The following is a 55,829-nucleotide window of genomic DNA, read 5'->3' as shown; positions in this document are numbered from 1 at the left end:
ACATCCTGCACGGCATGAACCCCGAGCGCATCCTGATCGCAGCCGAAGCGGTGGGCCTCGGCCAGGTCGCGCTGTCGCGGGCCGCCGCCTATGCGAAGAACCGCGTCGTGTTCAACCGTCCGATCGGGATGAACCAGGGCATCCAGCACCCGCTGGCGAAGAACTGGATGGAGCTGGAAGCCGCGTGGTTGATGGTGCTCTCGGCCGGCTGGCAGTACGACCAGGGTATGCAATGCGGGCCGGCCGCCAACGCCGCGAAATATCTCGCGGCCGAGGCCGGCTTCCACGCCTGCGAGCAGGCGGTGATGACGCATGGCGGCTTCGGCTACGCCAAGGAATATCACGTCGAGCGCTATTTGCGGGAATCGCTCATTCCGCGCATCGCGCCGATCAGTCCGCAGCTCATTCTCAGCTTTATCGCCGAGAAGGTGCTGGGGCTGCCCAAGTCGTATTGAGGATGGGAATGGGATCTCTCCGCCACGTCATTCCGGGGCGCGTGGAAGACGCGAACCCGGAATCTCGAGATTCCGGGTCTGGTCCATCGGACCATCCCGGAATGACGACATTCAACGTGGTTAGAGAACCATGAGCTTCATCACCGGCGTCGGACTAACCTCCTACGGCAAACACGAACGCTCGTCGTCGCTCGATCTCATGAGTAAAGCCGCCGAGCTCGCCATTGCCGATGCCGGGCTGAAGCGATCCGAGCTCGACGGCATTCTTTGCGGCTATTCGACGGTCTCGCCGCACATCATGCTCGCGACCGTGTTCGCCGAGCATTTTGGCATCCAGCCGTCCTACGCACATGCCGTGCAGGTCGGCGGCGCTACCGGCCTTGCCATGACCATGCTGGCGCATCAGCTGGTCGACACCGGCGTCGCCAAGCACGTGCTGGTGGTCAGCGGCGAAAACCGTCTCACCGGGCAGAGCCGGGATGCCTCGATCCAGGCGCTGGCGCAGGTCGGCCATCCTGATTACGAAGTACCGCTGGGGCCGACGATCCCCGCCTATTACGGCCTCGTCGCCTCGCGCTACATGCACGAATATGGCGTCACCCAGGAAGATCTCGCCGAATTCGCGGTTCTGATGCGCGCCCACGCCGTGATGCATCCTGGCGCGCAGTTCCATGAGCCGATCACCGTCGCCGATGTGATGGCCTCGAAACCGGTGGCGATGCCGCTCAAGCTGCTGGATTGCTGTCCGGTGTCGGATGGCGGCGCCGCGTTCGTGGTCAGCCGCGAACCGACCGGCTCGGCCGCCATTCGCGTGCGCGGTTGCGCGCAGGCGCATACCCATCAGCACGTCACGGCGGCGCCAGCTTTAAGCGAACTCGGCGCGGAGATCGCGATCGCCAAGGCGAAGGCTGCGTCCGGCCTCGCGATATCGGACGTGCGCTACGCCGCGGTCTATGACAGCTTCACCATTACGCTGGCGATGCTGCTGGAAGACCTCGGCCTTGCCGGGCGCGGCGAGGCGGCCGCGCGGGTGCAGGCAGGGTATTTCGGTCGCGACGGCGCCATGCCGCTCAATACCCATGGTGGTCTCTTAAGCTACGGCCATTGCGGCGTCGGCGGTGCGATGGCGCATCTGGTCGAGACGCATCTGCAGATGACCGAGCGTGCCGGCGTTCGGCAGGTCCGCGATGCCTCGATCGCGCTGTTGCATGGCGACGGCGGCGTGCTGTCGTCACACGTCAGCATGTTTCTGGAGCGGGTTCGATGACCGACAAACTCCCTGACTGGACCAACGGCGCAGAGGCCATCGTCTATCAATCCTGCGGTGTCTGCGGGACGGCGCAATATTTCCACCGCAGCTTCTGTGCCGCCTGTGGTGCGCCGGATCCGGTAGAGAAGCGCGCCAGCGGCAGAGCGACGGTCTATGCGACGTCACTGGTGTGCCGCGCCGCGACACCTGAGACGCGCGCGCATGTCCCCTACAATATCGTGCTGGTCGATGCGGCCGAGGGCTTTCGCATGATGGCCCATGGCGACAACGATCTCGCGATCGGCGATTTCGTTACCGCGAGCTATCGACCGTTTGTGGGAAGGCTGGTCCCATATTTCGAGAAGACCAAGTGAGTTTCAGAAAAAATGCTCACGCAGCGAAGCAACCCAGAATTACGCGGAACGGGTGAAAAATCTGAGTGCTTCGACGCGTCAACATTCAGTGCCAGTAGAACACAACGCTGGCGATGACGAGCATCGCTGTTACCGCCAGCATCTGCGCAAGTGCTTCCGAGGCCGCCTTCCTGGTGGCTTCCTTCATGCCTAACTCCCTAGACTTGGGCATGAGTCATCCTTGCCCGTGAAGGCCTGATGAGCTCAGTTTGGTTTTACTCGGAACACCCCGCGACGAGTATTCGCTCCTTTGAGTCCCCACTCAGCGAATATCGACAGTCCTGAGAATCGACCAGCATTGAGGCGGCAATTTGGCTCGCTCGCAGCCGGTTTGTGCACGAGAAAGGGAGTTTTTTAGAGCGTGTTTGATGGCTTGAGCGTAGGCCAACCCGCGACCGCAGCGTTTCGACGGTTGATCGGCTCCCTGCTGCAGTGCATGATCTCCCTGTCAGCAAATCAGAAAATCCAAGCCCCAAGGTGATGAATGGCCCGCATCGAATACAGCGATCCTGCCAAGCACAACGATCGCACCCGCGAACTGCTCGGCAAAAACCGCAATGCGAACATCTTCCGGATGATGGCGCACTCGCCGAGCTACCTCGAACAATACTGCCGGCTGGGCGGAGCGATCAGGCACAAGGGCGAACTGGACCCGATCGTGCGCGAGCTCGCCATCACCCGCACCGGCATCCTGTGCGAGGCGCCTTACGAGATCATCGCCCATAAGCGAATCGGCAAGAACGTCGGCGTGACCGACGAGCAGAACGAGGCGCTGGAGAATTGGCAGGCGGCAACCTGCTTCAACGACGTGCAGCGCGCCGCACTCGCCTTTACCGACGAAATCGTCAAGCGTCACAAGCCGGCGGACGCGACCTTCAATGCGATTGCCGCCAAACTGACGCCGGGCGCGCTGGTCGAACTGCAGCTTTCGGTCGGCTTCTACATCATGACATCGAAGTTTCTGGAAACCTTTGCCATCGACATGCAGCCGGTGACGGAAGTGGTGGGGTGAGCAGCGGTCGTTTCGTGAACCGCTGATCTCAATTCGCAGGCCCGTATCGCTGTATTGCCTCCAGCGTCAGTCCCTTGCCGACGGCGCCGAAGATGTCGCCTTCAACGATGCGGGCTGACGGCACGGCCTGGGTGATCGCCTTGTGGACGTGCGCGAGTTTTACCGAGCCGCCGGTCAGGAATACGGAGTCGATATCTTCAGCGGTCAGTCTTGCCTGAACGAGGCAGTTCCTGATGCGCGCCGCGATGCGATCGGCCAACTGCCTGGTATGGCTGACGAGGTCAGTGCAGCCGATCTCCGCGCTGAGACCGGGGGCAACCCACTCCAGCGGAATTTCTGCCCGGCGCTTCTCGGACAGGGCGATCTTGGCGTCTTCGACTTCCATTGCCAGCGTATGGCCGCGCTGTTCGTGCACCACGCGGATCAGTCGGTCGAGAAGTTCCGGCTCGGCCGCCTGCTGCCGCACCTGGCGGATATCCACCATCACGCGCGGTTCATACATGCGGTTGATGTTCGACCAGGTGGCGAGGTCGTGGAAATAGCTCGACGGCACGTCAAGCCCGGCGCGCTTCATGGCGCTGCGAAATCCGAATAGCGGCATGACCACGCCAAGGCTGAGCTGACGGTCGAAATCGGTGCCGCCGATGCGCACGCCGTCATTGGCGAGAATATCGGCTGTACGATCGGCTTTGCCGTGGCGTTCGGGACCCAGGCGCACGATCGAGAAGTCCGACGTGCCGCCGCCGATATCGGCGATCAATGCGAGTTCCTCGGAAGTGATTTGCCGCTCATAGTCCAGAGCCGCGGCAATCGGTTCGAACTGAAACGTGACTTCGTCGAAACCGATTCCTTGCGCAATCGATTGCAGGGTTGCCTCCGCCTTGCGATCGGCGTCCGGCGCATTGTCGACGAAATGAACGGGGCGGCCGTGGACGACATGGCGCAGTTGGCGGCCCGTGGCCTGTTCTGCGCGACGTTTGACCGCGCCGAGGTAATAGGCAATCACATCGCGAAAGCTGATCCGCGCACGTCCGAGCCGGGTGGTTTCCTCGATCAGCGAGGTGCCGAGCACCGATTTGAGGCTGCGCATCAGGCGGCCTGCCGTGCCTTCGACATAGGCTTGCATGGCCCTGCGGCCGATCAGAACGCCGCCATCCGCCTCATAGAAGATCGCGCTGGGAATCGTGCTGTGCGCCGCCTCCAGCGCCACCAGAACCGGCGCCCGGCCATCGATAGTGCCGAGCGTCGTGTTCGACGTTCCGAAATCAAGACCGCAGATCGACATGGGAGGCTCCGGGAGGGAGCGCCCGTTTACACATTACAAGGTCATCAATCCACCCTATCTCGGCGTGGTTTCCCTGCGAATCCCGCACGGCCATTGTTGACCGACAGTACCGATCCACAGATCAATTTCTTTCGTGCGGCGGGTTGAAAAATCGCTCCGAGATGGTCCATAAGCGGCGTCCCCGCGGCCGGTCGTCCCGCCGCAAACGGCTTTGGAAAGAGGTCGCGTGGCAAATATCAATCGACAGATTGCGCAAGAGCTTGGCGTCCGCGAGGAGCAGATCGCGGCAACCGTCGAACTGCTGGACGGCGGCGCCACGGTGCCGTTCGTGGCGCGTTACCGCAAGGAAATCACCGGGGGGCTTGACGATGCGCAGTTGCGCACCCTGGAAGAGCGCCTGACTTATCTGCGCGAGCTCGAGGCGCGCCGCGTAGCGATCCTTGATTCCATCCGCGAGCAGGGCAAGCTCGACGCCGCGTTGGAAGCACAGATCATGGCGGCCGATACCAAGGGCCGCCTGGAAGACATCTACCTGCCGTTCAAGCCTAAGCGCCGCACCAAGGCCGAAATTGCCAAGGAAGCCGGCCTCGAGCCGTTGTCGGAGCTGTTGCTGAATCAGCCGCAAAACGATCCGCAGGTTGTGGCGGCGGGCTTCGTCGACGCCGAAAAGCAGGTGCCTGATGTCGCAGCCGCCCTCGAAGGCGCCCGCGCCATTATGGTGGAGCGATTCGCCGAGGACGCTGACCTGATCGGACGGCTGCGCGAGGAGATGTGGACCAGCGCGCTGATGATATCGGCGGTGCGCAAGGGCAAGAAGCTCGAAGGCGAGAAGTTCAAGGACTATTTCGATTTCAACCAATCGCTGCACAAGCTGCCGTCACATCGCATCCTCGCGTTGTTCCGCGGCGAGAAGGAAGAAATTCTGGAGCTGCAGATCCAGCCCGAGGCGAATGTGCCGGAGGCCGGAGTCCCCAGCGCCTATGAACTGAAGATCATGCAGCGCTTTGGCATCACCGATCAGAAGCGCCCGGGCGACCGCTGGCTGGTGGAGACCGCGCGCTGGGCCTGGCGCACCAAGATCCAGGTGCATCTCAACATCGACCTGCGGATGCGGTTGTGGACGGCTGCCGAGACCGAGGGCGTGCGCGTCTTTGCCTCAAACCTGCGCGACCTGCTGCTGGCGGCGCCCGCCGGCGCACGCGTCACCATGGGGCTCGATCCCGGCTACCGCTCCGGTGTGAAAACCGCGATCGTCGATGCGACGGGCAAGGTGGTGGCGACCACGACGATCTATCCGCATGAGCCGCAGCGGCAATGGAACGAAGCGCTCGCGACGCTGGGCAAACTCGCCGTCACTCATCGCGTCGATCTGATCGCGATCGGCAACGGCACCGCCTCGCGCGAGACTGACAAACTGGCGACCGAGCTGGTCAAGCTGCTGCCGGATCTGAAAATGTCGAAGATCGTCGTGTCGGAGGCCGGCGCCTCGGTCTATTCCGCCTCGGCCTTTGCGTCGGAAGAGCTGCCGGAGCTCGACGTCACCTTGCGCGGCGCGGTGTCGATCGCGCGGCGTCTCCAGGACCCGCTCGCCGAACTTGTCAAGATCGATCCGAAGGCGATCGGCGTCGGCCAGTACCAGCACGACCTCGGCGAGGCCAAGCTGGCGCGTTCCCTCGATGCCGTGGTCGAAGATTGCGTCAACGCCGTCGGCGTCGATGCCAATACCGCTTCTGCCCCGCTGCTGGCGCGGGTGTCGGGTATCGGCGCAGGGCTCGCGCAGAGTATCGTGCAGCATCGCGATGCCAACGGGCCGTTCAAGTCCCGGAAAGAGCTGAAGGAAGTGCCGCGGCTCGGACCAAAGGCGTTCGAGCAATGCGCCGGTTTCCTGCGCATCAACAATGGCGAAGACCCGTTGGATTCCTCCGGCGTGCATCCCGAAGCCTATCCGGTGGTGCGCCGGATTCTCGCAGCGACCAAGAGCGACATCAAGGCGCTGATCGGCAATGCCGATGTCGTGCGCCAGTTGAAGCCGCAAGCCTTTGTCGACGAAACCTTTGGCCTGCCGACGGTGACCGACATCCTGCGCGAACTGGAAAAGCCCGGCCGCGACCCGCGCCCGGCGTTCAAGGCCGCCGTGTTCAAGGAGGGCGTCGAGGAGATCAAGGATCTCAAGCGCGGCATGATCCTGGAAGGCACCGTCACGAACGTCGCGGCGTTCGGCGCCTTCGTCGACATCGGCGTGCACCAGGACGGGCTGGTGCACATCTCGGCGATGTCGAAGAACTTCATCAAAGACCCGCGCGAGGTGGTGAAGCCCGGCGACATCGTCAAGGTCAAGGTGCTGGAGGTCGAGGTCGCCCGCAAGCGCATCGCGCTGACGCTGCGGCTCGACGACGAAATCGGCGACAAGGGCCCCAAACTGTCGGATAGCAAGATGCGCGAGTATTCCAAGGCGTCGATGACATCGTCGTCGCCGCGCAAGCCGCAGGAGCAGGGCGGCGCGCTGGCCGAGGCGCTCCGCCGCGCCGCGGAAAAGAACGGGCGGGGCAAAGTGGGGTAGCAGCACAGAGGCTAACCACTCGGCATTGGGCATCCGGCCGGCGTTCCCCGGATGCTGCGCAGCTCGGAGCGGTGCGCTGCTGATCCGGGGTCCATAATGCGGCACGGTGGGTCCCGGCTCTGCGGAGCAGCGCTTCACGCTGCACCGCGTCCGGGACACAGGAGACTCAGTCCTAACCCGCCGTCAGCAAATCCAGCTTGGCGTTTGCGAGGATCAGCCGATCGGCCAGCAACTGCGCGAGATTGCGCATGATGCGCTCGCCGGCGCGCGGATGCTGTTTCCGGAAATGCTCGAAATCGCGCAGCGCGATTTCGTACGCGGTCGCGGCCATGTCGGCCAGCACGTCGGCCGAGCGGTGCGGCTCCAACAGCGCCATTTCGCCAAAGGGCATTCCTGCCGTCAACGTCGCCAGCCTCACCCCGTCGGGCAGGGTGACGTGGACTGCGCCGCTCCGCAAGAAGAACAGCGACGCGGCAGGACCGCCAGCGGAGATGATCTTCTCGCCGGTTTGATAGGTCCTGATTGATGCAAGCGCGGCCAGATCGGTCAATTCCTCCTCTGTCAATCCCGTCAGGAGCGATTGCTCGGAGAGTTCGGTCGCCTCGAAGAAATCGATGGCGCCGCCGTAGCGATAGACGAGCTGGTCTTCCGCCCATTCGATGGCGGCGTCGAGCAGGTAATAGTTGCGGATATTGGTGAGACCTTCGGTCCATTCGGCGATCATTTTCCAGTCCGGCGAGGTGCGCCTGATGCCGGACAGAATCACCGTGACGTGGTGCGCGGCGAGCTCGCGGAATTCCTCGGCCAGCAGGCGGGCGCCGGCGCGGGTCATGGCGGTGACGCGGCGGAGGTCGAAAATGATCAGTTGCGGGCGCGGCTTGGCCGCCAGCTGGCGCGAGACGTAATCGACATTGGAAAACGACAGCGTTCCGATCAGCTCGATCACGCGGACGTCCTGGCGGTGGGCGGCCAGGATGTTCTGCTCCTGCGCGCGCCGCACGCGCCGCGATGGGCTGTTGCCGATGTCGTAGTCGGCGATAATGCTGGTGCGGGCGTCGTCGCTGCGGTTGAGCATATGCAGGTCGTAATGCGACGACAGCGCCTCGCAGACCTTGATGCCGCGCACGCTGTTGCCGTGCTTGTCGAGTTTTGGCGAATAGCTGGCGAGCCCTAGCCGTGCCGGCAGCGCCGCGAGAATGCCGCCGCCGACGCCGCTTTTGGCCGGGATGCCGATCCGGTAGATCCACTCTCCAGCATAATCGTACATGCCGGAACTCGTCATCACAGAAAGCGTGCGCGAGATGGCATACGGCGTCATCACCTGTTCGCCGGTCACGGGATTGACGCCGCGATTGGCGAGCGTCGCCGCCATCACCGCGATATCACGTGCCGTCACCAGGATGGCGCATTGGCGGAAATAGACCTCCAGCACAGCGGCCACGTTCTCCTTGATCACGGCATTGGTGCGCAAGAGATAGCCGATCGCCCGGTTGCGGTCGCCGGTCGCGCTTTCGGAAGCATAGACGGCATCGTCGACGTCGAGTTCGCGCCCGGCAAATCGCCCCAGCGCCTGCCTGATATGCTCGAACGCGGCGTCGCCCTTGGTCTCGTAAATCAGACCGGAGCAGGCAATCGCGCCGGCATTGACCATCGGGTTGAACGGATGGTTCTCGGCGTTAAGGCGGATCGAGTTGAAGGGATCGCCCGAGGGCTCGACGCCGATGATGCTTTCGACCCGTGCTGCCCCCAGCGTGTCGAGCGCCAGCGCGAACACGAAGGGCTTTGACATCGACTGGATGGTGAAGGGGACCTGAGTGTCGCCGACTTCGTAGACATGGCCGTCGAGGGTGGCGAGGCTGATGCCAAAATGGGCAGGGTCGGCTTTGCCGAGCTCAGGGATGTAATCGGCGACCGCGCCGCCGGTCTCGGGCCTGAATTCGGTGTGACAGGCGTTCAGGAACCGCAGCAAAGGCGGCTTGGAGCTAGCCCAGGCAGCAGGAGCAGTCGTGAACGGAGGAGGCGATTGCTTCATCGCCTCCTCTTGTGCAACGCAATCAGAGTGTGCGCAACTGGCTCGCCGGCGGCGCCTGACGCCGTACTAAGAACACTGCGACGAGGATCGTCGGCACCAGGATCGCAAGCCCCAGCATTGTGACCTGCATCTGCGACAACGGCATGATACCGCCGCCGGGTGTCGCGATCACGAAACCGCCGATCACCAGCAGCACCCGCAGCGGCCATTCCAGCGCGCCGGCGGCTCTGAGATCGCCGACAAAGGCCTGATAACCCTGGATGCCGCCGCAGATGAACAGTGTGCCGAAGCCGGCCAGCGCCATCAGCCCGAGCCCTTCAAGATACGGGCTTGGGCCTTGCAGCACCAAAGCGGGGTTGAGCACGAAGAAGAACGGGATGAAGTAGATGATGCTGCCGACCCACATCGATTCCCAGCCCGTCTTCATCGCCGGCGATCCGGCGATGCCGGCTGCGGCAAAGGAAGCGATGGCGACTGGCGGCGTGATCGACGACAGCATGCCCCAGTAGAAGATGAACATGTGCACCGCCATGCGGTTGAGCCCGAGCTTCTCCAGCGCCGGCGCCACCAGGATGGCAAGGAAGATGTAGCAGGCGGTCGTCGTCAGTCCGAGCCCGAGAATGAGGCTGGTGAATGCACACATGCCAAGCAGCAGGAACGCATTGTCGCCGGCGATCCGCAACAGGTCGTTGGCAAGGCTCGACACCACGCCGGTCATCGAGAACGCACCGATCAGCAGCCCGCAGCCGGCGAGGATGCCGACGAGCTCGACGAAGGTACGGCCATTGACCTCCAGGAACTTGCTGATGGTCGCCGGTGTCCAGCGCGTATCCTTGGAGAAAAGCTGGTTCAGGACCAGCAGCAGCGCCGTGGCGTAGAACGGCGCATGGCTCTCGCGCTTGAAGTACAAAAGCATCACGATCAGCAGCGCGATCACGAAGACGTAGTACCAGCCGTCCTTGATGGTATCCCAGACCTTCGGCAGTTCGGCGCGCGGAATACCCTTCAGGCCGTGGCGGGCCGCGTAGGAGTCCACCTGCATGAACAGGCCGACATAGTACAGGGCCGCCGGAATGACCGCAGCAAGCGCGACATCCGCGTAACTGACATTGAGGAACTGCGCGATCACGAACGCGGTCGCGCCCATCACTGGCGGTGCCAATACGGCGCCGGTCGAGGCGCAGGCCTCGATCGCGCCGGCATAGGAGGCCCGGAAACCGCTCTTCTTCATGACCGGAATGGTCATGGTGCCGGCGGTCAGCACGTTGGAGATGATCGAGCCCGACATCATGCCGAGCAGACCGGAGGCAAAGATGCAGACTTTCGCAGCTCCGCCGCGGAAAGTACCGCACAGGGCAAATGCCAGGTTGATGAAGAACTTTCCGGCGCCGGTCATCATCAGCGCCGTGCCGAACACCAGGAAGCCGATCACGGTATCGGCAAAGGCCTGGATCGGAATGCCGAGCAGGCTTTCGCCCGAGAGCACGTGATAGGAAGTCGCCTGTTCCAGCGTCGATTGGGTGCCGCGAAACGGCCCCAGCCACGTCGCATCGGCGAACAGGGGATAGACTGTAAAGGGCAGCACACTGAGCAGCAGGCTCCAGCCGCCGGTGCGCCGCAAGGCTTCCATCAGCACGACCCACATGATGACGCCGGCGACGATCACGTGGGTTGGCGCGCCGCCGAACTCCCAGCCGGCTTCTGCCGCCTTGCGGACGCTGCGCATGAGAAGGATTGCGCAGGCGAAAGTGACGACAAAAAGCAGGATGTCATACCAGGGAATTCGATCGAGCGGCGCGCCCTCGGTTCCCGGAAAGATCAGGAACGTGAACGGCAGCATCAGCGCGATCAGGAGATAGAAATACTCGGTGTTGAGCTGGGTGTAGCCGAGGAAAAAGCGCAGGGAGAATTGCTGGTTGATGCACAGCAGGATGGTTACCGCGGTCGCAACCACCAGCGCCCAGCGCCATGTCCCGCGCAATGTCCGCACGCGCGTGACTTCGGCTTCCTGCATGTTGGCATGCGGGTCGTCGAACTCAATTCGCTGTGCCGGCGCGACAATGCTGTCGCTCGCAGAAGATGGCATCATTTCCCCCGAGACGGTGTTCGCCTTCAACGTGAGCGAATAAAGGCAGTACTACTCAAAGCCGTTCGGCATGTTCGCCTTTGCCAGCGCCGCAGCGCGCGCCTTCATCCAGCCGTCCAGAAACGCCTTATCATTCGAGGGCGGACTGGACTTGCCATAGGCTGCCCAAGCCGCCGCCAGCACTTCCTGGCGCTTGAGCAATCCCTTGTTATGCGCTTCCTGTTCTTCGGTCCATTGCCCGGCTTCCTTCAGCGCCTTCGCCGCGCCCGGATGCACCGGGACCACCCAGTTCTTGGTCTGGCGGTCGGCGGCAAGACCGGCTGCGCCTGGCGCGGAATCCTTGTAGGCGTCGTAGCCCGTGATCATCGCTTTGGTGATGGCGTAGACCTCGTCGGCGGGAAGCGATCCATAGGCCACGAAGATCGGGTAGGGGTAGTTGCCGAGCTCGATCGGCTTGTCCTTCGAAATGCCGGCACCGCAGGTTGCGACGTGCGGGAAGAAGAATGAGCCGACCTTTTTCACGCGCTCCCAGCCGGCCTTGTCGTTGTGGGGCAAAGGCGGCCAGATGATGCCGCGCGGCGATGTCTCCAGTTCCTTCGCCGGGCCGGTGATGGTGGTGGCGAAGGCCGCGTCGACGTCGTTGTTGATCATGCCCTTCCACATCGCGCCATAGCTCGAGAACTCGACGACCTTGACATCGCTTTGCTTGAGATCGCCGAAGGCCAGGATCGCGAGCGCGTTCTGGTTCAGCGCCGGCGAACCGACAACAAAGCCCACGCGCTTGCCCTTGAGCTGCTTGATCTCGGTTACGCCGGTATCCTTGGCGACGCCGAGCGAGCCGGCGTTGCAGTCGACCGAGGACAATACGAGCTGCAGGGGTTGCGGACCCCATTCCTTGGTGCCGAACTCGAATACGCCTTCCTGGGCGAAATAGGTCCCGGAGCCCATCGCGGACATGGCCGCGCGCTTGGCGCGCAGCGGCGCCAGTCGCGCCACGTCGTTGCCGGCCGGCAGCACCCGGACGTCGGTGCCGTATTTGTCCTTCATCATCTTGCCGACGCCGACGGCGATGTTGAAACCCGCCGTTCCGGTGTCATAGGCGGTGACGACCATGGTCGGCGGCAGCTTGACCTCTTCGGAATAGGCCGGCGAAGCCAGCAGCGAGATGCCTGCAACGGTAAGTGGCGCAAGCGCCTTCAACCGGTGAATCATAATTTTCCTCTCAGATGGTTTCGCGATGCGAAATTCTCTCGTTAGCATTGATCATGTCATCGGCTGCTGGCGATGGCAACGTTAGGTGCGCACGTCAACATCTGTGTTGGACAGATTGTCGCGGAGCTCGTTCGAAGAAAGCTTATGTCGTGATCCGGTTAAGCTTCGATGATCGCAACGACCTGTCCTTCGGCGATGACGTCGTCGAGCTTGACCAAAATGGCCTTGATTGTTCCTGCCGTCGTCGACGTGACCGGAATTTCCATCTTCATGGCTTCGACGAAAGCGATCTCGTCGCCGTCCCCGACATCTCCACCGGTTGCGACAGGAAGCGCGCACACGCGGCCGGCGACTTCGGTGACAATCTTGATCTCTGGCATTTCCATTCTCCCGGGGACCGTCTGACGGACTGGCTGTCCTCCGTGAACGGCTTTTTGTTGTGGCCGCAGATTGCCTGAGGTAGTTTGTTCTGCAAGTGGAATTTTATTCCGCAGGGCGGAATGGAGCCATAACAATGGGAAGACGCTCGGAACGGCTTAGCAAACAGGGAATGCTTGCCAGCGATTTGGCAGGCGAGGGTGACGTGATCCAGGTGGTGTCGCGGGCGTTCGACGTCTTGCGCTGCTTCGAGGGTCATGAAGCCAGACTAGGCAATCTGGAAATCTCCAGCCGCTGTGGTCTGCCGCGGTCGACGGTATCGCGGCTCACGCACACGCTGACCCGGATGGGCCAGCTCGTCTATTTGCCGCGCGACCAGAAATATCGCATCGGTCCAAGCGCGGTGGCGATGAGTACTTCGATGATGAAGGGATTGCAGCTTCGCAATCTGATCAGGCTGCGTCTGCAGGACGTCGCCGATCAATTGCCGGGCACCGTCGGTTTCGTGATTCCCGATCGCTATCATCTGGTCTATCTCGAATTCGCGCGCGCGGCGAACGCGCTCGGCCTGCATGAAGGCACCGGCAGCCGCATTTCGATGACGAGCACCGCGGCCGGCTTTGCCTACACCGCAGCGCTCGACACCGATGTCGGCGACGCCTTGATCGCCGAAATGGAGCGCGAGATTCCGGAAAGTGCGGGCCAGTTGAAGTTGCGCATCGAGGAAAACCGCCGTCATTTGCGCGAACACGGCTATGTCGTGGGCTGCGGCACCTGGAGCCCGCATATCAACGGTTGCGCGGTGCCGGTGTGGTCGCCGCAGTATCAAACCTTCGTCGTCGTAACGATCGGCCTTCTCGCCGCGATGTTCGACGAGAAGCGGTTGCACCAGGAAGTGGCGCCGCAGATGCTCGAACTCGGGGTTGCGATCGGCGGCCTGCTGGAAGGCGCCGAGGGCGACATCTTCGCCAACCGGATCGAAAGAAAGCCACTTCCGGTGACGGCCCACAATAACAAGATCATCAAGACGGAGGATACGAATGAACTGGAAGCCGGAGCTCGACGAGCTCGCTCGGCGCGAAGCGTTCGCGCGCGAGATGGGAGGCGTTGACAAGGTCAAGCGCCAGCATGACCAGGGCCGGCTCACGGTTCGTGAGCGCATCGACAGACTGATCGACAAGAATTCCTTCCACGAGATCGGCGCGATTTCCGGCATCGCCGAATACGACGAAAACAGCGAGCTCAAGCATTTGACGCCGGCCAACTGCGTGTTCGGCCGCGGCAGGATCGACGGCCGCATCGTGGTTGTCGTCGGCGACGACTTCACCGTGCGCGGCGGCTCGGCCGATGCCTCGATCTCCGCCAAGCCGCTGATGGCCGAGGAGATGGCGCATGATTTTCGCCTGCCGATCATCCGTATGATCGAAGGCTCGGGTGGCGGCGGTTCGGTGAAGACCATCGAAACGCGGGGGGCAGCCAATCTGCCCGGCGGCGTCGGCGGCACGCGCTGGTACTGGTTTACGACGGCGAACATGGCGCGGGTGCCCGTGGTTGCGCTCGGGCTCGGTTCGGTCGCGGGCCTTGGCGCGGCCCGACTGGCCGCCAGCCATTATTCGGTGATGACCAGGAACTCCGCGATGTTCGTCGCGGGTCCTCCGGTGGTGAACCGTCTCGGCCAGGACCTGACGAAGCAGGAGCTTGGCGGCGCGGAGATCCAGACGCGCGCCGGCGGCGTCGATGATGCCGTCGACACGGAGGAGGAGGCGTTCGAACGCGCCAGGCGTTTCCTGTCCTATCTGCCGTCATCGGTGTACGAGTTGCCGCCGACCGTGCCCTGCACTGATGATCCCGAGCGCGCGGAAGATTCGTTGTTGAAGGCGGTGCCGCGCAATCGCCGCCAGGTGTACAAGATGCGCCCGATCATCGACGCTGTGGTCGACAAGGGCTCGTTCTTCGAGGTCAACAGCAATTTCGGCCGGCCGATCATCACTGGGCTTGCCCGGTTCGAAGGCCGCGCGGTGCTGCTCTTGGCGAGCGATCCCTTCCACTATGGCGGGTCCTGGACGGCGGAGGCGTGCCAGAAGGTGGTGCGCTGGGTCGATTTCGCCGAGACCTTCCATCTGCCGGTCGTCTATCTGATGGACTGCCCAGGCTTCATGATCGGGCTCGAGGCCGAGAAGTCTGCGACCATCCGGCACGGTGTGCGGGCGATGGCGGCGGTCAACCAGTCGACGGTGCCTTGGTGCACCATCATCGTGCGCAACGCGTTCGGTGTGGCGGGTGTCGTGCACCAGCCGGCCAACCGCTATTCGATGCGCTATGCCTGGCCGTCGGCCTATTGGGGGTCGTTGCCGCTCGAAGGCGGCATCGAGGCCGCCTATCGCGCCGACATCGATGCATCGGATGATCCGGCCGCGAAGCTGAAAGAGATCGAGCAGCGCCTCAACAAGCTGCGCTCGCCGTTCCGCTCCGCCGAGAAATTCTGGGTCGAGGAGGTGATCGACCCGCGCAAGACGCGTTCGCTGCTGTGCGAATTCGCGAGATTGGCGGAGCCGATCCGCACCGTCGGTCCGCCAACCAACATGTCGACGCGGCCGTAGCGGATGTCATTCCGGGATGGTGCGTTAGCACCAGACCCGGAATCTCGAGATTCTCAGGTGCGCAACTGCGCACCATAGTTCGATGCTGCGCATCGCCCCGGAATGACTTGCTGGGTTCACGCCGTTACAGGCTTCGGCGGACGCGCAATCGCCAGGACAATCAGCGCAGCCACCACACAGAGCGCACCGGCGACGAAGAAGGCCGGCAGATAGGTCTGCAGCACCGTCCGCGACAGGCCGGCGCCGAACGCGGCGACACCCGCGCCCAGTTGATGGCCGGCAAATATCCAGCCGAACACGAGGTTGGCGCGTTCGGGGCCGAACCGCTGCGCGGTGAGCCGCACCGTCGGCGGCACGGTTGCGATCCAATCGAGGCCGTAGAACATCGCAAACACCGACAGGCCGTAGAACGAGAAATCGGTGAACGGCAGGAACAACAGCGACAGGCCGCGCAGGCCGTAATACCAGAACAGGAGCCAGCGGTTGTCGTAGCGGTCGGACAGCCAGCCGGAGGCAATGGTGCCGACGAAATCGAAGATGCCCATCGCCGCGAGCAGGCTCGCCGCCTCCACCTGCGGAATGCCGAAATCGAGACACATCGGAATCAGATGGACCTGGACGAGGCCGTTGGTGCTGGCGCCGCAGATGAAGAAGGTCGCGAACAGGATCCAGAACACGCCCGACTTCGAGGCGTCGCGCAGCGTGCCGAGCGCCGCCGCCATGATCGGCATGTTGTTCGGCGGCGGCGCCGGCAGCGGCTCGGTGCGTTCGTCGCCGAAGGGTCGCAGGCCGACATCGCTCGGGCGGTCGCGCATGACCATGAGTACGGCAAATGCGGCGACGCCCAGCATCACGCATACCAGCGTTAGCGCGAGCCGCCAGCCGTAAGCGTCGGTCAGGCTCGCCAACAGCGGCAGGAAAGCCAGCTGTCCGGTCGCAACGCTCGCGGTCAGGATGCCGACCACAAGGCCGCGCCGGGCCATGAACCAGCGCGCAGCGATGGTTGCGCCCAGCACCAGCGCCGTCATGCCGGTGCCGAGCCCGATCACCACGCCCCACAGCAGCATCAGGTGCCAGACCTTGGTCATCGCCAGCGACGCGACGAGGCCGGAGACGACGATCAGCAGCGCCGACAGCGTCACATTACGCAGGCCGTAGCGATTCATCAGCGCCGCGGCGAACGGCGCCATCAGCCCAAACAGGATGAAACGGATCGACAGCGCTGAGGAAATCTCCGCCGTCGTCCAGCCGAATTCCTTCTGCAAGGGCACGATAAAGACGCCGGGGGCGCCGACCGTGCCGGCGGAGATCAGGGCAGTGAGAAAGGTCACGGCGACCATCACCCAGCCGTAGTGGATATTGCGGCGGGCGAGGGCGGCGGACAGCCAGTTCGAGATCATTGGGCCTCGGCGGGATTGCGGTGGGAAGATTTGCTTTCAGCATTCTGACGTGATGACCGTCTGACTTAAATGCCGTACTTCCCTCATTTCAGGACACGACCCGGTGCCAGGATTGATCCGTGAGAGCCTCAATTCCGTCATTGGATTACGTTTCTAATATTATTATACGTGGCGAAAATCGCAACGAATCATAACATGAAAAATCTAGCCATTCGCATGAGAGAAATTGATCGATTGCCGTGCAGGGCTTGCGCGCCGTCGTTATTCCAGCCCATCCAGCGCGGTCGCGATTGCCTTCCTGAAGGCTACGACGTCGCCAAGTTCGTGGCCGAGCACGAGGGCAAGCCGGGTCAGGAACAGCGCTTCACGCTCGGCCCCGGCCTGGTCGATGGCCATCGCCAGCGTCTCATAGGCGGTCTCGAAGTCCTCGAACGACATCGCGCTCATTGCGTCTCGCTGCCCAGGCAAAGGCTTGCGGTTTTCAGGATCTCGACGGGAGCGATGGCTTTCCATCGCCCGGCGATGTGCAGGTCGGGCCGCAGCAGATAGAGCGTGCCGGGCCCGGCGGCAAACAGGCGGGCGATTTCGCCGTCCTGGTCCGCAATGGCTTTCGTTTCGGAGGCCGAGCCGCGTGACGTAACCAGCACCGAAGCAAATCGCTTGTCGATCCGGCCGAGTTGCGCGAGCAGCGCTGCCTGCTCGGCAGTCGGCTGGCCTTCGCAGAACAGGATCGCCGTCATGCCGTCGCCGGCGCGATCCAGCAGGTAGCTTCCGTCCGCCAGCCTTGCGTTCGGCGCGGCGCTGCCGCAGGCTGGTCCGCCCCCGAATTCGGCATCGTGTCCGGCGTAGGGCGTCAGCGGGCTTTCCGAATAGGTATAGGGCTGCATCTGGCGCGGATTGGCGAGCCCTCGCGGAAATTCATGGCGGAGGCTGAGCGACAGTGCGGCCTCGCGCGCCAGCCGCCAGCCGCGCGTCGGCGGGGTCATGAAGCGCGTGCTCTTGGTGGCATTGGCGAACACATCGAGCGTGGCGCCGCGCCGCTCCGGCGAATAGCTGTCGAGCAGCCGCTCATTCGCCTCGCCGCGGAGCACGAGTGCCAGCTTCCAGCCGACGTTCTCGGCGTCCGCAAGGCCATTGTTCAGTCCGCGCACGCCAAAGATCGGCACGATATGCGCGGCGTCGCCGATGAAGAAGACGCGGCCGTACCGGTAGTCATCGAGGCACAGCGTGTTGGCGGAGTAGACGCTCCACCATTCCAGTTCCCATTGCTTGGTGTGACCAATATCGGCAAGGATCGCGCCGACGCGGGCGCGGATATTTGCTTCCTTGAGTGCGTCCTGTTCGCTCTCGCCCTCACGGAGCTGATAGTCCACGCGCCAGATATCGTCCGGTTGCTTGTGGATCAACACCGTGCCCCCGGGATTCCCGCTTGGTTCGAAAAACGCCCGGCGCTCGGTTGGAAAATCGTGGTCCATGCGGATATCCGCGATCACATAGCGGCCTTCGTAATTATCGCCCTTCAGCCGCAAGCCGAGCATCGACCTGACAGGCGAGCGCGCCCCGTCGGCGGCGAGCACGTAGTCGGCGTCGAGCCGATAATCGCCCTCCGGCGACGAAACCCGAACCGAGACGCCATCGTTGTGCCGCTCGATGGCGGACAGTTCGCTCTGCCAGCGCATGTCGACGAGGTCGCAGGCCGCGACCGCATCGTGCAGGAACTTTTCGATGTATTGCTGCTGCAGATTATACATCGGCAGATATTTCTCGCCCGGCGGTTGCGGCATCTCCAGCCGAAAAATTTGCTCGCCGCGGTAGTAGCTGCGGCCGAAGCGCCAGCCGAGCGCCTTTTCGACGAAGGGCGCGACGGCGCCGACCCGCTCCAGGATATGCATGCTCGGCCGCGCGATGCAGATGGCGCGGCTGCCGTCATTAAACGTGTCTTTGCGATCGATCAGCACGCTCCTGATGCCGTAGCGCGCCAGCACCAGCGCCGCCGTCATGCCTATCGGGCCGGCACCCACGATCAGCACCGGATGCCGGGTCATCTCGCCATCAAGCTCCGGCACGCGCCGTGCTGCAAAGCGGGGATAGTCGAAATAGAGCGACTCCAGCGGTCCCTTGCCGGCTGGCCTCATGCTTCCCTCCGTCTATTCTTGCGGTCGAGAAATCCTTGCATCAACCGCTGTGGCTCGCCGGTCAGGAAAGACTGTCCGAACACGCCGACGCTCAGATTGACGGATTCGGTCAGCGGGAGCTCCTCCCATTGCCGGAGCAGCGCCTTCTGCGCGCGTAGCGCCTCGGGTCCGCATTCGAGCAGTGCCTTCACGGTATGCTCGACCGCGGCATCGATCCCGCCTTCCTTGGCGACCACGTCGACCAGGCCCCAGGCGAGCGCAGTGGGCGCGTCGATATGTTGGGCCGTCATGACAAGCCAGCGGGCGCGGCCCCAGCCGATCAGCCGCGGCAGCAGCGCAGCGTGGATCACCGAGGGGATGCCGACACGCACCTCTGGCATGCCGAACTTGGCGTCGCGGGCCGCAATCCGGAAATCGCAGGCGGCGGCGACTTCCAGTCCGCCACCAAGGCACCAGCCGGGAAGCCGCGCGATCACTGGCGCAGGAAAGTTGCGCACGGCCTCGCAGAGGTCGCGCAGACGCGTGATGAAAGCCTCGGCGGATTTCTGGTCGAGGCGTGCCATCTCCTTGATGTCGGCGCCGCCGATCATGCTCTTCTCGCTTTGTCCGGATAGGATCACGACGCGAATGTCTTTGTCGCCGGCGAGCTTCTCGAACCCTTCTCGCACGCCATCGGTGACGGCGGAGGAGAGAATGTTGAGGGTGCCCGAATTGCAGATCGAGAGCCGGACGACGCCTCCGTCGGCGCGGTCGATGCCGCAATGGAGATTGAGCATTTCCATTTTTGTTTTTCCTGGATTGGTCCTGGCGGTCGGCACCACTTCCGGGACATTGCGCCGCCTTGTCAAGGCCGGGTCGCAGCTTGCAACGGGCGGCAATTTTGCGGTGCACGCGATCGCCACATTTGCGACGATCGGCATTGAAAAAGCGAAATAGATGCAGCTTTTCCCGCGCACAACTGCTATTATATGACTACAGACATTTAATAGGATGTATTGATGCGTTATTCGAAAGAGCACAAGCAGGAGACCCACGCGCGGATCGTGAAAAAGGCCTCGGTGCGGCTTCGCGAAAAGGGCGCGCATGGCATCGGCGTCGCCGACCTGATGAAGGAAGCCGGGCTGACCCATGGCGGCTTTTACGCGCATTTTGATTCCCGCGAGGCGCTCGTCATCGAGGCTTTTGCCTATGCGATGGACCATTCGGTCGAGCACTGGCGCAAGATCGCCGCTGAAACGCCGCCGGACAAGCGGCTGTCGACGATCATCGATTCCTACGTCTCGACGGTGCATCGCGACGATCCCGGCCGCGGTTGTGCCGTTCCCACGCTAGGTGCCGAAATCGCCCGGGAAAGCGCAAAGACCCGCAAGGCCTTTGCCGCCAAACTGGAGCAGTTGATCGATGTGATGGCCGATCAGATTCCGGACGTGCCGCGCAAGACCGCGCGTAAGCAGGCGATGGCCACGCTGGCGACCATGATAGGTACCTTGGTGATGTCCCGCGTGGCGGCCAGCGGCGAACTTTCCGACGAAATTCTCGTCGCCGGCCGTGAGGCAGCGCTGGCCCGTGCCGAGGCGAATCCGGTCGTGAAGAAGACGCGGGCGAAGGTGAATTGATCGCGGAATCGTAGGGTGGGCAAAACAAAGCGTGCCCACCACCTTTCCGAGATCGTCGCCTGGAACGGTGGGCACGCTGCGCTTTGCCCCCTACGACTTATCGCCCGCCAAACAGCGCGCGCTCGCTCTCCACTGTCTCGTGGATGTAATCGGCCACCGCCCTGATCCGCGCCAGGTCCTTGCTGTCGGCGTGCATCAGCATCCAGAACGTGCGCGAGATCTTCACCTCATCCGGCAATACCGGCCGCAATTCCGGATGCGCGGTCGCCATGAAGTGCGGCAGCACGGCAATCCCAAAGCCGGCAATGGTGGCGTTGAGCTGCGCGATCAGGTTGGCGCTGCGGAATTTGGCCGAGATCTTCGGCGAGACCTGCGGCAGGTAATCCAGTTCCGGCGTGAACAGCAGTTCCTCGATATAGCCGACAAAGCGATGGCCCGGCAGGTCGCCACGCGCGACGATCTTCGCTGCCCGATCGAGATAGGCTGGTGCGGCATAGAGCCCGAGGCTGTAGTCGAGCAGCTTGCGCCCGACGATCCGGCCTTCCTTGGGCATGGTCAGGCTGATCGCAATGTCCGCTTCCCGCTTCGACAGGCTGAACAGGCGTGCGGTGGCGACGAGCTGCAGGTCGAGATCGGGATAGCGCTCGGTGAATTTCACCAGCCGGGAGGCGAGGAAATGGCTGCCGAACCCGTCGGGCGCGCCGATCCGGACCGTGCCGGTAAGCTGGGCGCGCGAGCCGCCGACCGCCTCCTGGTTGGCGACGATGGTGGATTCCATGGCCTCCGCGCTGTCGGCGACGCGCTGGCCGGCTTCGGTCAGGAGATAGCCAGTCTTGCGGCGGTCGAACAGCTTCGCGGAGAGATGCCGCTCCAATCGGTCGACACGGCGGATCACCGTGGCATGATCGACCGACAGCTGTTTGGCGGCAGCGGAAACCGAGCCGCCGCGCACGATGGCGAGGACGAAACGGAAGTCATCCCAGTCAATTGTCTTGGTGCCTTGATCCAGCATTTCCGCACATCTATGGTGCAATATATCGGACTTGTATCCCAAGAAATGCAGGTCAAAAAGGGCTTCAACGCCATCCTGCAGGACCCCACGGAGATCATTCATGCGCTCAATCGGACATTTCATCGGTGGCAAGGAAGTCAAGGGCACGTCCGGGCGGACGGCCGACGTGTTCGAGCCGATGACCGGCGACGTCCAGGCCAAGGTGGCGCTGGCCTCAAGAGCGGAAGTTCGCGCGGCCGTCGAAAACGCAGCGCTTGCCCAACCTGAATGGGCCAACACCAATCCGCAGCGCCGCGCGCGGGTGATGATGAAGTTCCTCGAACTGGTGCAGCGCGACTATGACAAGCTCGCTGAATTGCTGGCACGCGAGCACGGCAAGACCGTCCCCGACGCCAAGGGTGACATCCAGCGCGGCCTCGAAGTCGTGGAATTCGCCTGCGGCATTCCGCATCTGATGAAGGGCGAATACACGGAAGGAGCGGGTCCCGGTATCGACATCTACTCGCTGCGCCAACCCCTTGGCGTCGTCGCCGGCATTACGCCGTTCAATTTCCCGGCGATGATCCCGATGTGGAAGTTCGCGCCGGCGATCGCCTGCGGCAACGCCTTTATCCTGAAGCCTTCGGAGCGCGATCCCGGCGTGCCGATGCGGCTGGCCGAATTGATGATGGAAGCGGGGCTGCCGCCCGGCATCCTCAACGTCGTCAATGGCGACAAGGAAGCCGTCGACGCCATCCTCGACGACCCCGATATCAAGGCGATCGGCTTCGTCGGCTCGACGCCGATCGCGCAATACATCTATGAGCGCGCAGCCCAGACCGGCAAGCGCTGCCAGTGCTTCGGCGGCGCGAAGAACCATGCCATCGTGATGCCCGACGCCGACATGGACCAGACCGTCGACGCACTGATCGGCGCCGGCTACGGCTCGGGTGGTGAGCGCTGCATGGCGGTGTCGGTCGCGGTCCCCGTCGGCAGGACCACCGCCGATCGCTTGATGGAAAAGCTGATCCCGCGCGTGGAATCGCTCAAGATCGGCACCTCGGTCGATCCGTCCGCAGATTACGGTCCGCTGGTGACGCGCGAGGCGGTCGAGAAGGTGAAGAACTACATCGATATCGGCATCAAGGAAGGCGCCACGCTCGCCGTGGACGGCCGTGGCTTCAAGATGCAGGGCTACGAGAAGGGCTTTTACCTCGGCGGTTCGCTGTTCGACAACGTCACCAAGGAGATGCGGATTTACAAGGAAGAGATCTTTGGGCCCGTTCTGTCGGTGGTTCGCGCCCACGACTACAAGGAAGCCCTCGCACTGCCGTCCGAGCATGACTACGGCAATGGCGTCGCGATCTTCACCCGCGACGGCGACGCCGCGCGCGATTTCGCTGCCAAGGTCAATGTCGGCATGGTCGGCATCAACGTGCCAATCCCGGTGCCGATCGCCTACTACACCTTCGGTGGCTGGAAGAAGTCGGGCTTCGGCGATCTCAACCAGCATGGACCGGACTCGATCCGCTTCTATACCAAAACCAAGACCGTGACCTCGCGCTGGCCGTCCGGCGTCAAGGAAGGCGCGGAGTTCTCAATCCCGACGATGAGGTAGCCTTCATTTGCCGGGCAGCGGGATGCAGTTCGCTCTCAACGAGGACCAGGTGGCGGTTCGCGACATGGCGCGCGAATTCGCCGCCGAGATGATCGCGCCGCATGCGCTCCGCTGGGACGAGGAAAAGCACTTTCCGGTCGATGTAATGCGGGAAGCCGCCAAGCTCGGCATGGGCGGCGTCTATATCAAGGATGACGTCGGCGGCTCGGCGCTGACGCGGTTCGACGCCGCCTTGATCTTTGAGGCGCTCGCGACCGGCTGTCCGACCGTGTCGGCCTTCATCTCGATCCACAACATGGCATCGTGGATGATCGATGCCTATGGCAACGACACCCAGCGCCAGAAGTGGCTGCCAAGGCTCTGCACGATGGAGCTATTGGCGAGCTATTGCCTGACCGAGCCGGGCTCCGGCTCGGACGCCGCAGCGCTGCGCACCCGCGCGGTGCGCGACGGTGATCATTATGTGCTCAACGGCCAGAAGCAGTTCATCTCCGGGGCCGGTGGCGGCGACCTCTATGTCGTGATGGTGCGGACCGGCAGCGACGGGCCGGGCGGCATCTCGACGCTCGTCATTCCGGCCGAAACGCCCGGCGTTTCTCTCGGCGCCAACGAGCGCAAGATGGGCTGGAACGCGCAGCCGACGCGCGCGGTGATCTTTGAGAACGCCCGCGTGCCGGTGGAGAACCGGCTGGGCGAGGAGGGCATCGGCTTCAAGATCGCGATGGCCGGGCTCGACGGCGGCCGCATCAATATCGCGGCGTGCTCGCTCGGCGGCGCGCAGAGCGCGCTCGACAAATCGCTCGCCTATATGAAAGAGCGAAAGGCTTTCGGCAAGCGCCTCGACGAATTCCAGGCGCTGCAGTTCCGCCTCGCCGACATGGCGACCGAACTGGAGGCGGCGCGAACATTTGTCTGGCGCGCGGCGGCGGCGCTCGACCGCAAGGATGCGGATGCTACCATGCTGTGCGCGATGGCCAAGCGCTTCGGCACCGACGTCGGCTTCGAAGTCGCCAACCAGGCGCTGCAACTGCATGGCGGCTACGGCTACTTGAGCGAATACGGCATCGAAAAAATCGTGCGCGATCTGCGCGTGCACCAGATCCTGGAAGGGACCAACGAAATCATGCGGCTGATCGTGTCGCGCAAGCTGATCGAGGATGCGCGATGACGGATACGGCTGTTACAGAAGGCGACCTGATCGCGCGCAAGGAAGGTTCGGCCGGAATCATTCGCCTGAACCGGCCTAAGGCGATCAACGCCGTGACGCTGGAGATGTTTCATGACGTCGATAAGGCGTTGGATGTCTTCGAGGCGGATCCCGATATTGCAGTAATCGTACTTGAAGGCGCGGGCGAGCGCGGCCTTTGCGCAGGCGGCGACATCCGCGCGCTCTGGGAAAGCTCCAAGCTCAAGGGCGACCTCGGCAAGATCCTCTGGCGCGACGAATACATCCTCAACGCCCGCATCAAGAAATTCCCAAAGCCGTATGTCGCCTTCATGGATGGCATCGTGATGGGCGGCGGTGTCGGATTGTCCGCGCATTCCAGCCACCGCGTCGTGACCGAGAAGACGAAACTCGCGATGCCCGAAGTGGGGCTCGGGTTCTTCCCTGACGTCGGCGGCACCTGGTTGTTGTCGCACTCGCCGGGCGAGATCGGCACGTACTTTGGCTTGACTGGGCAGACGATGAATGGTCCGGACGCGATCCACGCAAAATTTGCCGATGCGGTGGTGCCGTCATCGAAACTGCCGGCCTTACGTGAGACACTGACGAAGGTGGCGCCGGGCACGACATCAGCCGACATCAAGAAACTGATCGACGGTTTTTCGACCGGCGAGACGGCCGGACCGGTTGCAGCGCAGCAGGCGAAGATCGATGCCTTGTTTTCCCACGATCGCATGGAAGACATCGTCGCGGCGCTGCAGCGCGATGGCTCCAACTTCGCGCAGGCGACGCTAAAGACGCTGAACGAAAAGTCGCCGCGCGGCATGGTGGTGACCCTGAAGCTGCTGCGGCTGGCGCGTACCGCGCGTTCGCTGGAGGAATGCCTGGTGCGGGAATATCGCGCCGCGCTGCAAGTATTCGCCAGCGATGATTTCCGCGAGGGCGTGCGCGCTGCCGTGATCGACAAGGACCGCAATCCGAAATGGTCGCCGCCGCGCATTGAAGACGTGACGCCGGAGATGGTCACGCCTTACTTCGCCGAGATCGGCGCGGACGAACTGAAATTTCCCTGAGCAATACAGAAAAGCCTTAGCGGAGGATTCGAGATGGCAAACATCGCATTCATTGGCCTCGGCAATATGGGCGGGCCGATGGCGGCCAATCTGGTCAAGGCCGGCCACAAGGTCACAGCGTTCGATCTGGCCGCAGCCTCGCGCGATCAGGCCAAGGCCGACGGCGCGGCGATCGCCGAGAGTTCGGTCGCTTCTGTCAAGGGCGCTGACGTCGTCGTCACCATGCTGCCGGCCGGCAAGCATGTGCTGTCGGTCTGGAACGAGGTCGTCCCGACGATGACCGGGGGCACGCTGATCATCGATTGCTCGACCATCGACGTCGAAAGCGCCAAGCAGGCGCACGCCCTGGCCGCCAAGCACGGCATGCTCTCGGTCGATGCGCCCGTCTCGGGCGGCACCGGGGGCGCCAAGGGCGCGACGTTGACCTTCATGTGCGGCGGCGAGGAAAAGGCCTTTGCCGCGGCAAAGCCCGTGCTGGAGAACATGGGTAAGAAGATCGTCCATTGCGGCGGCGCCGGTGCGGGGCAGGCGGCCAAGATCTGCAACAACATGATCCTCGGCATTTCCATGATCGGAGTCGGGGAGGCCTTTGCGCTCGCCGAGAAGCTGGGCTTGTCGCATCAGGCGCTGTTCGACGTCGCCTCGACCTCGTCGGGGCAGTGCTGGGCGCTGACATCCTATTGCCCGGTGCCGGGCCCCGTGCCAGCCTCGCCGGCGAACAATGGTTACAAGCCTGGCTTCGCGTCGGCCCTGATGGTGAAGGACCTGACGCTCGCACAGGATGCCGCCAGCGCCGCCGGCGCCGTGACGCCGCTCGGCAAGCACGCGCAGGAAATCTACAAGGCCTTCGACGCCGCCGGCCATGGCGGGGTGGATTTTTCCGGAATTATCCAGCACGTTCGGAGTCTCGCTGCGAAATAACGGAGACCTGATGACAACGTTTCAGGAAGCGCGCGCCTTTCTACTCAAGCATCGCACCGATTACGATGCGGCCGTGAAGGGGTTTCGCTGGCCGGATCCGGTTCCGTTCAACTGGGCGCTGGACTGGTTCGATGCGGAACTGGCGCAAAATCCCGAGAGCCGGGACCGCACGGCGCTCTGGATCGTCGATCCCGGCGACAAGGAAACGAAGCTCTCCTTCGCCACGCTATCGCGCCGTTCCAACCAGGTCGCGAACGTCCTGCATGCGCAGGGGCTGAAACGCGGCGATCATTTGTTGCTGCTGCTCGGCAATGTCGTGCCGCTGTGGGAGACCATGCTGGCGGCGATGAAGCTCGGCGTAGTCGTGATCCCCGCGACCACGCTGCTTACGCCGGACGAGCTGCGCGATCGGCTGGACCGGGGTAGGGCGCGGGCGGTGGTCGCCTCGCAGGATCAGATCGCAAAATTTGCGGGCCTTGGCGGAGACGGACTGGTGCGCATCGTGATCGGTGCAACGTCAAAGCACGATGGCTGGCTTCCCTTCGAGCAGGCGGGGAGCGCCTCAGAAGAGTTTACGCCTGATGGTCCGACCAATGCCGACGACCCAATGCTGCTCTATTTCACCTCGGGCACCACGGCAAAACCGAAACTGGTGCGGCACAGCCAGCGCAGCTATCCCGTAGGTCATCTGTCGACGATGTTCTGGCTCGGCCTGCAGCCGGGCGATGTTCACCTCAACATTTCCTCGCCAGGCTGGGCCAAGCATGCCTGGAGCTGCTTCTTCGCGCCGTGGAACGCCGGCGCCACCGTGTTCGTGGTTAACCAGCCGCGCTTCGACGCAAAGGCCCTGCTCACGACGATCGGCCGTTGCGGCGTCACCACGCTGTGCGCGCCGCCGACAGTGTGGCGGCTGTTCATTCAGGAGAAGCTCGCGGATTTCAAAGTCAGCCTGCGCGAGGTCTGCGGCGCCGGCGAGCCGCTCAACCCCGAAGTGATCGACCAGGTGAAAGCGGCGTGGGGCCTGACCATCCGCGACGGCTATGGCCAGACCGAGACCGCGGCGCTGGCCGGCAATTCACCGGGCCAGAAGGTCAAGGTCGGCTCGATGGGCCGGCCCTTGCCGGGCTACCTGGTGCGGATCACCGACAATGACGGCCACCTCACCAAAGAGGGCGAGGTGACGCTTGTGCTCGGCGCCGACCGTCCCGCAGGCTTGATGCAGGGCTATCAGGGCGACGATGGTAAATTGAGCGGCGCGGACGGCGAACTCTACCGCAGCGGCGACGTAGTGTTTGCCGACGACGAGGGCTATCTGACATTCGTCGGCCGCTCCGACGACGTCTTCAAATCTTCCGACTACCGCATCAGCCCGTTCGAACTGGAAAGCGTGCTGCTGGAGCATGAACAGGTCGCCGAAGCCGCCGTTGTCCCGAGCCCCGATCCTATCAGGCTCGCGATCCCCAAGGCCTATGTGCTGCTGGTCTCGGGCGTGGAGCGCTCGCCGGAGACTGCGCTGTCGATCTTCAAACACCTGCACACCCGGCTCGCGCCGTTCAAGCGCATCCGGAAGATCGAACTGGTGACGGAACTGCCGAAGACGATTTCCGGCAAAATCCGCCGCGTGCAGTTGCGCCGGCTCGAACATGATAATAACCGCGGGGATGCGCTGCGTGGCGCCGAGTTCCGCGAGGAAGAATTCCCGGAGCTGCAGAAGGTGCGGACCGCCGGGTTGGAGAGCTAATCGATGAATGAAGTCTGGAAGAAGCCGCCGGTCTCGTTATCGGCCTATCAGGCCATGGTAGGCAAGGAGGTCGGCGTGTCCTCCTGGCACCTGATCGACCAGAGCCGGATTAACCTCTATGCCGATGTGATCGAAGACCATCAGTTCATCCACGTCGACCCGGAACGGGCGAAGAAGGAAACCGCGTTCGGCAACACCATCGCGCATGGCTTTCTGACGATGTCGCTGATGAGCATCATGTCGTATGAGGTGATGCCGGTCATCGAGGGCACGTCGATGGGCGTCAATTACGGCTTCGACAAACTGCGCTTCCTCTCGCCGGTGCGCGCCGGCTCGCGGGTCCGCGGCCGCTTCACGCTGATGGAAGCCAAGCTGCGCAAGCCGAAGGAGCTGCAGTCGCGCACCAATGTGACCATCGATATCGAGGGCGAGGAAAAGCCGGCGCTGATCGCCGATTGGATCGGGCTAATCTATTTCAACTAGATTTTGCCCATCATGGCCGGGCTTGACCCGGCCATCCATCGCTGGTCAAAAAGCTCTTCAGTTTTGATGGGCCCGGGTCAAGCCCGGGCATGACGAGAATCCGGGAATTCCAGCATGGCAATCAGGTTTGATGGACGTGTCGCAATCGTCACGGGCGCGGGCAATGGTCTTGGACGGGCACATGCGCTGGGGCTGGCGAGCCGCGGCGCCAAGGTCGTGGTCAACGATTTCGGCGGCGCGCGGGACGGCACCGGCGGGTCCCTGACGCCGGCCGAAGCCGTGGTCGAGGAAATCCGTAAAGCCGGCGGGACGGCGATGGCCGACGGCGCCGACGTCTCGAAGTTCGGACAGGTTACGGCGATGGTCGAACGGGCTACCAGGGAGTGGGGCAGCGTCGATCTGCTGTGCGCCAACGCCGGCATCTTGCGCGACAAGTCGTTTGGAAAAATGGATGTCGCTGACTTTGCCAAGGTGCTCGACGTCCATCTCGTCGGCACCTTCTACTGCTGCAAGGCGGTGTGGGAAGGCATGCGCGAGCGCAATTATGGGCGCATCGTGCTGACCACCTCGTCGTCCGGCCTGTTCGGCAATTTCGGCCAGGCCAATTACGGCGCCGCGAAAGCCGGCATGGTCGGCCTGATGAACGTGCTGGCCGAGGAAGGCCGCAAGAACAACATCCGCGTCAACACGATTTCGCCGACCGCTGCGACGCGCATGACGGAAGAGCTGCTGCCGCCGCAGGCGCTGGCGCTGATGAAGCCCGAGGCGATCACGCCCGCGGTGGAATATCTGCTCAGCGAGGATGCGCCGACCCGCACCATCATGGGCGCGGGCGCGGGTTCGTTCGCGGTGATCAAGATCATCGAGACCGAGGGCATCAATCTGGCCCAGTCCGACTGGACGCCGGACGCGATCGCCGCGCATTTTGCCGAGATCGACGACGTGTCGAAGGCGAAGGCGCTGCAAGGCGCGTTCGAGCAGACGCAAAAGTATGTCGCCCAGGCCGCGGCAAGGGCGGGGATAAAGCTGTAGAAGCTTGTTAATCGTTCCAGGGCGATGCGAAGCATCGAACTCTGATGTGCAATTGCACATCAGAGAACCTCGAGATTCCGGGTCTGGTCCGTCGGACCATCCCAGAATGACGGCGTTCTCCTGGGCAGCCGAATTCACGCCATGTCACCAGCTTCACACCACGTAGCGATCATCGGCGCCGGCCCCGCCGGGCTGATGGCCGCCGAAGTGCTGGCGCAAGGCGGCGCTGCTGCTACCATCTATGACGCCATGCCGTCTGTCGGCCGAAAATTCCTGATGGCCGGGCGAGGCGGGCTCAACCTCACGCACAGCGAGCCGTTGCCAGCGTTCCTCGCGCGCTATCGCGAAGCAATGCCGCACCTGAAACCAGCCATCGAAGCGTTTCCGCCGCAGGCATTACGCGAATGGAGCGAAGCGCTGGGGCAGGAGACCTTTGTCGGCTCCAGCGGGCGGGTGTTTCCGAAAGCCTTCAAGGCGTCGCCCTTGCTGCGCGCCTGGCTGCGACGGCTGGACTCAATGGGCGTAAACCTTGCGCTGCGCCACCGCTGGAACGGCTGGGATGAGCAGGGCCGTCTGCGCTTTGAAACGCCTGGTGGACCGCTCGTGGTCGATGCGGGCGCCACTGTGTTGGCGCTCGGCGGCGCAAGCTGGCCGCGGCTGGGCTCCGATGGCGCGTGGACGGAAATACTCGATGCCAAGGGCGTGCATACATCGCCGCTGCGGCCGGCAAATTCCGGCTTCACCGTAGCCTGGTCGGAGATTTTCCGCGACCGCTTTGAAGGCCAGCCGCTCAAGGGCGTGGCACTGAGATTCGGCAAACACCGCATCCGCGGTGAAGCCATCGTCACCCGCACCGGCATCGAAGGCGGCGCGATCTACGCGCTATCGGCCGAATTGCGCGAAGCCATTATGATTTCAGGGCAGGCAACCCTGCACATCGCGCTCCAGCCCGATCTTGAGCAAAGAGAGCTGATCGCGCGTCTGTCGGGGCCAAAGGGCAAGCAATCGCTGTCCAACTTCCTGCGCAAGGCCGTGAGTTTGTCGCCGGTTGCGATCGGTTTGCTGCAGGAAGCCGCCAAGGCATCCGGCGCTCCGCTGGCGTCGATGTCGCCGGCCGATCTCGCCCACCTCATCAACGCCGTGCCGATCGCGCTTACCGGCATAGCCCCGATCGCGCGCGCGATTTCGACGGCAGGCGGAATAGTGTTCGACGAACTCGATGCCGATTTCATGATTCGCCGCTTGCCCGGCGTATTTGCGGCGGGCGAGATGCTCGATTGGGAAGCCCCGACCGGCGGCTATCTGTTGCAGGCCTCGTTCGCGACGGGGGTGGCGGCAGGACGGGGAGCGCTGAAATGGCTTTATCGCAGGGTGGCCAAAGCGTAGCGTGCCCACCACTACCTGCGTCGCTCCTGATCGTGGGCACGGCGCAAGTTGCGCCTTTGCCCATCCTACGAGTTCAGCGCAGCTTCCCGCGCGCCGCCACCGGCAGCGTGCCGATGATCTCGTCACCGCGCACCATCACCACCTCGTCCATCATGTTGACGACGACGCAGACATGGTTGGGTACGATCCGCACGACGTCGCCGACATTCGGCCGCGTGTTGCTGCGGGCCAAGTCGAGAAACCCGTGCTCTTCCGCGAAGCGCGCGATCTTCGCCTCCGGGTGTTCCAGGATCAGCCCGTAGCCGTCGAGCCCGCCACCGGGATCAGATGTCAGCGTCTTCGAGCCGGCGTCCAGAATGCCGCGGTCCGGTCCGGCGCGGCTCACGACTGTGGAATAGATGTTCAGCGCGCAATCGTCCCATTCGGCGACGCCAGCTGCGACCTGCATGCGGTCGTTGTAGATGTAGGTGCCGGGCCGATGCTCGGTGGCGCCCTTGAGCTTGCCGAGATTTTTCAGGTTAGGCGAGCCGCCGGTTGAAACCATCGCCGCGTCGAGCCCGTGCGCGCGGACGCCCGCCAGTGCCTCGTCGAAAAACTTCTGCGCCTCGGCCCAGCCGGTTTCGGTGGGGTACAGCATGAAGCCCGCAAATTGAAGTCCCTTCGATCCCGCAATCTCGCGCGCCAGCGCAATCGCTTCGGCCGGCGTCTCGACCCCGGCGCGTTTGCGTCCCGTATCGCATTCGACCACCACCGAGAGCGGACGTCCCGAGGCTGCGGCTGCCTGCGGCAAGCCGGCGACCACGGTCGAATTGTCGGCGGCCACCGTCATGTTGGCCTTGGCCTGCAGCGCCGCGAGCCGGGCCATTTTCTCGTCGCCGATCAGATTGTAGCTGATCAGGATGTCGTCGATGCCGGCTTCCGCCATTACCTCGGCCTCGCCGAGCTTCTGACAGGTGATGCCCTTGGCGCCGGCCGCGACCTGCATCTGCGCGAGCAGCGGACTCTTGTGAGTCTTGATGTGTGGCCGGTTGGCGACACCGGCAGTATCGCAGGCGACCTGGACGCGCGCAATGTTGCGCTCGACGCGATCCATGTCGATCACCGCGCAGGGCGTGCCATATTCACGGGCGATTTTTGCGGCGAGGGGCGTTGTCATGCTCTTCTCTCTGTTCGAAACCGTATGAACCCGTACGATGGGTGGAGCGAAGCGATACCCATCAATCCTGTCGATGCGTCATGATGGGTATCGCTGCGCTGCACCCATCCTACGCCTGCTCAATTTCTTCCCGCAGCACTTCCAGCTCCAGCCATCGATCCTCTGCTGCCGCGAGCTCTTCCTGTGCCTTCGCAATAGCCGTCGACGCGGCATCGAATTTCTTGCGATCCTTGGCGTAGAGATCGGGATCGTCAAGCAGCTTCTGTTGCTTTGCGATCTCGGCCTGCAATTTCGCGATTGTCTTCGGCAGGGTTTCCAGCGCGTGCTTCTCGTTGAAGTTCAGCCGGCGTTTTGGCGCGGCAGAAGGGGCAGCCGCTTTTGCTTCCTTCTTTTCTTCCGGCGCGCCAGCCTTCGGTGCTTCGCGTGAAAGATCCTCGCCGCGCTGCGCCAGCATGTCGGTGTAGCCGCCGGCATATTCGATCCAGCGGCCATTGCCTTCAGGCACGATCACCGACGTTACCACGCGATCGAGGAAGTCGCGGTCGTGGCTGATCAGGATCACCGTGCCCTCGTAGTCACCGAGCATTTCCTCGAGCACATCCAGCGTCTCGAGATCCAGGTCGTTCGTTGGCTCGTCCAGCACCAAGAGGTTCGACGGCTTTGCCAGGGCGCGCGCCAACATCAGCCGGCCGCGCTCGCCGCCGGAAAGCGCTTCCAGCGGCGTGCCGCGCTGTTCCTGCGCGAACAGAAAATCCTTCATGTAGCCGATGACGTGTTTGGGCTTGCCGCCGACTATGACATGGTCGCCGCGGCCGCCGGTCAAGGCTGCGGCGAGCGTCGATTTCGGATCGAGGCTTTCGCGGTGCTGGTCGAGGGTTGCCATTTCGATATTGGCGCCGAGCCGGATCGTGCCGCCATCGGGCGGATCGTTGCCGATCAAGAGATGAACCAGCGTGGTCTTGCCGGCGCCGTTCGGGCCGACGATGCCGATCCGATCGCCGCGCTGGATTCGGGTCGAAAAATTCTCCACGATCTTGCGCTCGCCATAGGCCTTGACGATGTTCTTCGCCTCGATCACCAGCCTGCCGGATTTCTCGGCTTCCGCGGCGGCAAGATTGACATTGCCAGTCGCGCCACGGTAATTGCGTCGCTGATCGCGCAGCGCATGCAGATTGCCGAGCCGTTTGACGTTGCGCTTGCGGCGGCCGGAGACGCCGTAGCGCAGCCAGTGTTCCTCGTTGACGATCTTGCGATCGAGCTTGTGCTGCTCGCGCTCTTCCTCCGCCAGCACCTCGTCGCGCCAGGCCTCGAAGGCTGAGAAGCCGCGATCGATCTGCCTGATCTGGCCGCGGTCGAGCCAGGCGGTGGAGCGCGAAAGGTTGGAGAGGAAGCGGCGGTCGTGGCTGATGAGGACGAGCGCGCATTTTCGGCTCGCCAGTTCACCTTCCAGCCATTCGATGGTCGGAAGATCGAGATGGTTGGTCGGCTCGTCCAGCAACAGGATATCGGGCGAGGGCGCCAATACGCGCGCCAGGGCTGCGCGGCGGGCTTCGCCGCCGGAAACATGCGCAGGGTCTTCGTCGCCGGATAGGCCGAGCTGTTCGACGAGATAGCGCGCCTGGTAATGATCGTCGCCCGGGCCGAGGCCTGCCTCGACGTAGGCCAGCGTCGTCTTGTAATCGCCGAAATCAGGCTCCTGCGGCAGATAGCGGATGGTGGCGCCGGGCTGCACGAAGCGGCTGCCGCTGTCGGGCTCGACCAGGCCCGCGGCGATCTTCAGGAGCGTCGACTTGCCGGAGCCGTTGCGCCCGATCAGGCAGACGCGCTCGCCCGACGACACCGACAATTCTACGCCCGACAATAGCGGCGTGCCGCCAAACGTCAGCCTGATGTCCTTCAACTGGATCAGCGGCGGCGCCATCGTTCAACCCTGGTTCGGCGCAGGCTGCTGCACCCGTTGGCGCTGAATGCGGCGGATGGTCTGGTCGAGCGCCGACAGAAACGTCGAGCGGTCGCGCGGTGCAAAGGATTTTGGACCGCCGGTGACTTCGCCCGACGAGCGCAGATCGGTCATCAGGTTACGAACGGCCAGCGTCATGCCGATCGAGGCTTCCGTGAACGGCTTGCCGTTCGGCGCGATCACCTCGGCGCCGGCCTTCACGCAGCGGCTGGCGAGCGGGATGTCTGATGTGATGACGATGTCGCCGCGGCCGGCGCGCTCCGCGATCCAGTCGTCGGCGGCGTCCATGCCGGAACCGGCGGCGATGCGCTCGATCAACGGATCCTGCGGCACGCGGATGAAATTGCCCGCGACCACGCTGACCGGCAGGCCGTGGCGGATCGCGACGCGATAGATCTCGTCCTTCACCGGGCAGGCGTCGGCATCGACATAGATGCGGGTTTGATTCACGTCAGGCATATGGTTCGACAGCGCTTCTTTTGTCCGCGCGTGGTAGCCTATTCGATGCAGGAATGCGAGGAAAACAGGGGTGGGAACGCGCTTGCCACGGCACATTCTTCGCGTACCACAACCGGCGGAAAATCAGCCAAAAATAACAGGAAGCGGGCATGCCCATCGAGCCGTATCGCGTTCAGGCCTACAACACCGCCAAACAATCCGAAAACAAGATGCATGACGACACCGTGGCAAAGCGGTTCGGATTTTCGGGTGGGCTAGTCCCCGGCGTCGACGTGATGGCCTACATGATGCATCAGCCGGTCGCAAAATGGGGCCGCGCCTTTCTGGAACGCGGATTGATCGAGGCGCGCTTCGTCAAGCCGGTCTATGACGGCGAACTCGCGGAGCTGACGGCTGAAGAAAGCAACCGCGTGCTGTCGATCGAGGTACGCAGCCGCGGCCAGCTTTGCGCCACGGGGACCGCGTCCTTGCCGGCCTCTGCACCAGCTGTTTCGATTACAGACTACCAGGAAGTTGCAGCCGTAGCAGAGCGCAAGCCGGTCAATGCTTCGTCGTATGAGGTCGGCAAATGGCTCGGCACCATTCCGCGCGACTGGGCAGGTGAAGCGGCCCGTGACTATCTTGCCGACATCAGGGAAACCGATCCGATCTACGCCCGGGAAGAGCTTGGCCATCCCGGCCTGCTGCTACGGGTGATGAACCGGACGCTGGTCGATAATGCCATCCTGGGCCCCTGGATTCATGTCGGCAGCCGCATGCAACTGCTTTCAGCGGCGAAGGCCGGCGACGTCATCACGGCGCGTGCGAAGGTGATCGGCAATTACGACAAGAAGGGCCACCGTTTCGTCGAACTCGACGCGCTGCTTGTCGGCAACGGCAACATGCCACTGGCGCATTGCCACCACATCGCGATCTACCAACCGCGCGAGCAGGCGGCGGCGTAGAAGACAGAGCGGCGCGCCGCGACCTCGCTGTCATTCCCCGCGAAGGTGGGGAATCCAGTACGCTGCGGCTTCTCGGTTCTATCTCGAACGTCTCTGGAATACCGGATCGCCCGCCTTCGCGGGCGATGACAGTTGTGTATGTGGCGAGTAGCGTGCCGCCCTACGCCGCCTGCTTCGCCTTCGCGTCCTGGATCGCGCGCCACACCCGTTCCGGCGTCAGCGGCATGTCGATATGGCTGATGCCGTAATCCGACAGCGCGTCGACCACCGCGTTGACGATGCAGACGAGGCTGCCGGCGCAGCCGGCTTCGCCGCAGCCCTTGGTGCCCAGCGGATTGGATTTTGCGGGCGAGGGGTGGTCGCCGATCTCCATCAGCGGAATGTCTTCGGCCCGCGGCAGCGCGTAATCCATGAACGAGCCGGTGATCGGCTGGCCGCTGGCGTCGTAGCTGACCTGCTCCATCAGCGCCTGGCCGACGCCCTGCGCCACGCCGCCATGTAACTGGCCGGCGACGATCATCGGGTTGACCACGGTGCCGAAATCGTTGACCGCGAAATAGCGGACGATTTTCACGACGCCGGTGTCGGGATCAATCTCCACTTCGGCGACATGGCAGCCATTGGGGAAGGTGGACGGCGTGTCCTTGGAGGCGTGGTCGACGTCAAGCGACAGCGGCGCGCCTTCGGGCATCTTGCCCTCGCGCAGGCGCTTTGCCAGATCCATGATTCCGATCGAGCGATCGGTACCGGCGATGGTGAAGCGGCCATTGGCGAATTCGATATCGGCTTCGGACGCTTCCATCAGATGCGCGGCGGCCTGCTTGCCTTTTGCGATCACGAGCGCGGAGGCCTCCACGATCGCCTGGCCCGTCGCCGTGATCGAGCGCGAGCCGCCGGTGCCATTGCCGAAACGGACGAGGTCGCTGTCGTTCTGCTCGATCGTGATCTTCTCGAAGGGAACGCCGAGCTGTGCCGACAGGACCTGCGCGAATGGCGTGGCGTGGCCCTGGCCGTAATCGAGCGTGCCGGTGGTCAGCTTCACCGAACCATCCGGGTCGAAGGTGATCTTGCCAAGTTCGCCGCTCGGCGGCGCGGTGACTTCGAGGTAGGATCCAACGGCGATGCCGCGCAGCTTGCCGTTCTTCCTGCTCTCCTTCTTGCGCTTGGTAAAATTGGCGTGATCGGAAATCTCCAGCGCCTTGTTGAAGACCCCTGCGAAATCGCCGCTGTCATAAATGACGCCGCTCGCCGCCGCGAATGGCAGTTGCGACGGCTTGATGAAGTTGCGCTTGCGCAGCGTCAGCCGATTGATGCCCATCTCGTCGGCGGCGCGGTCGATCAGCCGTTCCATGTAGTAGTTTGCCTCGGGCCGTCCGGCGCCGCGATAGGCGCCGATCAGCGTGGTGTTGGTCAACACCGTCTTGATGTCGACGCCGAGCAACGGCGTGCGGTAGACGCTGGCGAGGTTCTTGCCGGTGTTGAGCGACAACGGCCCCGGTGCGACGCCCGTGATATAGGCGCCGAGATTGCCGTAACCGGACAGGCGCACCGCGAGAAACTTGCCTTCGGCATCGAGCGCCAATTCGGCGTGGATGAGCTGCGCGCGGCCGTGGCTGTCGGAGAGGAAGCTGGTCGAGCGCTCGTCGGTCCATTTTACCGGGCGGCCCAGCGCCTTCGCCGCGTGCAGAATGCAGGTATATTCGGGATAGCTCACGTTCTTCATGCCGAAGGAGCCGCCGACATTGGCGGTCAGGATGCGGACCTTGTCGTTCGGCACGTTGAGGATTTTTGCCAGCGTCACCTTGTTGCCGGAGACGCCTTGCGTCGGCACCTGCAGTGTGAAGCGTTCGGCCGCCTTGTCGTAGGCTGCGAGCGCCACGCGCGGCTCCATCGACGCCACGGCGACGCGGGTGTTGACGATGTCGAGTTTGGTCACATGGGCGGCGGCAGCGAATGCCGCGTCGATATTAGCGGCATCGCCATAGTGATAGTCGAGCGCGACATTGTTCGGGATGTGGTCGTAGAGCTGAGGCGCGCCGGGTTTTGCGGCTTCCGCCGCATCGGTCACCGCGGGCAGCGGCTCGATGTCGAGCTCGACGGCTTCCGCGGCATCGCGCGCCTGCGCCAGCGTTTCCGCGACCACGAAGGCCACGGGGTCGCCGACGAAGCGCACCTTGTCGGTCGCCAGCGCCGGACGGTTGGTCTGCAACAGCGGCGAGCCATCCCGGCTCTTGAGTGGCAGGCCGCAGGTGAAGGGGCCGTACCCAGCGGCCTCGAGGTCCTTGCCGGTCCAGACGCCGAGCACGCCCGGCATCGCCTTGGCGGCGGCCGTGCCGATGCCCCTGATGATTCCGTGGGCATGGCTGGAGCGCACCATCCAGCAATAGGCTTGGCCGGGCAGGGCGAAGTCGTCGGTGTATTTGCCCTTGCCGCGCACCAGCGTGTCGTCTTCCTTGCGGCGCACCGGCTGCCCCACCCCGTATTTTTGCAGTGCGATAGAGTTATCCAGGGAAGAGGCCGACGTGTGATCTTGCATCGAAAACACCTGAAAGCTTGGGATTCTCTTGGATTTGTTGGGTTCCGCGAGTTCCCGCTCAGATAACGCACCGCGTCATGCGCGACAACGCCTGATTGGGCATAGTCCTATGTGATGGGTTGTTGCGTAGCCCCTTGGCGCTGCTAAAGTTTCCGTGAACGCTAATTTTCTTCGGCGGCCCGGAAGCGGCCACGGAAAGACAGTTTTGATGGATGAGAATACGCGGCTGCGCGAAGGGCTTCCGGCCTGCGCAGGCCCGACAGGATCGGTTGCGGCGGTCTCGGCAAACGGGGTCTATGCCGCGCTCGACCTTGGCACCAATAATTGCCGGCTTTTGATCGCCAGCCCGGCCGGCGACGGTTTTCGCGTGGTGGATTCGTTTTCACGGATCATCCGGCTTGGCGAGGGCATTTCCGCAACCGGTTCCATCAGCGAGGCGGCGATCGAGCGCGCCATCGCGGCGCTCAGCATCTGCAGCGACAAGATCCGCTACCGCAAGGCCAAACGCCTGCGGCTGATCGCTACCGAAGCCTGCCGGGCTGCCGCCAATGCCGACAGCTTTCGCGCCCGCGTCGCGAGCGAGACCGGCATCCGGCTCGAGGTGATCGATCGCGAGACCGAGGCGACGCTGGCCGTGATCGGCTGCTCGCCGCTGCTCGACGCAAAGGGGCGGGGCGCGATCCTGTTCGACATCGGCGGCGGCTCGACCGAGCTGGTGCGGATCGAGCGCGATCCGGAAGAGCAGAACGCGGCGCCGCGGATCAAGGCGTGGATGTCGGTCCCGCTCGGCGTCGTTACATTGGCCGAGCATTTCGGCGGACGCGACGTGACTGCCGAATCCTATGCGAGGATGGTGCGCCAAGTCGCGCAATATGTGGCGCCGTTTGCGGCCGAGCACGGCGGGGATCTGCGTGACATGCACATGCTGGGCACTTCGGGCACGGTGACGACGCTTGCTGGCATCCATCTCAATCTGGCGCGCTACGACCGCCGGCGCATCGATGGCGTCTGGATGAATGGTCCCGACGTTACGGCGGTTATCCAGCGGCTGCTCGGCATGAGCTATCAGGAGCGGGCCAACAACAACTGCATCAGCATCGAGCGCGCCGATCTGGTGCTGGCCGGCTGCGCCATTCTCGACGCGATCCGCGACGCCTTCCCATTGCCTCGGCTCAGGGTGGCCGACCGCGGCCTGCGCGAGGGCATGCTCGTCGAGATGATGCGCGAGGACGGCGCGCTCAGGGCGTGCTGATGCGCGGTCTCCTCGTTATGCCCAAAAACGGGAAGAGCGACTCAAAGCCAGCCGCTTTTCCCTGAAGCCGAGCCGGAGGCCGCGCTAGGCGGCATGCCGAATCTCTTCCATGTTTTGCTTGATCTGCTTTCCGGCATCGTCAGCGAGTTTGAGCGACATGTCGGCTATCCGGCGGCTGCTCTCCAGAACAGTTCCCACGGTCTCACGTACGAGGTCCGTTTGAACGGCCGCAACCTCCTGAGGCGTTCGGCAGGCCCACAATTCATTCATGCGGTCCATGCCCGTCTCGACCTGATGCCGGACCAACTGCAGGTATTCCTGCGAAATCCCGCCCATCACTTTGGCAGCAGTTGTGCCGGTATAGAGGATGGTTTGCGCGTTGCGGGCAGATCGTTCGGTTGCTTGTTGCACTCTGTCTCCTGACAAGCCGAGCGTACGACCAAGTTGCTCCGTGGACCGCCCCATGACGCTCGTCGCCATATCCAGGCCGAAACGCCAGGCGTTCTGTAACGTCTCGGCGTTTTGTTTGAGCAGGGTGGCGCTTACCCGGGCAACTTCTTCGCCGGCCTCGGCGGCAGCTTGTCCGACGCGGGCCGTCTGCTCGGCTGCTTCTTGTCCGAACCGGCTGGTCTGTTCAGCAGTCCTCTCCGCGGCGCGGCGGGCTGCGTCTTCCATGCCTTGCGTAGACTTTTCCTCCTGGCGTGGGTTTGCCATCTTGTTTCTCCGCTGATTGCAGGTTGATGACTTGCCCCAGCTCCGACCCGAGCAACGCAATCACTGCAGCAGCCGTTCCACGCCTGCTGATCTTTTCCGCGATCCTCGTTTAGCAATGACTGTTTAGGAACGTCGGCAACATGTCGCGGTTATGCCGCAGACTGGCTCTTCACCCGCCGCAATTCGGCTGGCTACGCACGTCACGAGGCTCAGCGAATGTCCACTGCCGAATCCATTTTCGTAATCGTCATGGGTATCATCCTTGTTCTGGTGATCGGGAATATAATGTTCTCGTTCATGGCCGAACGGAAGAACCCGCCGATTGGCCGTTTCATCGAGTCCGACGGTGTGCGGCTGCATTACATCGAACGTGGTGAGCCCGCAGCTCGGTGTGTCGTGCTGTTCCATGGCAACGGCACGATGATCCAGGATCTCATCATCAGCGGACTCGTGGATCGCCTTGCCAGCCGCAACCGGGTGCTATGCTTTGATCGTCCGGGCTTCGGATATAGTCAGCGGCCCCGCGCACGGATCTGGAATGCAACCTCTCAGGCCGCGCTGTTCGTAAAGGCTCTCAATCAACTCGGCGTGCGCGATCCCGTTGTGCTCGGCCACTCCTGGGGTGCGCTGGTCGCTGCCGCGATCGGATTTCAAAATGACTACCCGGTCCGCGGCCTTGTGCTTGCCTCGGGATACTACTTTCCCACACCTCGCTGGGACTTCTGGATGATGTCAGGTCCAGCGATACCGATCCTGGGCGACTTCGTCCGCTACACGGTTGCGCCAATTATCTCATGGGCCATTTTACCGGCTCTCATTCGCAAGCTCTTTGCGCCCGGCTCGGTCCCGGAAAATTTCAAGCATGGCTTTCCAGCGTCCCTGACGCTCAGACCAAAACAGCTCAGGGCGGCTGCGGAGGAAAGTGCGTTCCTCATTCCGGAAGCGGCGCGGTTCCAGTCTCGTTATCAGAGCATTCGCTGCCCGGTCCACATTTTCCATGGGACGGGGGACCAGATTATCGAGCCCGAACAGGCCAGCCGTCTACATGAAGTGCTGCGTCGTTCCGACCTGCATCTCGTCCGGGATGCCGGACACATGGTCACCTATGCCGACAGCACCTCAATTGCCCAAGCCGTCGAGTCCCTGGAAATCGCGAGGGTCAAATAGGGCGCTGGCGTTGGGGTGGTAGGTTAGGCGATCTCTTGCATATTTGCGCATCCCACCTGGGTAAACACCCGGATGGCGGCTCTCATACTCGCTTCAATGCACATCCACTTCCGTGCTACTGATTCCAGGCTCCGGGTCCGGGCTGACATTTCAAAACAAGTATCGATATGGCGAAAGACACCACCGGACGGCTGCACGTCACGGTCAAGAGCGCGGGCAAGCGCAAGCTGTCGTCAAAGCTCTGGCTGGAGCGGCAGCTCAATGATCCCTATGTGGCGAAGGCCAAGCGGGAGGGCTATCGCTCGCGCGCGGCCTACAAGCTGATCGAGATCGACGATAAGTATCGGTTTCTTAAGCCTGGCCTGGCGGTGGTCGATCTCGGCGCCGCCCCCGGCGGCTGGAGCCAGATCGCGGCCAAGCGCGTCGGCGCGGTCAATGGCAAGGGCAAAGTGGTCGCGATCGATCTACTGGAGATGCCGGAAATTCCCGGCGTCGACTTTGCGCAACTCGATTTTCTGGCCGAGGATGCGCCTGAAAAGCTGATCGCGATGATGGGCGGACGCGCCGACGTCGTGATGTCCGACATGGCGGCCAATACCACCGGCCACCGCAAGACCGATCAACTCCGCATCATCGGCCTCGTCGAGACGGCCGCGGCCTTTGCCGCCGAGGTGCTCAATCCCGGCGGGACGTTTCTGGCAAAGGTGTTTCAGAGCGGCGCCGATGCCGAACTCGTCGCGCAATTGAAGCGCGATTTTTCCGGCGTACGTCATGTCAAGCCGGCCTCGAGCCGGCAGGATTCCTCGGAGCGCTACGTGCTGGCGATGGGATTTCGGGGGCACCGCGATCAATCCTGAGCGCAACCTGGACGGCGCGATGACTGGACAGTGTCTCCAGAGGTTGCGGTCCCAGGCCGGAGCGAGCGTTAAATCATTGGAACTTTTTCCCATAGCGGCGTATTCAGTACTCGGGCGCAGTCTGTCATTCGCATGCAGCCCTGACGTCACGGGGAGTTTCTGCAGCGAGCCGCGCCTCCGTCTGGGGAGTATTCCCGTGATGGAGCAGAGGACCAGAGTTGGTAATCGACTGTTAGCTGCGTTACCGCCAGCAGACCTCGATTTGCTTGTGCGTCATTTCCGACTGGTTACCCTCGAGCGGGACACCGTGCTGGTGCGCTCGGGTGATCCAATCGAGCGGATTTATTTCCCGCTTAGCGGCCTGATCGCCTTCATCATGGATATGCCAAGCGGACAAACCGTCGCGACTGCCGTCGTCGGCAATGAAGGAGCCGTGGGTGTCCTGACGACGCTGGGGCCTTCCCGCTCTGCGATGACTGCGGTGGTGCGGGTGGCGGGGACCGCGCTGCAGATTTCGCCGGTACAATTTCAAGCAGCGCTTGGACGCAGCAGCGCCTTGAGAGGAACGGTTCAAACCCATACCAGGGCGCTAATGGCCCAATTCCAACACGTCGCCGCCTGCAATGCGCTACACTCGGTGACGGCGCGCCTGGCGAGCTGGTTGCTGCGGATCCACGATCGTGCCGACGGCGACATCCTGCCGCTGACGCAAGAGACGCTTTCGGAATTGCTCGGTGTGCGCCGCCCGACGGTGACGCATGTCGTATGCAAGCTGCGTGCGGCGGGCGGAATTCGATCCAATCGGCGCGGCTCGATCGAGATTGACAGGCCGCGGCTCGAAGCGGCGGCATGCGAGTGCTACCAGCTCATGCGCCGCAGGATCGATCGCATCGTCCTGACCGACGAGATGAAATCGTCGCCGCCCGTGGCCGAAGCTTCCCTGTTTGCCAACGCCGACGAAGTGCGGCGGCGCACACCGACGAGGGAAGCAACCGGCCAACGGCCAAGGGGTCATTGACCGGATTGCAGGGCCTCAATGGCTCTATAGCTATGGCAGGGCGAAGGCGGCCCCGAGCAAGCCCCATTTCTCTTCCGGCTCGCGAACCCAGGCCTCCCGGGCAAACCATTCGTGATTGGACTGGCAGCTCGAACAAAAGGTGCGCGCGAAAAACACCGGGCTGCGCCGAAAGCTCTCCCGGTCCGCCTTCATGCCAGTCGGGATCGCTTCTCCCGTGCGGGGGCATTTGATCATGACCGCGCCCATCCTGCTCCTCCACTACTGAATTTTTGTGCCGACAGCATGTTGCTTCGCCACCGGCTGGAATGCGCCCTTCTCACAGGAGCGCTCGTTCCAGCCGATTGCCACGGGTTGCAAAGGTTCGATTAAGAACTAGGCCGCCTTTTGCAGCACGCTTGCAAAGCTTCTCTTGATCGGATCGGCCGTCTCGGTCGCGACCTTGCGCGTGAGCTCCCAAAGCTCCCGGCTCTGCGCGGCGGTGGCTTCGACGTTCTTGCGGCCCTGTGCTGCGGAGAGTCGCAGGATTTCCGAGGGCGTCTTCACGCCCAAGAGTTGGCTGAAAAAATCTAAGGCGGAACTGGTATTGGCCACGGAGAACTCGATGACTTTGGCTGCGTAGTCCGAAACGCCTTTTGCGTTGGCCGAACTGGCTTCCCGGAGAGCGCCATTGATCGCTCCCGACGCGATCTTCATCTTCTCGATGGTTTCCTTTGCTCGGATCAGGTTCTGCTCGGCGAGTCCATCAAAAAAGCCCGGCATCGCAAACGGCACGCCAGAACGCTTCTCGTCGCTACCGGCTTTCGGATCGACATTCGCTTCGTTCGTATTTACTTCACTCACAGGTGTTCATCCTTTCAAGCGAAACTGAGATCAAACAGCGGTCCGGACTGGCATCCGGACCCTTGGGCGCGTCATGCGCTACTAAGATGGAGAAGGATTTCCTTCCATCGTGGTCAGTGCTGAGGTGGATAGCCGCCCCCAACCGCCTGAGGCAGATATGGCCGACCGGCGCCGAAGCTTCCGTTCGTTTTCTGACTCTCACGTCAGATCTTTTTACGGCGCAGGATGTTCGGCTCGGTGCCCAAACGGGAAAATCCGGAATTTTGGGCGTGAAAGAGCCGTGCGCCGCGAGCTACCCCAGCCGCTGATCCCGCGCGTCCTCGGTGCCCTCGCTGGCGGCCTTCTTGGTCGCTGCTTTTTCCGCACCCTTGCGGCTGGAGATCTCGACGACCTTGCGCCCTGAAATCTCGTGGCCGGCGTCGTCGGGCATCTGCCAGAAGAAGTATGCCGACGCCGCCGAGATGATCGCGACCACAAGGAACGCAGGTGGGAATACGCCGTCACTCAGCTCTGTGACATGCTGGTGCAGCATGGTCGATTCCACTGAAAACGCGCCGACCGCGATGCCTGCGGAAATCGCCAGCTGCTGGTTGACGCTGACGAGCGTGGTGGCGCGGCTCATCTGCGCCGGCTCGACCTCGGCATAGGCGACGGTATTAATCGCGGTGAACTGCAGCGAGCGGAAGAAGCCGCCGACCACCAGGATGATGAAGATCAGCAACAGCGGCGTCGTCACCGTGAACAATGCGCAGGCCGCCAGGAAGACTGCGCTTATGACGGCGTTGACCGTCATCATGTAGCGGAAGCCGAAGGCGCGGATGATGCGCGCGGCCAGCGTCTTCATCCCCATGGCGCCGACGGCCGAGGCAAACGTCACCAGGCCGGACTGGAACGGCGTCAGCCCAAAACCCTCCTGCATCAATAGCGGCAGCAGGAACGGCAATGCGCCGATGCCGAGCCGGAATAGGAAGCCGCCGATGATGCTAGCGCGCATGGTCGATAGCCGCAGCAGCGAAAAATCCAGCACCGGCGAGCCGGTTCGTTTCGCGTGCATGACATAGAGCGTCATCGAGATGGTGCCGACCGCGACGAGGCCGGCGACGATCGGCCAGGGCAACAGATTGAGGCCGGCCACCGAGAGGCCGAAGGCGATGCCGGCTAGCCCAATCCCGGCCAGCACCAGACCGTAGAGATCGAAGCGCTCGGGATCCTCGCTCTTGATCGGATCGATGTACTTCATCGCCATGAAGATGCCGAGCAGCCCGATCGGGATGTTGATCAGAAAAATCCAGTGCCAGGAGAAGTAGGTTGTGATGAAGCCGCCGAGCGGCGGGCCGATTACCGGCCCGACCAGTGCCGGCACCGTCACCCATGTCATCGCGTTGACCAGCGCGCTCTTGTCGATCGAGCGCAACAACACCAGCCGCCCGACCGGCGTCATCATCGCCCCGCCCATGCCCTGCAGGATGCGGGCGATGACAAAATGGGTCACGTTCTGCGACAGCGCGCAACCGATCGACCCGATCATGAACACGCCGATCGCGATCGAAAACACCATGCGCGCGCCGAAACGGTCCGCGGTCCAGCCGCTGGCCGGAATGAACACCGCGAGCGAGAGCAAATAGGACGTGATCGCCAGTTTCAGCGTCAGCGGACTGGTGCCGATGTCAGCCGCGATCGCCGGCAGCGAGGTCGCAATCACCGTCGAGTCCATGTTCTCCATGAACAGGGCGGTAGCGACGATCAGCGGGATCAGGCGTTGCTTGTCCATCGGGATCGGGGGGCCGGAGAAGAAAGGCAGGCGAGGGGCCTGTATCATCCCGCCGTCGCACAAGCCATTGCGGAACCGGGCAAACCACCTAAATCCTGCGTGACGCTGGTATGCACCGCGCCAGCCGCAGGAGGTCCTGATGATCTACGTTCTCGCCGCGCTGTTGCCGCCGCTCGGGCTGCTCCTGAACGGGCAGCCGTTTTCGGCGATCTTCAACCTGGTCCTGATCGTGTTTTGCCTGATTTTCGGGCTGATCTTCCACGTCCTGCTGCTGGTGCCGTCAGCGCATGCGCTGATCGCGGTTCACATGAAGCGGGAGGACCGCAGGCACCGCGAGGTGGTGGAGGCGATCCGCCAGCACGGCCCGCCGCCGGGCTACCGGCCATAAGGCTTTCTTCTAAACCCTTGGGATTGCGGCGTTTCCCGAAAAGCCTGTGCATAGCTGGCAAACGCTTTGATTCGGCGTGCTGCCATGCTATCGACCACCGTCAACCCCACCGATGGGCTTCGATTCGACGGCGATGCCGATAGCATCGCCGAAGACGGCGTTCATCCATAGAACTGATCGCGGCGGGTGGCCGCCGAAAGGAGTTGGCAATGGCGCAGGGACTTCAGGCTATCCGTGAAGCCTTCACGTTCGACGATGTGCTTCTCAAGCCCGGTCTCTCGGATATCCTGCCCTCGGAGGCCGATATCCGCTCGCATGTGACCCGCGCGATCCCGCTCAACATTCCGATTATTGCGTCCGCGATGGACACGGTCACCGAAGCGCGCATGGCGATCGCGATGGCGCAGGCGGGCGGCATCGGCGTCATCCACCGCAATTTCGATGCCGAGGGGCAGGCCGCCCAGGTGCGGCAGGTCAAGAAGTATGAATCCGGAATGGTGGTCAATCCGCTGACCATCGGACCCGATGCGATGCTGTCGGATGCGCTGGCGCTGATGAAGGATCACGGCTTTTCCGGCATTCCTGTCGTCACCGGCGCCAGCAAGAATTCGCCCGGCAAGCTGATCGGCATTCTCACCAACCGCGACGTCCGCTTTGCAACCAATCCCAAGCAAAAAGTCTCGGAGCTGATGACGCACGAGAATCTCGTCACGGTTCGCGAAAACGTCAGCCAGGACGAGGCGAAGCGGATGCTGCACACGCACCGCATCGAGAAATTGCTCGTTGTCGACGACCAGTACCGCTGCGTCGGGCTGATCACCGTCAAGGACATGGAAAAGGCGGTTGCGCATCCGCTCGCCTGCAAGGACGAGCACGGCCGCCTGCGTGTGGCTGCCGCGACCACGGTCGGCGAGGGGGGCTTTGAGCGCACCGAGCGGCTGATCGACGCCGGCGTCGACCTGATCGTGGTCGATACCGCACACGGCCATTCCTCGCGCGTGCTCGACGCGGTCAACCGCATCAAGCGGCTTTCCAACGCGGTGCAGGTGATTGCCGGCAATATCGCAACGAAGGAAGGCGCGCAGGCGCTGATCGACGCGGGCGCTGACGCGATCAAGGTCGGCATTGGCCCAGGCTCGATCTGCACCACGCGCATCGTCGCCGGCGTCGGCGTGCCGCAGCTCACCGCGATCATGGATGCGGTGGAAGCGGCGAAGAAGGCCGACGTGCCCGTGATCGCCGATGGCGGCATCAAATATTCCGGCGATCTGGCAAAAGCGCTCGCCGCCGGCGCCGACATCGCCATGGTCGGTTCGCTGCTCGCCGGCACCGACGAGACGCCCGGCGAAGTGTTTCTGTGGCAGGGCCGCTCCTACAAGGCCTATCGCGGCATGGGCTCGGTCGGCGCGATGGCGCGCGGCTCGGCCGACCGCTACTTTCAGCAGGACATCAAGGATACGCTGAAGCTCGTGCCTGAAGGCATCGAGGGGCAGGTGCCGTATAAGGGGCCGGTCGCCAACGTCATGCACCAGCTCGCCGGCGGCCTGCGCGCCGCCATGGGCTATGTCGGCGCCCGCAACCTCGCCGAATTCCACGCCAGGGCTCAGTTCGTCCGCATCACCGGCGCGGGCCTGCGCGAAAGCCACGTCCACGACGTGACGATCACGCGGGAAAGCCCGAACTATCCGGGCGGGGTGTAAATTTTTCTCAGTCATTCCGGGGCGCGAAGCGAACTCAGGTGCGCAATTGCGCACCTGAGAATCTCGAGATTCCAGGTCTGGTCCTTCGGACCATCCCGGAATGACGGCGTTTGCCGAATACGCCACTCGCCACTGTCATTGCGAACGCCGCTAAGCAATCCATTCTTTTTTCGTTGACGAAACTGGATTGCTTCGCTTCGCTCGCAATGACGAAATAACAAGAACCGGAGGAAACAACCATGTCCGCAACAGGCAAACGCATCGTTCTCGCCTCTCGCCCCATCGGCGAACCCAAACCCTCCGATTTCCGTCTCGAGGAATGCCCCATACCGACGCCCGGCGCCGGCGAAGTTCTTCTGCGCACCATCTGGCTGTCGCTCGATCCCTACATGCGCGGGCGCATGAGCGAGGGGCCGTCCTATGCGCAGCCGGTGCCGATCGACGGTGTGATGGAAGGCGGCACCGTCAGCGAGGTGATCGCGTCCAACAATCCTGCCTTCACGAGGGGCGACATTGTGCTGTCGCGCGCCGGCTGGCAGACGCATGCGGTCTCCGACGGCAAGGGCCTTTCAAAAATCGATCCGAACATCGCGCCGATCTCGACCGCGGTCGGCGTGCTCGGCATGCCCGGCATGACGGCGTATACGGGCCTGCTCGACATCGGCAAGCCGCAAGTGGGCGAGACCGTCGTGGTCGCGGCCGCGTCCGGTGCGGTCGGCTCGGCAGTCGGCCAGATCGCGAAGATCAAGGGCGCACGCGCGGTCGGCATCGCCGGCGGTAAGGACAAATGCGCCTACGTCAAGAACGAACTCGGCTTTGACGATTGCCTCGATCACCGCGATCCCGACCTCGCCGCGAAGCTGAAAAATGCCTGCCCGAAAGGCATCGATGTCTATTTCGAGAACGTCGGCGGCGCTGTGTTCGAAGCCGTGTTCCCGCTGCTCAATGCCTTTGCGCGCGTTCCCGTCTGCGGCCTGATCGCGCATTACAACGACACGCAGGCGGTAGCGCCGAAATGGGCGCCGGCCCTGATGCGCAACGTGTTGACCAAACGGCTCACTATCCGCGGCTTCATCGTCAGCGATTTCGCCGCCCGTCACGGCGACTTCCTGCGCGACATGTCGGCCTGGGTGCGCGAGGGCAAGGTCAAGCACAAGGAGTTCGTCACCGAAGGCCTCGACAGCGCGCCGGCTGCATTCATGGGCCTTCTGAAGGGCGCCAATTTCGGCAAGCAGTTGGTGCGCGTCGGGCCGGACAAGACCTGAGGCCGGCGCCCCAGTTCTGGGGAACCCTCAAGGAAGAAGCTCACGCCTACTTGAGACGCGCGGCGGAACGTCCCTTCGAAACTGTCGTTTGGCTTTGACATCCAATGGAGAAGCCAAATGACGAACTTCAAGAAACTATCGCTCGGCCTGGTTGCCGCCACGATGCTGGCCACTCCTGTGATGGCTCAAGAGGTCTATCAGGAACCCGGCATGCTGGGGTTTAACTATCCGAATTCCGCTTACACCACGGGAGGCTACGGTGTCAGGGTTACGCCCGGACCTGGCTACTATTACGGCAACCGGTTTCACCCGGCCCCACGCGTAGGCGCATTTGCGACAGCTCCGTGGGACGACGGCTCCTACTACGGCTATGTCGAGCGCGGGTACTGAGACGCTCTAGGATTTCCTGCCAATCAGTGAATCCAGATCAACATCGGTTTGTCCCGGCGCCTTGACGTGCCGGACTTCAAAGGCGTCGGGCTGGAAGCGATACTCTACCAGCCCGACTTCCTTTGCGCCGATAACCGGCTGAATTCTTTCTGGAAGGATGAAGCCGGTCGAGGGCGCCCAGAGGTGGCGCGTGTGACGATAGGTGAAGTCGCGACGCTGGTGGACGTGACCAGAGGCGACCAGCCGCAGATCGACCGCGGAGAACAGCTCAATTAGATCTTTCCGCTGAGGCTGCGGGACATAGCGGATCGCGGTTTCAGCCGTCTCGAGATCATCAGGCGCATTCAGAAACAGCGGCTTGTGCAGAAACAGCGCGACCGGCTGGCCGTTTACGCGCGCAAGTTCTGATGTGAGCCAATCGAACTGCTCGGCCTCGCTTTCGATCCCGGTGTTCATGATCAGCGAGTTCAGCCCGATAAAGCACCAGCCGGTTTCGTCGAAGCGCCAGCGATCTTCGCCGATCACGGAAAGATATTTCTGCCGTTCCTGCTCGGTTGCCGGTTGGCTCGGCGGGGTCCCGACGGCTGTCGGATTGTCGCCGACGTCGTGATTGCCCGGCAGATGCCGGCACGGCACCGGCAGCGCGTTGTGCAGCTCTTTTGCGAAGTTGAGATCGTCCGGGCTGGTCGGCGCATCGAAGGCGAGATCGCCGGTGTTGATGACGAGATCGGGCCGTGTCGCGTCGATATGCTCGCTGACACGGTGAAAATTGTCGGTGAGTTTTTGCAGGCGGCGTGCGAGGTGTGTATCGGAAATTTGCGTCAGGCGAAATTCGGACATGCAGTATTCCTTTTGAAATGAATCATAGACAGATGGAAAAGTCAGAACGATGACGAGCGCTCAAAATGATGGCCGTCTCTTGCAAACAAGAGATTTTGTCTAAAATTGTCGGAAAACATATCGATTATAGAAAATGCGATTGCAACTTCCTAGAGTGCAAAGTAGGCACTCATTCCCTTGTTGAGCGGACGACAAATTGCGATGGCCGCACGATAACAAAAGCAATTCTTCAAATCTTTGCCTGATCTCCAACATGATCGCAGGACGATCATGGCCGCTCGCGAACGCAGATGCTGGTCGCACTGGCGGCCGTTCTGCTGGTTCTGACGGTCGCAGCTCGTTGGCTGTACGGTGTTTCGCCGTACGCGCAGTTCCTGAAGCTCGTCTATAGCGACATTCCGGTACAGGTCGTTCCGGTAGAGTTGGTCCAGGGGACCCCGGTTACGTTTCGCACCCGTATCATCCAGCACAACATCTACTATCTGAACCTGCTGGTGTCTTTTGACAACGATGAGCAACGGGTTGGAGTTGATGATTTCATTGGAGGGCCAATCGGGCAGCCGGGCAATGTGGCGCGGCGACCTGGTAAGCCGAACCGTCGCTCGGATCATCGTGCGTGACGCCGAAAATAGAACCATTCATGATCGAACTGTGCGGACCGAACGCCGCATAGCCACCGCGGGTGCCTATCTGGGGCGGCGGCTTGATACGATCGAACTAAGTGAAGGCACTTACGAGATCAGCGTCACGCCCTTCGACATGTCTCAGCTTGCCCCGTTTCGAACCGCACTGGAGCTCTGCTACCTCTTCAAATGATTGCCATTCATTGGAGGATGAAAAGCTAGGACATTGGACTGGCGTAAACATTCTCACCCCAACGTCCGTCGCCAGAACGCAAGCATGTCCGCCCGAAACAATTCGGCATCTCCGTCGCGGCTTCCAATCTTCGCGCCCTTGCGGCCATAGCCGGCCTTCAGCCCATAGATCATCAGGTCGCGATCGGTGAGCTTGCTCTCCGCGACGCCGTGAAGCGGATGGATGAAGGCGCCATCATTGGCGATATAGGCTGTCGGCGCGGCGGGGGAGACGGACGCGTCAGCAACGTTTTCGATCGCGGTGTCGCGGTCAAAGCTGTGCTGCGCGCCGCCGATCAGCCGCATCGTCGCCTTGCCGCCGGAAAGACGGATGGCCTGGCAATGACCCTGCACCTGCATCGGCGAGCACCATTCATCGGCATCGCCCATGATGACGCGGATTTCGGTTTCATCGACGGATGGATCGAGGAACTGGTGACCGCTCCAGGGATAGGCGGCGAGCACGCTGCGAAAACCGGCGCCGGCGCCGACCACCGCATCGGCAAAGCGGCGCGTCGCAGCCGTCAGCACGGCCGACCCGCCGCGGCTGTGACCCTGCGCGCCGATTCGGGAAGCGTCGATCTGCGGATGGACTGAGAGCACCTGCAAGGCCGCCAGCACGTCATAGGCGCTGGCGGCAAAGGAAAACTGGGTCTGGTTGGCGACCGTCGAGGTCACGCCGCGCGCGCCGAAGCTGTCGAGGACAAACGCCGCAAAGCCGTCGCCGACGACAGTTTCGGCATGCGCCAGGTGCGAGGGCGCAACCCCGAGGCTGCCCGGCACTACCATCACCAGCGGGAGCTTTCCGTTGCGTTTGCGATGATCCGAGGCCGGCAGGAACAGCTTGCCGTCGATCACCTGTCTCGGCAGCTCTGCGGCATTGCTGATAACGTGGAAGTAGTTGAGCGGATTGGCGGTGAGAATGTCGATATTCTGCCCTGTGGCGCCGTTGGTGAAGACAATGTCCTGATCGCGAAATCGCAAGTTGCACTCCTCCCGCGGCCGCTCTCTTTCGGCAGCCATCCAGGATACAGTAAAGCGCTGGTTGCTTCCGTCAAAGCAAATGTGCCCGACGGTCTTGCCATCTTTTATTTCAATGGGCGTCAGAGCACGCGGTAGCGGATCGCGAAGGTGTCGTGGATTTCGGTCGTCACCGTGCCGCCATTGACCGGCACGATGCCGTCGGCCAGATGCCACGGCCCGAACTGATCGGAGCGCAATGGGCTCGCCGGCAGCCGCAGCCGGAACGTGCTTTGGGCCCACCCGGGCAGCACCATCATGCGCTCGGTGGTGCGGTAATCGAGCGTCACGGTCCCGCGCAAGATGCTGCGGCCATCGGGCGCGGAGGCCAGCGCGCCCTCGATCTTCGCCAGTTTCTGGTTCCGGTCCGTCAGCAGCTCGATCTGGATATCCGCGGCGGTCGTCAACGTCGCCTTCGGCAGGCGGATTTCAAATTCCACCGCGGGCTTTGCCGGATTGAGCCCGAGATAGGCCTGCGCCGCGTGCCTGATGTCCGAGATCGCGAAAGCGAGCAGGACCAGCACCGCGGAAGCGGCAAGCCCGTGCTTGATCAGATCGTGGCGGCGGCGATAACCGCTGCGGAAATAAACGGAGAGCATGATCGCCACCGCCAGCGCCGCGGCGATGCCGGCCAATGCCGACATGACGATGCCAAGTCCGCCATCGGGGCTGTCGCTAAGTCCGAGGGCGCGTAGCAGGGAGGTCATGGAATCGCCGGGCAGTTCGGCGGCGCGGCCGGCGCCGGTCAGGATCGGGGAGGTGATGTTCATCGCCTGCTCGCGGATTGCTTTAAGGCCGGTTCGAGACCAGAACCATCGGAATTCTCGGTAGTTGGTCGTCTGGGCTCTCCTTGTGGTTCAAGCGAGCCAGGTTAGGTGGATTTGTCAGGTGAGGGGCGTCTCGTTATTGCTTTAGGCCTCACACAGGTTTCGGGGGAGATGCTCATGTCGGTTCAAATGGTTTTGCTGCCGGTCTTCGTCTTGATCGGGCTCACTTTCTTCCTGCTGCTATGGATGGTGACGGCCCGCACCAAGGCGGTGAAGGCCCGCGAAACCAGCCTGAGGGATATCGCGCTGGGACAGCCGAAATATCCACCCCGCGTGGCCCAGATCGGCAATTGCTTCTCCAACCAGTTCGAAGTACCCCTGCTGTTCTACTTGCTGATCGCACTGGCGCTGCCGCTGCGCCGCGCCGATCTCTTCATCGTGCTGATGTCCTGGGTGTTCGTGGTAACGCGCTTCGCCCACGCTGGCATTTTCGTCACCTCGAACAACATCCAGCAGCGCAGCTTGGCGTGGTTTGCCGGCGCGCTGGTGCTGCTTGCGATGTGGATCTACTTCGCGCTGAAGCTTCTGCTTCTGATCTAGAAAGCTTTTTGATGACCCCCGCTGCCCGCCTTTCCGCCGCCATCGAACTGATCGACACCATCGACGTGCAGCGCGTTCCCGCGGCAAAGGCGCTGAAGGAGTGGGGCACCGCGCATCGCTATGCCGGCTCGGGCGACCGCGCGGCGATTTCGGGCCTGATCTGGGACGTGCTGCGGCGGCGGGCGTCGAGCGCCTGGCTGATGAACGCCGACACGCCGCGGGCGCGCGTGCTCGGCATGATGAAGCTCGCGCGCAAGCTCGATCTGGAAGCGATATCGGCGCTCTGCGACGGCGGGCGTTTTGCGCCGGAACCGCTGACCGAAGCCGAACGATCAGCGCTCACCTCCCGCACCCTCGACGACGCGCCGCCGCACATCGCCGGCGACTATCCGGAATGGCTGGATCCGCATCTGGCCGCGGTGTTCGGCGAGGGCCGCGTCGCAGAGGCGACCGCGATGGCGAGCCGCGCGCCGCTCGATCTGCGCGTCAACACGCTGAAGGCCAAGCGCGAAAAAGTGCTTGCCTCGCTCATCCATCTCGGAGCTACGCCGACGCCCTGGTCGCCGATTGGCCTCCGCATCGAACTCGGCGCCGAAGCCCGCAATCCCGGCATTCACGCGGAAGAGGATTTCATCAAGGGCGCGATCGAGGTGCAGGACGAGGGCTCGCAACTGGCCGCCATGTTCACCGCTGCAAAGCCCGGCGAGCAGGTGATCGACCTCTGTGCCGGCGCCGGCGGCAAGACACTGGCGCTGGCGGCGATGATGCAAGGCAAGGGGCGATTGATCGCGACCGACCGCGACAAGCGCCAGCTCGCCCCGATCTACGAGCGGCTGTCGCGGGCCGGCGTCCACAACGCCGAAATTCGCGCGCCGAAGGGCGACGCTGATCCATTGGCCGAGATCAGGGCGTCGGCCGATCTCGTCCTGATCGACGCGCCCTGCACCGGCACCGGCACCTGGCGCCGCAACCCCGACGCCAAATGGCGCATGCGCCCCGGCGCGCTGGAAGTTCGCTTGAAGGACCAGGCCGAAGTGCTTGATCGCGCAAGCCGCCTGGTCAAGCCCGGCGGCCGCATCGCCTACGTGACATGCTCGGTGCTCCCCAGCGAAAACGGCGACCAGATCCGCGCCTTCGTGGCACGTCATCCCGAGTTTTCGATTCAGCCACTGAACGAGACGGCAAGCGTGCTGTGGGATAGAGCAGAGGATTTTGAAAAAGCCGCACTGCCATCGCCGGAAGGCTGGCTGATGACTCCACGAAGGACGGGGACGGACGGATTCTTCGTCTCGGTGCTGAAGAAGGCGTGAGGAGGGCTCGTCATTCCGGGGCGCGAAGCGAACCCGGAATGACGGCGGGTTCAATCCACAATGAACAACTTCGCGCCCGTCTTGGTCGAGGATCGATGCGCGGCGTCACCGAAATCCGACACCTGGTAGCTCATGCCTGGCTTGAGCTTGAACGTCCGCCCGTCGCGTAATTCGGTGTCCAGTTCGCCTTCCAGAACATAGAGCACGTGGCCGCGGTCGCACCAGTGATCGGCGAGATACCCCGGCGAATACTCGACCATCCGCACGCGCAAATCGCCAATGTCGAGCGTGCGCCAGACGGCTTCGCCCGTTTCGCCGGGATGCGTCGTCACGGGCTTCTGGCTCCAGTCGGTGATTGTGAAGGGCAGGGTGGGGATTTTCATGGGAGACACCTGCGGCTATTCATAAAGGGCCCCGTCAGTCCGGGGGCGATGCGAAGCATCGAACTATGGTGCGCAATTGCGCACCTGAGAATTTCCAGGTTCCGGGTTCGCGCTTTGCGCGCCCCGAAAACGACCCAAGACAGGCATCAGTTAGGTCAATAATACTTACCTAACATCGATCTGTCCATGCCTTAGAAAGAATGTGAGTCAGCCGCTTGCCGCGGTTGCGAGGCCGCGCCCCGTCGCGTAATTCCTGTCCATGACAGCAGCACAGAAAGCCCGCGAGTCGACGCCCTCGGTGGCCTCGGCGCATGACAAGATTCTGATTGTCGACTTCGGCAGTCAGGTGACGCAACTGATCGCCCGCCGGGTGCGCGAGGAGGGCGTCTATTCCGAAATCGTGCCGTTCCAGAAGGCCGAAGCCGCCTTCAAGGAGATGAAACCGAAAGCGGTGATCCTCTCCGGCGGCCCGGAGTCGGTGCACGAGGAAGGCTCGCCGCGCGCGCCGCAAGCGATCTTCGATTCCGGTGTCCCCGTGCTCGGCATCTGCTACGGCCAGATGACGCTCGCCGCCCAGCTCGGCGGCGAGGTCGAGGGCGGCCACCACCGCGAGTTCGGTCGCGCCGATGTCGAGGTCAAGACGGCGAGCAAATTGTTCGACGACACCTGGTCGATGGGCGAGCGCCATCCGGTCTGGATGAGCCACGGCGACCGCATCACCAAAATGCCGCCGGGTTTTACGGTCGCCGGCGTCTCGCCGAACGCGCCGTTCGCCGTGATCCAGGACGAGAAGCG

Annotated in this window: 53 protein-coding genes (2 of these 53 running past the window's edge); 31 read left to right on the top strand and 22 right to left on the bottom strand. The window is 62.9% G+C overall.

From position 1 onward, the window contains the following. From HCN58_RS14770 to HCN58_RS14755, 4 genes are all read left to right on the top strand, one after another. A protein-coding gene (locus HCN58_RS14770; RefSeq protein WP_171580083.1) for an acyl-CoA dehydrogenase family protein crosses the window boundary here: on the top strand, positions 1-455 show its end. Its footprint begins 712 nt before the window's first position; only the last 455 of its 1,167 coding nucleotides appear in the window; its start codon lies beyond the left edge, outside the window; its stop codon occupies positions 453-455. A 130-nt stretch (positions 456-585) separates the two neighbouring features. Then, on the top strand, positions 586-1,722 hold the full coding sequence (locus HCN58_RS14765) for a thiolase family protein (protein ID WP_171580082.1): 1,137 nt from the start codon (positions 586-588) through the stop codon (positions 1,720-1,722). Continuing rightward, positions 1,719-2,078: a Zn-ribbon domain-containing OB-fold protein gene (locus HCN58_RS14760; RefSeq protein WP_171580081.1), complete on the top strand. Its 360-nt coding sequence runs from the start codon at positions 1,719-1,721 to the stop codon at positions 2,076-2,078. The genes HCN58_RS14765 and HCN58_RS14760 overlap by 4 nt, the downstream gene beginning before the upstream one ends. A gap of 523 nt (positions 2,079-2,601) precedes the next feature. Next, complete coding sequence (locus HCN58_RS14755) at positions 2,602-3,129, top strand: carboxymuconolactone decarboxylase family protein (protein ID WP_171580080.1); 528 nt, start codon at positions 2,602-2,604, stop codon at positions 3,127-3,129. Positions 3,130-3,157: 28 nt separating this feature from the next. Here HCN58_RS14755 and HCN58_RS14750 read toward each other — a convergent pair whose 3' ends face one another. Further along, entirely contained in the window at positions 3,158-4,414 is a 1,257-nt protein-coding gene (locus HCN58_RS14750) for an Hsp70 family protein (RefSeq protein WP_171580079.1), read from the bottom strand. 226 nt (positions 4,415-4,640) lie between these two features. On the opposite strand from HCN58_RS14750, the gene HCN58_RS14745 reads away from it, so the two are divergent. Next, positions 4,641-6,974, top strand: coding sequence for a Tex family protein (locus HCN58_RS14745; RefSeq protein WP_171580078.1), 2,334 nt, complete (start codon positions 4,641-4,643; stop codon positions 6,972-6,974). A 172-nt stretch (positions 6,975-7,146) separates the two neighbouring features. Here the strand turns inward: HCN58_RS14745 and glsA are convergent, their stop codons facing one another. The 4 genes from glsA to HCN58_RS14725 all read right to left on the bottom strand — a co-directional run bounded on the left by glsA (position 7,147) and on the right by HCN58_RS14725 (position 12,684). After that, on the bottom strand, positions 7,147-9,006 hold the full coding sequence (gene glsA / locus HCN58_RS14740; protein WP_171580077.1) for a glutaminase A: 1,860 nt from the start codon (positions 9,004-9,006) through the stop codon (positions 7,147-7,149). A gap of 22 nt (positions 9,007-9,028) precedes the next feature. Further along, positions 9,029-11,092, bottom strand: a complete 2,064-nt coding sequence (locus HCN58_RS14735) for a TRAP transporter permease (RefSeq protein WP_171580076.1) — start codon at positions 11,090-11,092, stop codon at positions 9,029-9,031. A gap of 51 nt (positions 11,093-11,143) precedes the next feature. Next, positions 11,144-12,304 carry a TAXI family TRAP transporter solute-binding subunit gene (locus tag HCN58_RS14730; RefSeq protein WP_171580075.1) on the bottom strand — a complete coding sequence of 387 codons (1,161 nt, stop codon included), beginning with the start codon at positions 12,302-12,304 and terminating at the stop codon, positions 11,144-11,146. Between the two features lie 158 nt (positions 12,305-12,462). Further along, positions 12,463-12,684, bottom strand: coding sequence for an acyl-CoA carboxylase biotin carboxyl carrier protein subunit (locus HCN58_RS14725; RefSeq protein ID WP_171580074.1), 222 nt, complete (start codon positions 12,682-12,684; stop codon positions 12,463-12,465). 134 nt (positions 12,685-12,818) lie between these two features. Between HCN58_RS14725 and HCN58_RS14720 the strand changes: the two genes are divergently transcribed. Together HCN58_RS14720 and HCN58_RS14715 are read left to right on the top strand one after the other, a co-directional pair. Further along, positions 12,819-13,793, top strand: a complete 975-nt coding sequence (locus tag HCN58_RS14720; protein WP_171580073.1) for an IclR family transcriptional regulator — start codon at positions 12,819-12,821, stop codon at positions 13,791-13,793. Next, a complete protein-coding gene (locus HCN58_RS14715) occupies positions 13,723-15,282 on the top strand; it encodes an acyl-CoA carboxylase subunit beta (protein WP_171580072.1) in 1,560 nt (519 codons plus the stop codon). Before HCN58_RS14720 ends, HCN58_RS14715 begins: the two co-directional genes overlap by 71 nt. 116 nt (positions 15,283-15,398) lie before the next feature. Here the strand turns inward: HCN58_RS14715 and HCN58_RS14710 are convergent, their stop codons facing one another. The 4 genes from HCN58_RS14710 to HCN58_RS14695 form a co-directional block, all read right to left on the bottom strand. Next, on the bottom strand, positions 15,399-16,682 hold the full coding sequence (locus HCN58_RS14710) for an MFS transporter (protein WP_171580071.1): 1,284 nt from the start codon (positions 16,680-16,682) through the stop codon (positions 15,399-15,401). Positions 16,683-16,943: 261 nt separating this feature from the next. Then, on the bottom strand, positions 16,944-17,129 hold the full coding sequence (locus tag HCN58_RS14705) for a DUF2783 domain-containing protein (RefSeq protein WP_171580070.1): 186 nt from the start codon (positions 17,127-17,129) through the stop codon (positions 16,944-16,946). Beyond that, on the bottom strand, positions 17,126-18,817 hold the full coding sequence (locus tag HCN58_RS14700; RefSeq protein ID WP_171580069.1) for an FAD-dependent monooxygenase: 1,692 nt from the start codon (positions 18,815-18,817) through the stop codon (positions 17,126-17,128). Before HCN58_RS14700 ends, HCN58_RS14705 begins: the two co-directional genes overlap by 4 nt. Further along, positions 18,814-19,599, bottom strand: coding sequence for an enoyl-CoA hydratase (locus HCN58_RS14695; RefSeq protein ID WP_171580068.1), 786 nt, complete (start codon positions 19,597-19,599; stop codon positions 18,814-18,816). Before HCN58_RS14695 ends, HCN58_RS14700 begins: the two co-directional genes overlap by 4 nt. On the opposite strand from HCN58_RS14695, the gene HCN58_RS14690 reads away from it, so the two are divergent. Beyond that, positions 19,586-19,753, top strand: a complete 168-nt coding sequence (locus tag HCN58_RS14690) for a hypothetical protein (RefSeq protein WP_171580067.1) — start codon at positions 19,586-19,588, stop codon at positions 19,751-19,753. The genes HCN58_RS14695 and HCN58_RS14690 overlap by 14 nt on opposite strands. Positions 19,754-19,815: 62 nt before the next feature. After that, entirely contained in the window at positions 19,816-20,433 is a 618-nt protein-coding gene (locus HCN58_RS14685) for a TetR/AcrR family transcriptional regulator (protein ID WP_171580066.1), read from the top strand. Between the two features lie 97 nt (positions 20,434-20,530). Here the strand turns inward: HCN58_RS14685 and HCN58_RS14680 are convergent, their stop codons facing one another. Next, complete coding sequence (locus tag HCN58_RS14680) at positions 20,531-21,445, bottom strand: LysR family transcriptional regulator (protein WP_171580065.1); 915 nt, start codon at positions 21,443-21,445, stop codon at positions 20,531-20,533. Positions 21,446-21,545: 100 nt separating this feature from the next. On the opposite strand from HCN58_RS14680, the gene HCN58_RS14675 reads away from it, so the two are divergent. The 8 genes from HCN58_RS14675 (at position 21,546) to HCN58_RS14640 (ending at position 30,843) form a co-directional block, all read left to right on the top strand. After that, entirely contained in the window at positions 21,546-23,042 is a 1,497-nt protein-coding gene (locus tag HCN58_RS14675) for a CoA-acylating methylmalonate-semialdehyde dehydrogenase (RefSeq protein ID WP_171580064.1), read from the top strand. Positions 23,043-23,064: 22 nt separating this feature from the next. Continuing rightward, complete coding sequence (locus HCN58_RS14670; protein WP_171580063.1) at positions 23,065-24,210, top strand: isobutyryl-CoA dehydrogenase; 1,146 nt, start codon at positions 23,065-23,067, stop codon at positions 24,208-24,210. Next, positions 24,207-25,280 (top strand): enoyl-CoA hydratase/isomerase family protein, encoded by a 1,074-nt coding sequence (locus tag HCN58_RS14665; RefSeq protein WP_171580062.1) that lies wholly within the window; start codon positions 24,207-24,209, stop codon positions 25,278-25,280. Before HCN58_RS14670 ends, HCN58_RS14665 begins: the two co-directional genes overlap by 4 nt. Positions 25,281-25,313: 33 nt before the next feature. After that, positions 25,314-26,201, top strand: a complete 888-nt coding sequence (mmsB, locus tag HCN58_RS14660) for a 3-hydroxyisobutyrate dehydrogenase (protein ID WP_171580061.1) — start codon at positions 25,314-25,316, stop codon at positions 26,199-26,201. Between the two features lie 10 nt (positions 26,202-26,211). Next, entirely contained in the window at positions 26,212-27,942 is a 1,731-nt protein-coding gene (locus HCN58_RS14655; RefSeq protein WP_171580060.1) for an AMP-binding protein, read from the top strand. A gap of 3 nt (positions 27,943-27,945) precedes the next feature. After that, positions 27,946-28,425 (top strand): MaoC family dehydratase, encoded by a 480-nt coding sequence (locus HCN58_RS14650; RefSeq protein ID WP_171580059.1) that lies wholly within the window; start codon positions 27,946-27,948, stop codon positions 28,423-28,425. Positions 28,426-28,539: 114 nt separating this feature from the next. Next, positions 28,540-29,457 (top strand): SDR family NAD(P)-dependent oxidoreductase, encoded by a 918-nt coding sequence (locus HCN58_RS14645; RefSeq protein ID WP_171580058.1) that lies wholly within the window; start codon positions 28,540-28,542, stop codon positions 29,455-29,457. Between the two features lie 141 nt (positions 29,458-29,598). Next, entirely contained in the window at positions 29,599-30,843 is a 1,245-nt protein-coding gene (locus HCN58_RS14640) for a BaiN/RdsA family NAD(P)/FAD-dependent oxidoreductase (protein ID WP_171580057.1), read from the top strand. Positions 30,844-30,916: 73 nt separating this feature from the next. Here the strand turns inward: HCN58_RS14640 and HCN58_RS14635 are convergent, their stop codons facing one another. The 3 genes from HCN58_RS14635 to HCN58_RS14625 form a co-directional block, all read right to left on the bottom strand. Then, positions 30,917-31,999 carry a D-TA family PLP-dependent enzyme gene (locus HCN58_RS14635; protein WP_171580056.1) on the bottom strand — a complete coding sequence of 361 codons (1,083 nt, stop codon included), beginning with the start codon at positions 31,997-31,999 and terminating at the stop codon, positions 30,917-30,919. Between the two features lie 109 nt (positions 32,000-32,108). Beyond that, complete coding sequence (locus HCN58_RS14630; RefSeq protein WP_171580055.1) at positions 32,109-33,920, bottom strand: ABC-F family ATP-binding cassette domain-containing protein; 1,812 nt, start codon at positions 33,918-33,920, stop codon at positions 32,109-32,111. A 3-nt stretch (positions 33,921-33,923) separates the two neighbouring features. After that, the gene (locus tag HCN58_RS14625) at positions 33,924-34,418 is read right to left on the bottom strand and encodes a YaiI/YqxD family protein (RefSeq protein WP_171580054.1); all 495 of its coding nucleotides are present in this window, start codon (positions 34,416-34,418) and stop codon (positions 33,924-33,926) included. Positions 34,419-34,567: 149 nt separating this feature from the next. On the opposite strand from HCN58_RS14625, the gene HCN58_RS14620 reads away from it, so the two are divergent. Beyond that, entirely contained in the window at positions 34,568-35,362 is a 795-nt protein-coding gene (locus HCN58_RS14620) for a hotdog family protein (RefSeq protein ID WP_171580053.1), read from the top strand. 160 nt (positions 35,363-35,522) lie between these two features. Here HCN58_RS14620 and HCN58_RS14615 read toward each other — a convergent pair whose 3' ends face one another. Then, positions 35,523-37,898, bottom strand: a complete 2,376-nt coding sequence (locus HCN58_RS14615; protein WP_171580052.1) for a xanthine dehydrogenase family protein molybdopterin-binding subunit — start codon at positions 37,896-37,898, stop codon at positions 35,523-35,525. Positions 37,899-38,106: 208 nt separating this feature from the next. Between HCN58_RS14615 and HCN58_RS14610 the strand changes: the two genes are divergently transcribed. Continuing rightward, positions 38,107-39,150, top strand: a complete 1,044-nt coding sequence (locus HCN58_RS14610) for a Ppx/GppA phosphatase family protein (protein WP_171580051.1) — start codon at positions 38,107-38,109, stop codon at positions 39,148-39,150. Between the two features lie 84 nt (positions 39,151-39,234). Here HCN58_RS14610 and HCN58_RS14605 read toward each other — a convergent pair whose 3' ends face one another. Next, entirely contained in the window at positions 39,235-39,864 is a 630-nt protein-coding gene (locus HCN58_RS14605; RefSeq protein WP_171580050.1) for a phasin family protein, read from the bottom strand. Positions 39,865-40,080: 216 nt separating this feature from the next. Between HCN58_RS14605 and HCN58_RS14600 the strand changes: the two genes are divergently transcribed. The 3 genes from HCN58_RS14600 (at position 40,081) to HCN58_RS14590 (ending at position 42,906) form a co-directional block, all read left to right on the top strand. Beyond that, entirely contained in the window at positions 40,081-41,031 is a 951-nt protein-coding gene (locus HCN58_RS14600) for an alpha/beta fold hydrolase (RefSeq protein WP_171580049.1), read from the top strand. A 167-nt stretch (positions 41,032-41,198) separates the two neighbouring features. Beyond that, positions 41,199-41,888 carry an RlmE family RNA methyltransferase gene (locus tag HCN58_RS14595; RefSeq protein ID WP_171580048.1) on the top strand — a complete coding sequence of 230 codons (690 nt, stop codon included), beginning with the start codon at positions 41,199-41,201 and terminating at the stop codon, positions 41,886-41,888. 199 nt (positions 41,889-42,087) lie between these two features. Further along, a complete protein-coding gene (locus HCN58_RS14590; RefSeq protein ID WP_171580387.1) occupies positions 42,088-42,906 on the top strand; it encodes a Crp/Fnr family transcriptional regulator in 819 nt (272 codons plus the stop codon). Between the two features lie 30 nt (positions 42,907-42,936). Here HCN58_RS14590 and HCN58_RS14585 read toward each other — a convergent pair whose 3' ends face one another. From HCN58_RS14585 to HCN58_RS14575, 3 genes are all read right to left on the bottom strand, one after another. After that, positions 42,937-43,152, bottom strand: a complete 216-nt coding sequence (locus tag HCN58_RS14585; protein ID WP_171580047.1) for a hypothetical protein — start codon at positions 43,150-43,152, stop codon at positions 42,937-42,939. 126 nt (positions 43,153-43,278) lie between these two features. Then, the gene (locus tag HCN58_RS14580; protein WP_311966814.1) at positions 43,279-43,677 is read right to left on the bottom strand and encodes a phasin family protein; all 399 of its coding nucleotides are present in this window, start codon (positions 43,675-43,677) and stop codon (positions 43,279-43,281) included. A 361-nt stretch (positions 43,678-44,038) separates the two neighbouring features. Continuing rightward, a complete protein-coding gene (locus HCN58_RS14575) occupies positions 44,039-45,517 on the bottom strand; it encodes a DHA2 family efflux MFS transporter permease subunit (RefSeq protein WP_171580046.1) in 1,479 nt (492 codons plus the stop codon). Between the two features lie 139 nt (positions 45,518-45,656). On the opposite strand from HCN58_RS14575, the gene HCN58_RS14570 reads away from it, so the two are divergent. The 4 genes from HCN58_RS14570 (at position 45,657) to HCN58_RS14555 (ending at position 49,260) form a co-directional block, all read left to right on the top strand. Next, on the top strand, positions 45,657-45,905 hold the full coding sequence (locus HCN58_RS14570; RefSeq protein WP_057834464.1) for a hypothetical protein: 249 nt from the start codon (positions 45,657-45,659) through the stop codon (positions 45,903-45,905). 209 nt (positions 45,906-46,114) lie between these two features. After that, a complete protein-coding gene (gene guaB / locus HCN58_RS14565; RefSeq protein ID WP_171580045.1) occupies positions 46,115-47,605 on the top strand; it encodes an IMP dehydrogenase in 1,491 nt (496 codons plus the stop codon). A 239-nt stretch (positions 47,606-47,844) separates the two neighbouring features. Further along, the gene (gene curA, locus HCN58_RS14560; RefSeq protein ID WP_171580044.1) at positions 47,845-48,870 is read left to right on the top strand and encodes an NADPH-dependent curcumin/dihydrocurcumin reductase; all 1,026 of its coding nucleotides are present in this window, start codon (positions 47,845-47,847) and stop codon (positions 48,868-48,870) included. A 117-nt stretch (positions 48,871-48,987) separates the two neighbouring features. Then, complete coding sequence (locus HCN58_RS14555) at positions 48,988-49,260, top strand: hypothetical protein (RefSeq protein WP_171580043.1); 273 nt, start codon at positions 48,988-48,990, stop codon at positions 49,258-49,260. Positions 49,261-49,266: 6 nt separating this feature from the next. On the opposite strand, the gene HCN58_RS14550 is transcribed toward HCN58_RS14555, so the two are convergent. Then, on the bottom strand, positions 49,267-50,100 hold the full coding sequence (locus HCN58_RS14550; RefSeq protein ID WP_171580042.1) for a metallophosphoesterase family protein: 834 nt from the start codon (positions 50,098-50,100) through the stop codon (positions 49,267-49,269). 290 nt (positions 50,101-50,390) lie between these two features. Here HCN58_RS14550 and HCN58_RS14545 point away from each other — a divergent pair, with 290 nt between their 5' ends. Beyond that, entirely contained in the window at positions 50,391-50,720 is a 330-nt protein-coding gene (locus HCN58_RS14545) for a hypothetical protein (RefSeq protein ID WP_171580041.1), read from the top strand. Further along, complete coding sequence (locus HCN58_RS37875) at positions 50,611-50,916, top strand: DUF5625 family protein (RefSeq protein ID WP_512698832.1); 306 nt, start codon at positions 50,611-50,613, stop codon at positions 50,914-50,916. The genes HCN58_RS14545 and HCN58_RS37875 overlap by 110 nt, the downstream gene beginning before the upstream one ends. Before the next feature lie 53 nt (positions 50,917-50,969). On the opposite strand, the gene HCN58_RS14540 is transcribed toward HCN58_RS37875, so the two are convergent. Together HCN58_RS14540 and HCN58_RS14535 are read right to left on the bottom strand one after the other, a co-directional pair. Beyond that, positions 50,970-51,938, bottom strand: a complete 969-nt coding sequence (locus tag HCN58_RS14540) for a dienelactone hydrolase family protein (RefSeq protein ID WP_171580040.1) — start codon at positions 51,936-51,938, stop codon at positions 50,970-50,972. 119 nt (positions 51,939-52,057) lie between these two features. Beyond that, positions 52,058-52,744, bottom strand: coding sequence for an acriflavin resistance protein (locus tag HCN58_RS14535; protein ID WP_235983613.1), 687 nt, complete (start codon positions 52,742-52,744; stop codon positions 52,058-52,060). 174 nt (positions 52,745-52,918) lie between these two features. On the opposite strand from HCN58_RS14535, the gene HCN58_RS14530 reads away from it, so the two are divergent. Together HCN58_RS14530 and HCN58_RS14525 are read left to right on the top strand one after the other, a co-directional pair. Beyond that, the gene (locus HCN58_RS14530) at positions 52,919-53,341 is read left to right on the top strand and encodes an MAPEG family protein (RefSeq protein ID WP_171580039.1); all 423 of its coding nucleotides are present in this window, start codon (positions 52,919-52,921) and stop codon (positions 53,339-53,341) included. An 11-nt stretch (positions 53,342-53,352) separates the two neighbouring features. Further along, positions 53,353-54,651 carry an RsmB/NOP family class I SAM-dependent RNA methyltransferase gene (locus HCN58_RS14525; RefSeq protein ID WP_171580038.1) on the top strand — a complete coding sequence of 433 codons (1,299 nt, stop codon included), beginning with the start codon at positions 53,353-53,355 and terminating at the stop codon, positions 54,649-54,651. Between the two features lie 50 nt (positions 54,652-54,701). On the opposite strand, the gene HCN58_RS14520 is transcribed toward HCN58_RS14525, so the two are convergent. After that, on the bottom strand, positions 54,702-55,034 hold the full coding sequence (locus HCN58_RS14520) for a DHCW motif cupin fold protein (protein WP_171580037.1): 333 nt from the start codon (positions 55,032-55,034) through the stop codon (positions 54,702-54,704). Between the two features lie 259 nt (positions 55,035-55,293). On the opposite strand from HCN58_RS14520, the gene guaA reads away from it, so the two are divergent. Beyond that, positions 55,294-55,829, top strand: the 5' portion of a protein-coding gene (gene guaA / locus HCN58_RS14515; RefSeq protein ID WP_171580036.1) for a glutamine-hydrolyzing GMP synthase. The gene runs 1,060 nt beyond the window's last position; the window shows 536 of its 1,596 coding nt (coding positions 1-536); it begins with the start codon at positions 55,294-55,296; its stop codon lies off the right edge, out of view.

Origin of the sequence: Bradyrhizobium australiense, assembly GCF_013114825.1 — a bacterium.
Classification (GTDB): Bacteria; Pseudomonadota; Alphaproteobacteria; order Rhizobiales; family Xanthobacteraceae; genus Bradyrhizobium; species Bradyrhizobium australiense.
Note: the sequence above shows the minus strand (reverse complement) of the source record. Positions and strands in the feature narration are given on the sequence as shown.

Coding starts and splice junctions, on each gene's coding strand:
- HCN58_RS14685 (WP_171580066.1), top strand. CDS start 19,816: ATGCGTTATTCGAAAGAGCACAAGCAGGAGACCCACGCGCGGATCGTG.
- HCN58_RS14675 (WP_171580064.1), top strand. CDS start 21,546: ATGCGCTCAATCGGACATTTCATCGGTGGCAAGGAAGTCAAGGGCACG.
- glsA (WP_171580077.1), bottom strand. CDS start 9,006: ATGAAGCAATCGCCTCCTCCGTTCACGACTGCTCCTGCTGCCTGGGCT.
- HCN58_RS14605 (WP_171580050.1), bottom strand. CDS start 39,864: ATGGCAAACCCACGCCAGGAGGAAAAGTCTACGCAAGGCATGGAAGAC.
- HCN58_RS14575 (WP_171580046.1), bottom strand. CDS start 45,517: ATGGACAAGCAACGCCTGATCCCGCTGATCGTCGCTACCGCCCTGTTC.
- HCN58_RS14655 (WP_171580060.1), top strand. CDS start 26,212: ATGACAACGTTTCAGGAAGCGCGCGCCTTTCTACTCAAGCATCGCACC.
- HCN58_RS14725 (WP_171580074.1), bottom strand. CDS start 12,684: ATGCCAGAGATCAAGATTGTCACCGAAGTCGCCGGCCGCGTGTGCGCG.
- HCN58_RS14645 (WP_171580058.1), top strand. CDS start 28,540: ATGGCAATCAGGTTTGATGGACGTGTCGCAATCGTCACGGGCGCGGGC.
- HCN58_RS14715 (WP_171580072.1), top strand. CDS start 13,723: ATGAACTGGAAGCCGGAGCTCGACGAGCTCGCTCGGCGCGAAGCGTTC.
- HCN58_RS14730 (WP_171580075.1), bottom strand. CDS start 12,304: ATGATTCACCGGTTGAAGGCGCTTGCGCCACTTACCGTTGCAGGCATC.
- HCN58_RS14525 (WP_171580038.1), top strand. CDS start 53,353: ATGACCCCCGCTGCCCGCCTTTCCGCCGCCATCGAACTGATCGACACC.
- HCN58_RS14520 (WP_171580037.1), bottom strand. CDS start 55,034: ATGAAAATCCCCACCCTGCCCTTCACAATCACCGACTGGAGCCAGAAG.
- HCN58_RS14755 (WP_171580080.1), top strand. CDS start 2,602: ATGGCCCGCATCGAATACAGCGATCCTGCCAAGCACAACGATCGCACC.
- HCN58_RS14550 (WP_171580042.1), bottom strand. CDS start 50,100: ATGTCCGAATTTCGCCTGACGCAAATTTCCGATACACACCTCGCACGC.
- HCN58_RS14695 (WP_171580068.1), bottom strand. CDS start 19,599: ATGGAAATGCTCAATCTCCATTGCGGCATCGACCGCGCCGACGGAGGC.
- HCN58_RS14735 (WP_171580076.1), bottom strand. CDS start 11,092: ATGCCATCTTCTGCGAGCGACAGCATTGTCGCGCCGGCACAGCGAATT.
- HCN58_RS14750 (WP_171580079.1), bottom strand. CDS start 4,414: ATGTCGATCTGCGGTCTTGATTTCGGAACGTCGAACACGACGCTCGGC.
- HCN58_RS14765 (WP_171580082.1), top strand. CDS start 586: ATGAGCTTCATCACCGGCGTCGGACTAACCTCCTACGGCAAACACGAA.
- HCN58_RS14615 (WP_171580052.1), bottom strand. CDS start 37,898: ATGCAAGATCACACGTCGGCCTCTTCCCTGGATAACTCTATCGCACTG.
- HCN58_RS14670 (WP_171580063.1), top strand. CDS start 23,065: ATGCAGTTCGCTCTCAACGAGGACCAGGTGGCGGTTCGCGACATGGCG.
- HCN58_RS14700 (WP_171580069.1), bottom strand. CDS start 18,817: ATGAGGCCAGCCGGCAAGGGACCGCTGGAGTCGCTCTATTTCGACTAT.
- guaB (WP_171580045.1), top strand. CDS start 46,115: ATGGCGCAGGGACTTCAGGCTATCCGTGAAGCCTTCACGTTCGACGAT.
- HCN58_RS37875 (WP_512698832.1), top strand. CDS start 50,611: ATGAGCAACGGGTTGGAGTTGATGATTTCATTGGAGGGCCAATCGGGC.
- HCN58_RS14665 (WP_171580062.1), top strand. CDS start 24,207: ATGACGGATACGGCTGTTACAGAAGGCGACCTGATCGCGCGCAAGGAA.
- HCN58_RS14625 (WP_171580054.1), bottom strand. CDS start 34,418: ATGCCTGACGTGAATCAAACCCGCATCTATGTCGATGCCGACGCCTGC.
- curA (WP_171580044.1), top strand. CDS start 47,845: ATGTCCGCAACAGGCAAACGCATCGTTCTCGCCTCTCGCCCCATCGGC.
- HCN58_RS14640 (WP_171580057.1), top strand. CDS start 29,599: ATGTCACCAGCTTCACACCACGTAGCGATCATCGGCGCCGGCCCCGCC.
- HCN58_RS14680 (WP_171580065.1), bottom strand. CDS start 21,445: ATGCTGGATCAAGGCACCAAGACAATTGACTGGGATGACTTCCGTTTC.
- HCN58_RS14705 (WP_171580070.1), bottom strand. CDS start 17,129: ATGAGCGCGATGTCGTTCGAGGACTTCGAGACCGCCTATGAGACGCTG.
- HCN58_RS14555 (WP_171580043.1), top strand. CDS start 48,988: ATGACGAACTTCAAGAAACTATCGCTCGGCCTGGTTGCCGCCACGATG.
- HCN58_RS14710 (WP_171580071.1), bottom strand. CDS start 16,682: ATGATCTCGAACTGGCTGTCCGCCGCCCTCGCCCGCCGCAATATCCAC.
- HCN58_RS14720 (WP_171580073.1), top strand. CDS start 12,819: ATGGGAAGACGCTCGGAACGGCTTAGCAAACAGGGAATGCTTGCCAGC.
- HCN58_RS14620 (WP_171580053.1), top strand. CDS start 34,568: ATGCCCATCGAGCCGTATCGCGTTCAGGCCTACAACACCGCCAAACAA.
- mmsB (WP_171580061.1), top strand. CDS start 25,314: ATGGCAAACATCGCATTCATTGGCCTCGGCAATATGGGCGGGCCGATG.
- HCN58_RS14630 (WP_171580055.1), bottom strand. CDS start 33,920: ATGGCGCCGCCGCTGATCCAGTTGAAGGACATCAGGCTGACGTTTGGC.
- HCN58_RS14595 (WP_171580048.1), top strand. CDS start 41,199: ATGGCGAAAGACACCACCGGACGGCTGCACGTCACGGTCAAGAGCGCG.
- HCN58_RS14570 (WP_057834464.1), top strand. CDS start 45,657: ATGATCTACGTTCTCGCCGCGCTGTTGCCGCCGCTCGGGCTGCTCCTG.
- HCN58_RS14530 (WP_171580039.1), top strand. CDS start 52,919: ATGTCGGTTCAAATGGTTTTGCTGCCGGTCTTCGTCTTGATCGGGCTC.
- HCN58_RS14650 (WP_171580059.1), top strand. CDS start 27,946: ATGAATGAAGTCTGGAAGAAGCCGCCGGTCTCGTTATCGGCCTATCAG.
- HCN58_RS14535 (WP_235983613.1), bottom strand. CDS start 52,744: ATGAACATCACCTCCCCGATCCTGACCGGCGCCGGCCGCGCCGCCGAA.
- HCN58_RS14545 (WP_171580041.1), top strand. CDS start 50,391: ATGCTGGTCGCACTGGCGGCCGTTCTGCTGGTTCTGACGGTCGCAGCT.
- HCN58_RS14585 (WP_171580047.1), bottom strand. CDS start 43,152: ATGGGCGCGGTCATGATCAAATGCCCCCGCACGGGAGAAGCGATCCCG.
- HCN58_RS14760 (WP_171580081.1), top strand. CDS start 1,719: ATGACCGACAAACTCCCTGACTGGACCAACGGCGCAGAGGCCATCGTC.
- HCN58_RS14600 (WP_171580049.1), top strand. CDS start 40,081: ATGTCCACTGCCGAATCCATTTTCGTAATCGTCATGGGTATCATCCTT.
- HCN58_RS14635 (WP_171580056.1), bottom strand. CDS start 31,999: ATGACAACGCCCCTCGCCGCAAAAATCGCCCGTGAATATGGCACGCCC.
- HCN58_RS14590 (WP_171580387.1), top strand. CDS start 42,088: ATGGAGCAGAGGACCAGAGTTGGTAATCGACTGTTAGCTGCGTTACCG.
- HCN58_RS14610 (WP_171580051.1), top strand. CDS start 38,107: ATGGATGAGAATACGCGGCTGCGCGAAGGGCTTCCGGCCTGCGCAGGC.